We start from the raw sequence: 54,260 nt of genomic DNA, 5'->3' as shown, positions 1-54,260 counted from the left end.
GGGGGTGTGTATCTGCCCCGGGGCGGGGCCCCTGACGGCAGCGCGGGGGGCGGGGGGGGGGCTACCCACACGATCCCCCCAAACCCGGCGGCGGCCCCCCCCCGGCCCCCCCCCCCCGACTGTACGAGTACTGCGGGATCTGACCCTCAGGCCTTCTCGGACCCGAGAGCCTCCATCGCCCGCTCGGTCACCTCGGTGACCTTGCCGAGCGCGGAGATGGTGACCACCAGGTTCTGGGCCCTGTAGTAGTCGATGATCGGCTCGGTCTGCGTGTGGTAGACCTCCAGCCGGGTGCGGACCGTGTCCTCGGAGTCGTCGTCGCGCTGGTACAGCTCGCCGCCGCAGACGTCGCAGACGCCTTCGGCCTTCGGCGGGTTGTACGTCACGTGGAAGACGTGCGCGCTGTCGTTGCGGCAGATCCGGCGACCCGCGATCCGCTTGACGACCTCGTCCTCGGGGACCTCCAGGTCGAGAACCGCGTCCAGCTTCACGCCCTCGTCCTTGAGCATCGCGTCAAGAGCCTCGGCCTGACCCACATTGCGCGGGAAGCCGTCCAGCAGGAAGCCGTTCACGGCGTCCGGCTGGGACATGCGGTCCTTGGCCATCGCGATGGTGACCTCGTCCGGCACCAGCTGCCCCGCGTCCATGTAGGCGCGGGCCTGCTTACCAAGGTCGGTGCCCTGGCTGATGTTGGCGCGGAAGAGATCGCCCGTGGAGATGTGCGGAATCGACAGGTTCTTGGCAAGGTACGCAGCCTGCGTTCCCTTGCCGGCACCGGGCGGCCCGACGAGGACGATTCGCATCAGCGGAGGAACCCTTCGTAATTGCGCTGCTGGAGCTGACTCTCGATCTGCTTCACGGTCTCCAGACCCACACCCACGATGATGAGGATGCTCGTCCCGCCGAACGGGAAGTTCTGGTTAGCGCCACCGAAGCCTGCCAACGCCATCGTCGGCACCAGAGCGATCAGACCCAGGTACAGCGAGCCCGGCCAAGTGATCCTGTTGAGCACGTAGCTCAGGTACTCGGCAGTAGGTCGACCAGCCCGGATACCCGGGATGAACCCACCATACTTCTTCATGTTGTCGGCGACTTCCTCGGGGTTGAACGAAATCGCCACATAGAAGAAGGCGAAGAAGACGATCAACAGGAAGTACGCCGTGATGTAGTACGGGTGGTCGCCCTTGACGAAGTTGTCCTTGATCCAGGTCGCCCAGCCTGCCGTGGAGTTGGAGAACTGGACGATCAGGGCGGGAATGTAGAGCAGCGAAGAAGCGAAGATGACGGGAATCACACCCGCCTGATTCACCTTCAGCGGAATGTACGTCGAGGTACCGCCGTACGACCTGCGGCCGATCATGCGCTTCGCGTACTGCACCGGGATACGGCGCTGGGCCTGCTCGACGAAGACGACGAGGCCCACCATCACGAAGCCGATCAGGATGACGGTGCCGAACTCGATCCAGCCGTCGGCCAGCTTGCCGCTGGTCTTGATGGCCCACAGGGCGCCGGGGAAGCTGGCAGCGATCGAGATGAACATCAGGATCGACATGCCGTTGCCGATGCCGCGGTCGGTGATGAGCTCACCGAGCCACATGACGGCGGCGGTGCCCGCGGTCATGGTGATCACCATGACGATGGTGGTGAAGATCGACTGGTTCGGCACGATCTGGTCGGCGACCGGGCAGCCGCTGAAGAGCGCGCCGCTGGTGGCGGTGGCCACCAGGCCGGTGCCCTGGAGGATGGCGAGCGCCACGGTCAGATAACGCGTGTACTGCGTGATCTTGGCCTGACCGGACTGCCCCTCCTTCTTGAGCGCCTCAAGTCGGGGAATGACCACGGTCAGCAGCTGGAGAATGATGCTGGCCGTGATGTACGGCATGATGCCGAGCGCGAAGATCGTGATCTGCAGCAGTGCACCACCGCTGAACATGTTCACCAGGCCGAAGAGGCTGTTGTTGCCCTTGCTGGCCTGATCAACACAGGTCTGGACGTTCTCGTAGCTCACTCCCGGTACGGGGATGTGCGCCCCGAGCCGGTAGATCACGATGATGCCGAGCGTGAAGAGCAGCTTCTTGCGCAGGTCGGGCGTCTTGAACGCCCGGGCGAACGCGGTGAGCACGGTGCCTCCTGCGACCCCCGCGCAATGCGTAGAGGTGACGGTCTTGAGGATCGACGAATACGTAACGGTCAAAAATCCGCGGGCGGGTGCCCGAGGGGTTACCACACAACAACGCACGCCACCTTACCGGCGACCATGCCCACCTAGGAACGACCAACCGGGGATGCCCCAAATGAGAGGCATCCCCGGTCGGATGTTCAGGCCATCGAGTTGTCTCAGACGAGCTCGGTGACGGTACCGCCGGCGGCGGCAATCTTCTCCTTGGCGGAGCCGGAGACGGCGTCAACCGAAACCTGCAGCGCCACGGAGATCTCGCCCTGTCCGAGGACCTTGACGAGGTGGTTGTTGCGCACCGCACCCTTGGCGACCAGGTCGGCCACGGTGACCTCTCCACCCTCGGGGTAGAGCGTCGCGAGCTTGTCCAGGTTCACGACCTGGTACTCGGTGCGGAACGGGTTCTTGAAGCCCTTGAGCTTCGGGAGACGCATGTGGAGGGGCATCTGCCCACCCTCGAAGCGCTCCGGAACCTGGTAGCGGGCCTTGGTGCCCTTGGTGCCACGACCGGCGGTCTTACCCTTGGACGCCTCACCACGACCCACACGGGTCTTGGCGGTCTTGGCGCCCGGGGCGGGCCGGAGGTCATGGGCCTTCAGCGGCTTGTTCTCCGCCATGTCAGTCGACCTCCTCAACCGTCACGAGGTGGCGGACGGTGTGAGCCATGCCGCGGAACTCGGGACGGTCCTCCTTGACGACCACGTCGTTCAGGCGCTTGAGCCCGAGCGAACGCAGCGTGTCGCGGTGGTTCTGCTTGCTGCCGATGTACGACTTCGTCTGCGTGATCTTGAGGCGAGCCATTACGCACCCGCTCCCGCACGCGCACGAAGCAGGGCCGCGGGGGCGACGTCCTCGAGCGGCAGACCACGGCGGGCCGCGATCTCCTCGGGACGCTGCAGGCCCTTGAGGGCCTCCACGGTCGCGTGCACGATGTTGATCGCGTTGTCGGAGCCGAGCGACTTCGACAGGATGTCGTGAACGCCGGCGCACTCCAGAACGGCGCGCACCGGGCCACCGGCGATCACACCGGTACCGGGGGAAGCAGGCTTCAGCAGGACGACGCCCGCAGCCTTCTCGCCCTGGATCGGGTGAGGAATGGTGCCCTGGATGCGCGGAACCTTGAAGAAGTTCTTCTTGGCCTCTTCCACGCCCTTGGCGATGGCCGCGGGAACTTCCTTGGCCTTGCCGTAGCCGACACCGACGGTGCCGTCACCATCGCCCACCACGACCAGCGCGGTGAAGCTGAAGCGACGACCACCCTTCACAACCTTGGCGACGCGGTTGATCGCGACGACGCGCTCGACGTACGCGGTCTTCTCGGCGGCAGCTGCGCCGCCGTCACGGCCCTTCCGGTCCCGCCGCTCGCCGCCACCGGCACCGCTTCCGCGGCGCTGGGGTCCAGCCATTGGATTTACCTCTCTCTGTTACGTCCGCTGTGCGTAGGAACCGGGGCTTAGAACTTCAGCCCGGCTTCACGGGCGGCGTCAGCCAGAGCGGCAATCCGCCCGGCGTACTGGTTACCACCGCGGTCAAACACGACGGCCTCGACGCCTGCGGCCTTGGCGCGCTCAGCGACCAGGGCGCCGACCTGCTTGGCCTGGGTGCTCTTGTCGCCCTCGCCACCACGGATGGAGACGTCCAGGGTCGACGCCGACGCGAGCGTGTGGCCCGCGATGTCGTCGATGACCTGAGCCACCATGTGGCGGTTGGACCGCGTCACGACCAAGCGCGGACGCTCCGGCGAACCGGAGATGTGCTTGCGGACGCGGATGTGGCGACGCTTGAGGGCGGCACGCTTGTAGGCGTCGCCCTTGGCGATCTTCACGCCGTATGCCATGGCTACTTACCAGCCTTTCCGACCTTGCGGCGGATGACCTCGCCGGCGTACTTGACGCCCTTGGCCTTGTACGGGTCAGGCTTCCGCAGCTTGCGGATCTTGGCCGCGGTCTCGCCGACCTTCTGCTTGTCGATGCCCTCGACGGAGAACTTCGTGGGGGACTCCACCTTGAAGGTGATGCCCTCCGGGGCCTCGATCAGGATCGGGTGGCTGTAGCCCAGGGCGAACTCCAGGTTGGAGCCCTTCGCCTGGACGCGGTAACCGACACCGCTGATCTCGAGCGCCTTGGTGTATCCCTGGGTCACACCGGTGATCATGTTCGCCACCAGCGTGCGGGACAGGCCGTGAAGGGCCTTGTTCTGACGCTCGTCGTTCGGGCGGGTGACGCTGAGGAAGCCGTCCTCACCCTTGGTGACCTCGATCGGCGACGCGACGGTGTGCGTGAGGGTGCCCTTGGGGCCCTTCACCGCGACCGTGCGGCCATCGATGGTGACGTCCACACCGGCGGGAACCTGGATGGGGAGCTTGCCGATTCGCGACATGAGCTATTCCTCCGTTCCCGACTACCAGACGTAGGCGAGGACTTCCCCACCTACGCCCTTCTTCTGAGCCTGCTGGCCGGTCAGGAGACCGTGGGACGTGGAGATGATCGCCACGCCCAGGCCGCCGAGGACCTTCGGCAGATTGGTGGACTTTGCGTAGACACGCAGACCCGGCTTCGAGATGCGCTTGATGCCGGCGATCGAACGCTCGCGGTTCGGGCCGAACTTCAGCTCCAGGACGAGGTTCTTGCCGACCTCGGCGTCCTCGACCTTCCAGCCGGTGATGAAGCCCTCCTGCTGGAGGATCTCCGCGATGTGCGACTTGATCTTGCTGTGCGGCATCACGACGGAGTCGTGGTATGCCGAGTTCGCGTTACGCAGACGCGTGAGCATGTCTGCGATGGGATCAGTCATGGTCATGAATTGGCCTTCGGCCTCTCTCGCCGGGGTTTCCTGTATGCGCCATCCCTCTCCCCACTCAGAGGCAGGACGGGTGCGGTGCGGGGACCTACGGCGTAGTAAGTCGGTCTAGGGCGGCAGGCGCCCAACCCCACAAGCCTACGGCATGTGAGGCCGGACTCCTGCCGACCAGATGCTTACCGAGAGCTTCCGTCAATTCCCAACGCCCGGAGGGCGAAGGAGAATTACCAGGAGCTCTTGGTCACGCCCGGCAGCTCGCCACGGTGAGCCATCTCACGAAGGCACACGCGGCACAGGCCGAACTTGCGGTAGACGGAGTGGGGCCGGCCGCAGCGCTGGCAGCGGGTGTACCCGCGAACGCCGAACTTCGGCTTACGGGCGGCCTTAGCGATCAGAGCCTTCTTCGCCACGGTCAGTTCTCCTTGAACGGGAAGCCGAGGTGACGAAGGAGGGCACGACCCTCGTCGTCATTGGTCGCCGTGGTGACCACGGTGATGTCCATGCCCCGGACCCGGTCGATCTTGTCCTGGTCGATCTCGTGGAACATGACCTGCTCCGTGAGACCGAAGGTGTAGTTGCCACGGCCGTCGAACTGCTTCGGCGACAGACCACGGAAGTCACGGATACGCGGCAGCGCGAGCGACAGCGTACGGTCCAGGAACTCCCACATCCGGTCACCGCGCAGGGTGACGTGGCAGCCGATCGGCTGGCCCTCGCGCAGCTTGAACTGCGCGATGGACTTGCGGGCCTTGGTGACGGCCGGCTTCTGGCCGGTGATCGTGGTGAGGTCGCGCACGGCGCCGTCGATCAGCTTGGAGTCGCGGGCGGCGTCGCCCACACCCATGTTGACCACGATCTTGACCAGGCCGGGGATCTGCATGACGTTCTCGTAGGAGAACTCCTCACGCAGCTTGCCGGCGATTTCCTCGCGGTACTTCGTCTTCAGACGCGGAGTGGTGGTGGTAGCCATCAGATGTCCTCACCCGTCCGCTTGGCAACGCGGATCTTGTTGCCTTCGTCGTCGAAGCGGTAACCGACGCGCGTGACGACCTTGTTGCCGTCCTTCTCCACGACGAGCTGAACGTTGCTCACGTGGATGGGGGCCTCGGTCGTGACAATGCCACCGGTCTGCGAACCGCGAGCGGTCTGGCCGGCCTTGGTGTGCTTCTTGACCCGGTTGACACCCTCGACGAGGACGCGGTCCTGAGCGGGGTAGGCCACGATGACCTTGCCCTGCTTGCCCTTGTCCTTACCGGTGATGACCTGAACCAGGTCGCCCTTCTTGATCTTCATGCTTACAGCACCTCCGGCGCGAGCGAGATGATCTTCATGAACTTCTTCTCGCGCAGTTCCCGGCCCACCGGGCCGAAGATGCGGGTGCCGCGGGGGTCACCGTCGTTCTTCAGAATGACGGCGGCGTTCTCGTCGAAGCGGATGTACGAGCCATCCTGACGGCGACGCTCCTTGACGGTGCGAACGATGACGGCCTTGACGACGTCACCCTTCTTCACGTTGCCACCGGGGATCGCGTCCTTGACGGTGGCGACGATGACGTCACCGATGCCCGCGTAGCGGCGACCCGAACCACCGAGAACACGGATGGTGAGGATTTCCTTCGCACCCGTGTTGTCGGCGACGCGAAGTCGCGACTCCTGCTGGATCACGTCTATCTCCTGATCGTCTGCCGGTTCCCGGTGGGGGCCACTCCGTCACCGGAGCGGACCCCACCGAGCCTGGCGGAACCTGCCTGAGGGGAATGCCCCTCAGGAATTACTTGGCCTTCTCGAGGATCTCGACGACGCGCCACCGCTTCGTGGCGGACAGCGGCCGGGTCTCCATCAGGAGGACGCGGTCGCCGACGCCGGCGGCGTTCTGCTCGTCGTGCGCCTTGAGCTTGTTCGTACGGCGGATGACCTTGCCGTACAGCGCGTGCTTGACCCGGTCCTCGACAGCGACGACGACGGTCTTGTCCATCTTGTCGCTGACGACCAGACCCTCACGGGTCTTGCGGAAACCGCGGTCGGTGTTCGTCTCAGTCACAGTCTTCTCGCTCATCAGACGCTCTCCACCGTCTCGATGCCCAGCTCGCGCTCGCGCATCAGGGTGTAGATCCGGGCGATGTCCTTACGGACGGACTTGAGCCGACCGTGGTTCTCGAGCTGCCCGGTCGCCGCCTGGAAGCGGAGGTTGAACAGCTCTTCCTTGGCCTCGCGGAGCTTGTTGAGCAGCTCCTCGTTGCCCAGCTCGCGCAGCTCGGACGCCTTGGTTCCGGCCGACATCACGCCTCACCTGCCTCGCGCCGAACGATGCGGCACTTCATCGGAAGCTTGTGAGCAGCGCGGGTGAGCGCCTCACGAGCAATCTTCTCGTTCGGGTAGGACAGCTCGAACATCACCCGACCCGGCTTGACGTTCGCGATCCACCACTCGGGAGAACCCTTACCGGAACCCATGCGGGTCTCGGCCGGCTTCTTCGTCAGGGGACGGTCCGGGTAGATGTTGATCCAGACCTTGCCGCCACGCTTGATGTGACGGGTCATCGCGATACGAGCTGCCTCGATCTGACGGTTCGTCACGTACGCCGGGGTCAGCGCCTGGATGCCGTACTCGCCGAACGCAACCTGCGTGCCACCCTTGGACATACCGCTGCGCTTCGGGTGGTGCTGCTTGCGGTGCTTGACCCTACGGGGGATCAGCATTTCGGTCAGGCCTCCGTTCCGGTGCTCTCAGCAGCCGGAGCGGCAGCGGCGGGAGCCTCGGCCTTGGGGGCCTCGGCAGCCGGAGCCGACTGCTGCTGCGGCTTGCGACCGCGACCGCCACGCTCGCCACCACGGCCACCGCGGCCGGCCGGGCGGTCAGCGCCGCCACGGGCCGGACGGTTGCCGGCGCGGGCAGCGGCGTTCTCGGCGCGGACCTCGGCGATGTTCTTGACGTCGCCCTTGTAGATCCAGACCTTCACGCCGATGCGGCCGAAGGTCGTCTTGGCCTCGAAGAAGCCGTAGTCGACGTTCGCGCGGAGCGTGTGCAGGGGCACACGGCCCTCGCGGTAGAACTCCGAGCGGGACATCTCGGCGCCGCCGAGGCGGCCACCGCACTGGATCTTGATGCCCTTGGCGCCGGCCTTCATCGAGCTCTGCATGCTCTTGCGCATGGCACGACGGAAGGAGACGCGGGAGGAGAGCTGCTCGGCGACGGCCTGGGCCACCAGCTGAGCGTCGACCTCGGGGTTCTTGACCTCGAGGATGTTCAGCTGGACCTGCTTGCCGGTCAGCTTCTCCAGCTCGCCACGGATGCGGTCGGCCTCGGCGCCGCGGCGACCGATGACGATGCCCGGGCGGGCGGTGTGGATGTCAACGCGGACGCGGTCGCGGGTGCGCTCGATCTCGACCTTCGAGATGCCGGCCCGCTCCATGCCCTTCGTCATCATGCGACGAATGGCGACGTCTTCCTTGACGTAGTCCTTGTACAGCTTGTCGGCGTACCAACGGGACTTGAAGTCCGTGGTAATGCCGAGCCGGAACCCGTGCGGGTTTACCTTCTGGCCCATTACCGGGTTCCTTCCTTGCTGCTGACGACCACGGTGATGTGGCTGGTCCGCTTACGGATCCGGTAGGCACGGCCCTGAGCACGCGGACGGAACCGCTTCAGGGTCGGGCCCTCGTCCACGTACGCCTCGCTGATGACCAGCGAAGAGGCGTCGGTGTGGTCGTAGTTGTGTGCGGCGTTGGCAATGGCGCTGTCCAGCACCTTGCCAACCGGCACGCTCGCGGCCTGCGGGGCGAAACGCAGGACCGCCTGAGCCTCCGTGGCATCCATGCCACGGATGAGGTCCACCACGCGGCGGGCCTTCATGGGCGTGACGCGGATGTACCGCGCCTGGGCCCTGGCTTCCATGGTTGTCCCTTCGGTGTAAGTCATGAGTCGTTCCACTCCGCGATTAGCGGCGCTTCGACTTCCGGTCGTCCTTGACGTGGCCGCGGAAGGTGCGAGTCGGCGAGAACTCGCCGAGCTTGTGGCCGACCATCGACTCGGTGACGAACACCGGGACGTGGATCTTGCCGTTGTGCACCGCGATGGTGTGACCCAGCATGGCCGGGACGATCATCGAGCGACGGGACCAGGTCTTGATGACGTTCTTGGTGCCTGCCTCGTTCTGTACGTCCACCTTCTTGATGAGGTGGCCGTCGACGAAGGGCCCCTTCTTGAGACTGCGCGGCATCTAAACCCGCTCCTAGCGCTTCTTGTTCGTCTTGCGGCGGCGGACGATGTACTTGCTCGATGCCTTCTTCGGCGAGCGAGTACGACCTTCCTTCTGACCCCACGGCGAGACCGGGTGGCGACCACCGGAGGTCTTGCCCTCACCACCACCGTGCGGGTGGTCAACCGGGTTCATCGCGACACCGCGGACGGTCGGGCGGACGCCCTTCCAGCGCATGCGGCCGGCCTTGCCCCAGTTGATGTTCGACTGCTCGGCGTTGCCGACCTCGCCGATCGTGGCGCGGCAGCGGGCGTCGACCAGGCGGATCTCACCGGACGGCATACGAAGGTGGGCCATGGTGCCCTCCTTCGCCAGCAGCTGCACGGAGGCACCCGCGGAACGGGCGAACTTCGCGCCGCCGCCGGGCCGCAGCTCGATGGCGTGGATGGTCGTACCGACCGGGATGTTGCGCAGCGCCAGGTTGTTGCCGGGCTTGATGTCGGCGGCCGGGCCGTTCTCGACACGGTCGCCCTGCGTCAGGCCACGCGGCGCGATGATGTAGCGCTTCTCGCCGTCCGCGTAGTGCAGGAGCGCGATGCGCGCGGTGCGGTTGGGGTCGTACTCGATGTGCGCGACCTTGGCCGGCACGCCGTCCTTGTCGTGACGACGGAAGTCGATCACTCGGTAGGCGCGCTTGTGGCCACCGCCCTGGTGGCGAACGGTCACACGACCGGCGTTGTTACGGCCGCCCTTGCTGTGCAGGGGGCGGACCAGCGACTTCTCCGGCGTGGACCGCGTGATCTCGACAAAGTCGGCGACGCTGGAGCCACGACGGCCCGGGGTCGTCGGCTTGTACTTGCGGATACCCATTTCTCAGTCCTCGTCCGATTCCGGACGATCCAGACCGCCCTCAGGCGGTCGGACCGCCGAAGATGTCGATACGGTCGCCCTCGGCGAGGGTCACGATGGCGCGCTTGGTGTCGGCGCGCTTGCCGAAACCGGTGCGGGTGCGCTTGCGCTTGCCCTGCCGGTTGATCGTGTTGACCCCGGTGACCTTGACCGAGAAGACCGCTTCCACGGCCTGCTTGATCTGGGTCTTGTTGGAGCCGGGCGCGACGATGAACGTGTACTTGTTCTCGTCGAGCAGCGCGTAGCTCTTCTCGGAAACGACCGGCTTGACGAGAACGTCGCGCGGGTCCGAGTAGGTCTTGCTGGTAACGGTCGCCTCACTCATCAGGCGTCGCTCCCTTCGGTCTCAGCGGTCTGGGGGCCAGACACGAAGGACTCGAAGGCGGCCTGGGTGAAGACCACGTCGTCAGAGACGATCACGTCGTACGTGTTCAGCTGGCCCGGCTCCAGGATGTGCACCTGGGGCAGGTTGCGGGCGGACAGCCACGCGGCCTCGTCGGCACGGTCGACGACCAGGAGCAGGTTCTTGCGCTCCGAGATCTTGCCGAACAGCGTCTTGGCGGCCTTGGTGGAGACGGCACCCTCGACCACGCCGGTGACGACGTGGATGCGGGAGTGACGGGCCCGGTCCGAGAGGGCACCGCGCAGGGCGGCGGCCTTCATCTTCTTCGGGGTCCGCTGCGAGTAGTCACGCGGCTGCGGGCCGTGGACGACGCCACCGCCGGCGAACTGCGGCGCACGGGTCGAACCCTGGCGCGCGCGGCCGGTGCCCTTCTGGCGGTACGGCTTGCGGCCACCGCCACGGACTTCGCCGCGGGTCTTGGTCTTGTGCGTGCCCTGTCGGGCAGCGGCCAGCTGTGCGACAACGACCTGGTGGATCAGCGGAACGCTGGTCTTGGCGTCGAAGATCTCCGCGGGGAGCTCGACGGTACCGGCCTTGTCGCCTGCCGGCGAAAGGATGTCAATGGTGCTCATTACCTCAAGCCCCCTTGGCCGCGGTACGGACCAGGACGAGGCCGCCGTTCGGACCGGGGACTGCGCCCTTGATGAGGAGCAGACCCTTCTCCGCGTCAACCGCGTGGATGGTCAGGTTCTGGGTGGTGACACGCTCGTTGCCCATGCGACCCGCCATGCGCATGCCCTTGAAGACACGGCCGGGGGTGGCACAGCCACCGATGGAGCCGGGCATGCGGTGCACACGGTGGGCACCGTGGGACGCCTTGCCACCCTTGAAGTTGTGACGCTTCATCACACCGGCGAAGCCCTTGCCCTTGCTCTTGCCCGTGACGTCGACCTTGACGCCGGACTCGAACACCTCGGCAGTGACTTCCTGGCCCAGCGTGTACTCGCTGGCGTCCGCGGTGCGGAGCTCCACCAGGTGGCGGCGCGGGGTCACGTCGGCCTTGGCGAAGTGACCCTTGAGGGGCTTGTTCACCTTGCGGGGGTCGATCTCGCCGAAGGCGATCTGGACTGCCTCGTAGCCGTCGTTGTCGTTGGTGCGCACCTGGGTGACGACGCAGGGCCCGGCCTTGACGACGGTCACCGGGACGACCCGGTTGTTCTCGTCCCAGACCTGGGTCATGCCGAGCTTCTCGCCCAGAACGCCCTTAATGTTCTTAGCCATCTCGCGCGTCACCTCAGAGCTTGATCTCGATGTCGACGCCCGCCGGCAGGTCGAGACGCATCAGCGAGTCAACCGTCTTCGGCGTGGGGTCGAGGATGTCGATGAGGCGCTTGTGCGTCCGCATCTCGAAGTGCTCGCGCGAGTCCTTGTACTTGTGCGGCGACTTGATGACGCAGTACACGTTCTTCTCAGTGGGCAGCGGCACCGGGCCCGCGACCGACGCACCAGTGCGGGTCACCGTCTCGACGATCTTCTTCGCCGAGGAGTCGATGACCTCGTGGTCGTAGGCCTTGAGCCGGATGCGGATCTTCTGTCCCGCCATGGCTACTAGTAGTCCTGTCTCTCATAACGCTCTGGAACCCGAGGGTTCTGGTAACTCCGTCTCCGACCCACGCGGTCGGGCGTGTCGCATCCCCTCTACGCAGATCTCCCGAAGGATTTCCCAACCAAGGGGGTGCGGGCCCGAGGACCGCGAGACCGGGGGCGGAACACCCACCGGGCGCCTGGCCGGTGCCCCACTGACGCTTCCCGGAAGATTCCCGTACGTCCGACCCGCAAGGGGTCGACGAGTACTGTGGGACTCGCTTCCGGTCCTCCCGGCGGGAGGCGCGCAGCATTGACACTCAACCGAGCAACCTGGTCAGTGTGCCATACGGGGTGTGAGCCTGGCCAATCGGGCCGAGGATCTTACCGCGCGCCGTCGCTCGGTCAAACGCGGGCGCGCAGGGGGAGCAGTGCCGGGCCGCTCGCTCGTCGTAATTCGGTCGAGTGCCGTACGCCCCCGCCCCTACAGTGACCGGCCGGGCACGCCGTCGTCACCAGGGACACCGATCATGCGTACGCACTATCCACGTACCGCTCATCTGCCCTGGTCCCCGGGGGCCTCCTCGGACGACGTGCGGATCGCGGATCTCTCCGGGCTGACCGGCCGCGAGGTCGTCGTCACCGAGAAGCTGGACGGCGAGAACACCACTCTCTACGCCGACGGCCTGCACGCCCGCTCGCTCGATTCAGCCCACCACCCCTCGCGGGGCCGGGTGAAGGCGCTCCAGGGCCGGATCGGCGCCCGGATCCCCGAGGGGTGGCGGGTGTGCGGGGAGAACATGTTCGCGCGCCACTCGATCGCGTACGACGGCCTGGAGAGCTTCTTCTACGGCTTCTCCGTCTGGGACGGGGAGCGCTGTCTGGACTGGGACCGGACCGTGGAGTTCCTGCGGGGGCTGGGGATACCGGTGCCGCCCGTGCTGTGGCGCGGAACCCTCGACGCCCGCGCCGAGAAGGCACTGCGGGCGCTGAAGCCGGACACCGGGCGGCAGGAGGGGTACGTCGTACGGCCCGCGGACGCCTTCGGGGCGGCGGACTTCGGGCGGCTGGTGGCCAAATGGGTGCGGCCCGGCCACGTACGGACCGATACGCACTGGATGCACGCCGCCGTCGTGGAGAACGGGCTCGGTCCGGCCGCCGCCCTGTGGGCAGTTCGGTCCGGGGCACCGGTCGACGGGGCGGCGCTGGCCGCCGCCGCGGGCACGGCGCCGGGGGATTCCGGGGCGGCCGTCGCGATGGGTGACGTCCTCGACGCGTCGGGGCGGACGGGCGACGACCGGCTGACCGGCGTGCTGGCCGCGCTGCTGCACCGCGGACGACGGGCCGAACTGGCGCCCGCGCTCGCGCGGACGCTGGGGATGCCGCTCGCCCGCCGCGTCGCGGACCTCGTCGGACTGCACCCCGCGCTGCACCGCCCCTACCCGGACGAGGAGCGCCGGGCCGGACTGGCGCGGATGTCGTTCGCCGTCGATCTGCCGCTGCTGCACGCACTGGCCGCCACGGTGGCGGACACCGACGAGGCGCGCGAGCAGGTGGAGTGGTCGTCGCTGTACGCGCAGGAGGTCCGGGAGCCGGACGGGCTGCGCGAGGCGTTCGCGGACCTGGAGCCGGCCGCCGCCGACCGCTGCCGGGCCCAGGCCCGCGAGGCCTTCGCCGCGGGCCGGGTCGGCACCGCCGAGGAGGCCGTGGCGGCGACCTGGCGGTGGCGGGCCGGGGACTTCCCCCGCCTGATCCATCTGGTCGGCCCCTCCGGCAGCGGCAAGAGCACCTTCGGCCGCGGGCTGCCCGGCGTCGACACCCATCTCTCGCTCGACGACCTGCGCCTCGCCCGGGGATCACGCGCCGACCAGAAGGCCAACGGAGAAGTCTTGCGCGAGGGCCTCGACCGGCTGGACACCGCGCTCGCCGCGGGTGGCACGGTCGTCTGGGACGCGACCTCGCTCAACGTGCACCAGCGTTCCCTGGTGCACGCCGTCGCCCGGCGCAGGGATGCTCTGCTGACCCACGCCGTGGCCCTGGTCGACGGGGCGGAGCTCATGCGCCGCAACGAACGCCGCACCCACCCGGTGCCCCCGGAGGTGCTGACCTCGCAACTGCACCGGTTCGTGCCCCCGTATCCCGGCCAGGCGCACCGCACCTGGTACGTCGGCGCGAGCGGAGCCGTGGAGGACAGGGCGTAGGGCCTTCCGTCCGGATCGGGCCGGATCAAGGGAGCGGGGTCCGGTGCCGTGGATCGCAAGGCGGAGGAGGGAGCGATGGCGGAGCCATGGCGAGTGACGACAACGCCGCGAGGCGCGGCACCGGGGCACGCGAGCCCGGCATGATGCAGACGGAAGGCCCTGGATGCGTACGAGCGAGGAGATCTACCACCGGGTCCGCTGGGACACCCGGTTCGACCCGGCGCGCTTCGTGATGGGCGTGTCGCAGCGCGGGGCCCCGCCCGAACGGGTGCCGCTGCACCGGTTCACGCCCGGCGGGGAGATTCCCTGGCACCGGGTGCTGTTCTTCGAGGCGGACGGGGAGGTGGTGTGGGACCGGCCCTCGGGTGCGGACCGGATCGACGCGACGGACGCAGGGCGGGTCCGCGCCCCGCGTCGGCTGCCGTCCCCCTGCTTCACCTCCCGTGTCCCGCACGCGTTCTCCGCGCCGGGGGACGTCTGGGCGCCCGTACCGGAGGGAATGCCGGCATCCGCACCGCCCGCTCCTCTGACGCTGCTGACCTGGAACACCCTCTGGGACCGGTACGACAGCGACCGCATCGACACCGCCCGGCGCCGGCCGCTCCTCCTCGACGCCCTGCGTGCGGCGGACGCCGACGTCATCGCCCTCCAGGAGGCCGAGCCCGCCCTGGTCGGGCTGCTGCTGTCCGCGCCCTGGGTCCGCGAGAGCTACACCTTCTGGGCCGATCCGGGCGGCCGGGACGTCGCCGACTGCGGTCTGCTGCTCCTCAGCAGACTCCCCGTGCGGGAGGCGGGCCTGCACGTCCTCGGCCCGCACAAGGCGGTCGCCGCCGTGGTCGTGGAGAGCGCGGAGGGGCCCGTCACGGTCGCGGTCACCCATCTCAGCAGCGACCACTCGGCGAACGGCGCGGCCCGGCGCGATGCCGAACTGACCGATCTGGCCACGGGGTTGGCCGCCATCGAGGGCGATGTGGCGTTGCTCGGCGACTTCAACGACGGCGGGGACACCCCGCAGGCGAGGCTGGGAATGCTCGATGCCTGGAGCCGGGTGCACGGCGCCGACGACCGGACGCCGACCTTCGATCCGTCCGTCAATCCGCTGGCCGCCGTCTCCTCCCTGACCGGGCGGGTGTCCCGGCTCGACCGGGTGCTGGTCCGCCCGGGGCGGCTCCGTCCCGTGTCGGCGACCCTGCTGGGCGACGTACCGACACCGGACGGGCTGTACGCGTCGGACCACTTCGGGGTGCGGGTGGAGCTGACCGGGGCCGCGGTGGCGGCGGACGACGACACCGCCGCGGCGGATCTCGTGCGCCGGGTGGCCGCCGCCCTGCCCGAGGGCCGCGTCCACCTGGTCGGTTCACGACGGATGGGCTGTGCGCTGCCCGGCGCCGACGTGGACCTGGTCGCGGCGCTGCCCGGGGACGGGGATCCCCCGGGGACACGGGAGCGGCTGAACGCCGCCCTGCCGGACGCCGTCGGCCTGCGCGAGGTGACCGGAGCCCGCGTGCCCGGACTGCGCTTCGGCCTCGCCGGGCTCCGGGTGGACCTGGTGACGGTCGCGACGGGCGGCCTCTCCCCCGCCGAGGCGGTCGCCCGCCGTACCGAACTGGGCGAGGCCGCGGCGACGGCGCTCGGCGCGGTGAGCGACGCGGACGCGGTGCTCGCGGCGGCGGACCCGCACCGGGAGGCGTTCACCCGGCTCGCCCGCGAGGTGAAGGGCTGGGCGCGGGCGCGCGGCCTGGACTCCGCCCCGTGCGGCGGACTGCCCGGCCTGGCGTGGTCCGTGCTGGCGGCCCGTACCGCCCACGAGGCCGGGGACCTGCCGCTCCTGCCTCTTCTGCGGCACTTCTTCGCGACCTGGGCCGCGTGGGACTGGAGCCGGCCGGTCGGCGCCGGTCCCACGCGGCCGGGCGCGTCCCCCCTCACCGTGCTGACCCCGACGGCCCCCGTCCGCTCCTGCACCTCGCAGGTCTCCCCCGCCGGCCGCGATCTCGTCGCCGAGGAGCTCTTCGGCGCCTGGGAGATCCTGGAGTCCGCCGCCGACGCCGGGCCCGTACCGCACGCCCTGCTCTGCGCCCCGCCGCCGCTGCGTCAGCGGCACGCCGCCTGGGCGATCGTCTCCGTATCGCCCGGCCCCGGCGAGGGACGCCTCCGGGGCCGGCTGCTGGCCCTGCTCGCCGCCCTCGCGGAAGCGGGATCCCCGGACGCCCACGCCTGGCCCCGCCCGGTCACCGCCGACACCTCCCTCGTCCAGTACGCCATCGGCCTGGGCCGCACCCCGCCGGACGAGACCCGGCTCGCGGAGATCGGCGCCCGGCTGCTGCGCGGTGTCCCGGGAGCGGGGCTGCGCCGGGTCGGTGGGGCGGCCGTGCCGGAACTGCGGTGACGGAGACCGACGGGTGACGGAGACCGACGGCAGCCGGACTGTGAGAATCCTCCCGTGACCACGAGCACCACCGCGACCTGGGCCCTGCGCCCCGCCGAGCCCGAGGACGTCGAGACCATCGCCGAGCTCAGGGCCACCGTGATGCGACCCGACCTGGAGCGGCTCGGGCGCTACGCCGAACACCGCGTGCGGCAGCGGCTGCGGGACGTGTACGCACCGGAGCACACCTCCGTCGTCCTCGCGGACGGCGCCTTCGCGGGCTGCGTCACCCTGCGGCCGGTCGAGGACGGGCTGTGGCTGGAGAACTTCTATCTCTCCCCCGCCCTCCAGGGACGCGGCATCGGCACCGGCGTGCTGCGCACGCTGCTCGCGCGGGCCGACGAGGAAGGCATGACCGTACGCCTGGACGTGCTGCAGGGCAGCGCCGCCCGCGCGCTCTACGAGCGGCACGGCTTCACCGAGGAGCGGCAGGACCCGATCGACGTGTTCATGGTGCGCACCCCCGCGTACTGATCGAGGGGCGCCGGCGCCGTCCGGTGCCGCGCCCTCCGGCCCACACCTGCAGAAACCCAGGCAACCCGCCCTCCGGATTCACCGTCTATCCCCCCGCGGCAGCGGCTCGCCCCCCTCCGCCGCCCGCATGGAATCGGTACGCAGCGCAGGGCCGCACAGCCGCCCGCTGCGGGGGAAGTGGACGGAGCACGGTGTGACGGATCGACCTGCGTTGCGCACATCTCGTACGGGACTGTCGCGGCGCACCCTGCTGACGGCCGCCGGTGCGATGGGCCTGACCACCCTCGCCGCCTGCACCGCGCCCGCACCGCCCCGCCGCCGCAGCCCCACCGCCGACCCGCTGCCCGGCCTGCCGATCAGCACCTCGCACCCGGCCCTGATGATGCAGGTCCTCGCCCACCCGGACGACGACCTGTACTTCATGAACCCGGACACCCGGCAGGCCCTCGACGCCGGGACACCGCTGGTCTGCGTCTATCTGACCGCGGGCGAGGCCACCGGTGTCAATCGTGCCCCCGGCCGGCCGGTGCCCGCCCCCGACAAGGCGGCGTACTCCTCCTCACGTCACCAGGGGCTCCGCCAGGCGTACGCGACGCTGCTCGGCCTCGGCCGGTTCGCCGAGTGGCAGAAGTCCGTGATCGATCTCCACGACAACCACCGCGCCGAGATCAACCGCCTCGGGAACAGCGGCCGCAAGGTCGAGCTGATCTTCATCAACACCGCCATGCACACCTCGTACGGGCGCCTCGGGCTGCCCAGCCTCTGGCAGGACCGGCGGCTCGTCCTGCCCACCGTCGTCGCCGACAACTCGCCGCTCCAGAAGGCGGGTTCCTACACCTACGACGGACTCGTCGACGTCCTGGGCGGACTGTTCGACCGCTACCGGCCGAGCATCGTGCACACCCTGGACCCGGACCCCGACATCCAGCACAGCAGCGAGCTCGTCCGGCGGCGGGACAGCGAGCAGAAGGGCTACTCCGACCACCCCGACCACACCGCGACGGCGTTGTTCACCTGGACGGCGCTGATCAGGTGGGTGGCCCGGACCACGGCCGCGGGCGGCGGGGTGCCGAGCTTCGCCACCACGGCGTTCCGCGGCTACTACAACCGGCACTGGCCCAAGAACCTGCCGCCCGCCGTGCTGTCCGAGAAGGCGTCGCACCTGGTGCCGTACGGGGGCTCGGCCGACTGGCGGTGCGGCAACCCCGCGGGCTGCGGGGACTACAACGTGGGCGGCGACCGACCGCTGACCAACCGGAAGGGCTGGGTACGGTCCACCCACTACCGCTACCCGGGCCCGCGGCCCGCCGTCGCCACCGACCCGGACGGCCGGCTCGTCGCGTACGGGGTGCTGGGGCTGCGGGCGGTGCGCTGGCGCGAGAGCGCGCCGGGCAGCGGGATGTGGAACACACCGGACGACCTCGGCGGCGGCCCGCTCGCACCGATCCTGGGCGCCGCGAACCTGCCGGACGGGCGGCAGCTGCTCTTCGGGCTGCGGTTCGCGGCGCTCAGCGGACACGGCGGGGACAACGAACGCGAGATCGTCGTGCTGGAACAGCGCTCCCCCGGCGGCGGCTTCCGTGCCTGGCAGGGGCTGGGCAACCCCGAGCCGAACACGGAGGCCGGGCGCCGGATCGGCGTCCCGGTCGCGGTCACCGCCCCCGACGGGCGGGTCCACCTCTTCGTGCGGAACGCGGAGAAGGGCCTCAGCACCCGGGTACGGGACACGGCCGGCCGGTGGAGCGGCTGGCGGGACACGGGCGGCGGCGAGATCCAGGACGGGCTGAGTGCCGCGGTGGACGACGCGGGGTGTGTGCATGTGTTCGCGGCGGGCCGTTTCGCGGTGCACCACTGGACGCAGGACGCGCCCGGGGACGAGGTCACCGCGCGCACCCAGATCAGCGGGGTGCCGGTGCCCGGCGACGGCCCTGCCGCGCTGCCCGGGGCGGACGGGACCATCGAGCTCTACTACCGCGCGGCGGCGAAGGCGGCTCTGACGACCGTACGGACCGGAGAGACGGCGGCGGAGACCGGCATCGACGGGTACGGGCGGCCGATCGAGGACCGGGTGGGCTTCGACGGGTACGGGCCGATCACCGCCGGCGGGTCGTCGCAACGCGCGGTACTGCTCGGCCGCACCCAGAAGGGCCTCATCCAGCTCCGTACCGCCGGAAGGATCTCCGTACGACAGCGCGGCCCCGTGGCGCTGGACGGACCCGCGCTGCACATCGGGAAGGACGGGCGGCCGACGGTGGTGGCACTGGGGGTCGACGCCCACCCCTGGTTCTGGCACCCCCAGCAGACCTGACGGGACAGGCGGGCACCTTGCCCGAGGGCAGGTGCCCGTCATCCTCTGATCACGCCCAGGGCGCTGATCGTCGAGGACATGACGGGAAGTCGCTCCACAGCTCTCTCGCGGCCATCGGCCGGACGGTGAGAAGCAGCCCCGGGGCAGCGACACCGTGGGGCGACCCGGCCCGCATGACGTCGGGCATATGCCGAAGGGCCCCGGTCCACCGCTTGCGCGGCGGGCCGGGGCCCTTCTTGGTGCTCTGTGCGGAGCAACCAGGTCAGACAGTCAGGTGATTACTTGACGATCTTGGTGACCTGGCCGGCGCCCACGGTCCGGCCACCCTCACGGATGGCGAACTTCAGGCCCTCTTCCATGGCGACCGGCTGGATCAGCGCGACGTTCATGACGGTGTTGTCGCCCGGCATGACCATCTCGGTGCCCTCGGGAAGGGTCACAACGCCCGTCACGTCCGTGGTACGGAAGTAGAACTGCGGGCGGTAGTTGTTGAAGAACGGGGTGTGACGGCCACCCTCGTCCTTCGACAGGATGTAGGCCTGGGCCTCGAACTCGGTGTGCGGCGTGACCGAACCGGGCTTGATGATGACCTGGCCGCGCTCGACGTCCTCGCGCTTGATGCCACGGAGGAGCAGACCGACGTTCTCACCGGCCTGGCCCTCGTCGAGCAGCTTGCGGAACATCTCGATGCCGGTGACCGTGGTGGTGGTCTTCTCGGTCTTGATACCGACGATGTCGACGGTCTCGTTGACCTTCAGGACACCACGCTCGATACGACCGGTGACGACGGTGCCACGACCGGTGATCGTGAAGACGTCCTCGATCGGCATCAGGAACGGCTTGTCGACGTCACGCTCGGGCTGCGGGATCGCCTCGTCGACGGCCTTCATCAGGTCGAGGACGGACTGGCCCCACTCCTTGTCGCCCTCGAGGGCCTTGAGCGCCGAGACCTTGACGACCGGAACGTCGTCGCCCGGGAACTCGTACTCGGAGAGGAGCTCACGGACCTCGAGCTCGACGAGCTCCAGGATCTCCTCGTCGTCCACCATGTCGGCCTTGTTCAGGGCGACGACGATGTACGGAACGCCGACCTGGCGGGCCAGGAGCACGTGCTCCTTGGTCTGCGGCATCGGGCCGTCGGTGGCGGCGACCACGAGGATGGCGCCGTCCATCTGCGCCGCACCCGTGATCATGTTCTTGATGTAGTCGGCGTGACCCGGGCAGTCGACGTGCGCGTAGTGACGCGACTCCGTCTGGTACTCGACGTGCGCGATCGAGATGGTGATACCGCGCTGGCGCTCCTCGGGAGCCTTGTCGATCTGGTCGAAGGCCGAGGCCTCGTTCAGGTCCGGGTACGCGTCGTGCAGCACCTTGGTAATGGCGGCCGTGAGGGTCGTCTTACCGTGGTCGATGTGACCGATGGTGCCGATGTTGACGTGCGGCTTAGTCCGCTCGAACTTCGCCTTCGCCACTGGGTCCTCCTGTGGAGTGGTTCTGTACGCCTTGCTTCATCGGCGCCAGGTGATCTTTGCTGGGATGCCGGGGCCGGGGGCAATCGCCGCATTGCTTGCGCTCCGCGACGAATGCCCCCCAGGCTCCGGTGACAAGCCTAAAGCGTGAGCTCGGGAGAGTTACTCGCCCTTGGCCTTCGCGATGATCTCCTCGGCGACGTTCCGCGGAACCTCGGCGTAGGAGTCGAACTGCATCGAGTAGCTTGCGCGACCCGAGGTCTTGCTGCGGAGGTCTCCGACGTAGCCGAACATCTCCGAGAGGGGCACGAGGCCCTTCACGACGCGAGCGCCGCTGCGCTCCTCCATGGCCTGGATCTGGCCACGGCGGGAGTTGATGTCACCGATGACATCGCCCATGTAGTCCTCGGGCGTGGTCACCTCGATGGCCATCATCGGCTCGAGGAGCACGGGGGACGCCTTGCGGGCACCCTCCTTGAACGCCTGCGAACCGGCGATCTTGAACGCCAGCTCGGAGGAGTCGACCTCGTGGTAGCCACCGTCGAGAAGGGTGACGCGGACGCCCACCATCTCGTAACCGGCCAGGATGCCGAACTGCATGGCTTCCTGAGCACCCGCGTCCACCGAGGGGATGTACTCACGGGGGATGCGGCCACCGGTGACCTTGTTGACGAACTCGTACGAGGTCTCGCCGCTCTCGATGGGCTCGATCGCGATCTGCACCTTGGCGAACTGACCGGTACCACCGGTCTGCTTCTTGTGGGTGTAGTCGATGCGCTCGACGGCCTTGCGGATCGTCTCGCGGTACGCGACCTGGGGCTTGCCGACGTTCGCCTCGACGCGGAACTCGCGCTTCATGCGGTCGACGAGCACCTCGAGGTGGAGCTCACCCATACCACCGATGATGGTCTGGCCGGTCTCCTCGTCCGAGTGGACCTGGAAGGAGGGGTCCTCCTCCGAGAGCCGCTGGATGGCGACACCCAGCTTCTCCTGGTCACCCTTGGACTTGGGCTCGATGGCGACCTGGATGACCGGCGCCGGGAAGTCCATGGACTCCAGGATCACCGGGTTCTTGTCGTCGCACAGCGTCTCACCGGTGGTGGTCTGCTTCAGGCCCATGACGGCGATGATGTCGCCGGCGCCCACCGACTCGATCTCCTCACGCTTGTTCGCGTGCATGCGGTAGATCTTGCCGATGCGCTCCTTCTTGCCCTTGACGGAGTTCAGCACCGCGGTGCCGGACTCCAGGCGGCCCGAGTAGACCCGGACGAAGGTGAGCTTGCCGAGGTGCGGGTCGCTCATGATCTTGAACGCGAGGGCCGCGAGCGGCTCGTCGTCGGACGGCTTGCGCTTGACGACCTCCTCCGGGTCCTTGACGCTGTGGCCCTCGATGGCCTCGACGTCCAGGGGGGAGGGGAGGTAGCGCACGACGGCGTCGAGCAGGGGCTGGACGCCCTTGTTCTTGAACGCGGTGCCGCAGAACACGGGGGTGACGGTCGTCTCGCCGCCCTTGCCCGAGTTGATGGTGATGCGACGGATGCCCTCGTAGAGCTGCTCCACGGAAGGCTCTTCGCCCTCCAGGTAGAGCTCCATGAGCGTCTCGTCGTTCTCCGCGGCGGCCTCGAGGAGCTTGGCGCGCCATTCGTCGGCAGCCTCGACCAGGTTGGCCGGGATGTCGACGATGTCGTACGCCTCGCCCTTGGTCGCCTCGGCGGGGTAGACGAACGCCTTCATCGTCACGAGGTCGACGACGCCCGTGAAGTCGGCCTCGGCACCGATGGGGAGCTGCATCACGATCGGGGTCGCGCCGAGGCGGTCCGTGATCATGTTGACGCAGCGGAAGAAGTCGGCACCGGTGCGGTCGAGCTTGTTGACGAAGCAGATACGCGGCACGCCGTAGCGGTCCGCCTGACGCCAGACGGTCTCGGACTGCGGCTCGACGCCCGCCACACCGTCGAACACGGTGACGGCACCGTCGAGGACGCGGAGCGAACGCTCCACCTCGACGGTGAAGTCGACGTGACCCGGGGTGTCGATGATGTTGATGGTGTGGTCAACATCATTGAGCGGCCAGTGGCAGGTCGTCGCGGCAGACGTGATCGTGATGCCGCGCTCCTGCTCCTGCTCCATCCAGTCCATCGTGGCAGCGCCGTCGTGGACTTCACCGATCTTGTACGAAACGCCGGTGTAGAAGAGGATCCGCTCGGTGGTGGTCGTCTTGCCCGCGTCGATGTGGGCCATGATCCCGATGTTGCGGACCTTGGCCAGGTCAAGCGAAGTGGTGGCCATAAGGCTCAATCTTCTCTCGGTCTCGATGTGGGTAGCGACTACCAGCGGTAGTGCGCGAAGGCCTTGTTGGACTCGGCCATCTTGTGGGTGTCCTCACGCTTCTTGACAGCAGCGCCAAGACCGTTGGACGCGTCGAGCAGCTCGTTCATGAGGCGCTCGGTCATGGTCTTCTCGCGGCGGGCGCGGGAGTAACCCACGAGCCAGCGCAGCGCGAGGGTGGAGGCGCGACCGGGCTTGACCTCGATCGGCACTTGGTAGGTGGCGCCACCGACACGGCGGGACTTGACCTCGAGCGAGGGCTTGACGTTCTCAAGCGCGCGCTTCAGCGTGATGACCGGGTCGTTGCCGGTCTTCTCGCGGAGGCCTTCCATGGCGCCGTACACGATCCGCTCGGCGGTGGAGCGCTTGCCGTTGAGCAGGATCTTGTTGATCAGCGAGGTGACAAGAGGAGAGCCGTAGACCGGGTCGATGATGACCGGGCGCTTCGGGGCGGGGCCCTTACGAGGCATTCTTACTTCTCCTTCTTGGCGCCGTAGCGGCTGCGGGCCTGCTTGCGGTTCTTGACACCCTGGGTGTCAAGGGAGCCGCGGATGATCTTGTAACGAACACCCGGCAGGTCCTTCACACGGCCACCACGCACGAGCACGATGGAGTGCTCCTGCAGGTTGTGTCCCTCACCCGGGATGTAGGCCGTGACCTCGATACCGGAGGTCAGGCGCACACGCGCGACCTTACGGAGTGCCGAGTTCGGCTTCTTCGGGGTGGTCGTGAACACACGCGTGCAGACGCCGCGGCGCTGGGGCGAACCCTCAAGTGCGGGCGTCTTGTTCTTCTCGACCTTGTCCTGCCGGCCCTTCCGGACCAGCTGCTGGATCGTAGGCACTACTTCTCCGGTTTCTGTGTGCCGTTCGTGAAACTAACCTGGAACGTCACCGACCCACGCGGTCGGGTGTGTCGAATGCTGCAGGCTCCTGCCGCAAGGCAGAAGGGAGCGCAGATTGCGGTGGCCGTTGGCGGACTCGCCATGCGGTTGAGGACACGCACACGAGCCCAGGCACACCCCAGGCACAAGGTCTGAGCGTACCTACCTCGTCGACTCCGGTCAAAACAAATCCTGTCCACCGGGACACGCCGTGCGTCGGCGACCTCAACGCGTGACGAGCACCGCTGCGACGAACCCTGCCAGGAGCAACGCCCAGCCGACGATCGACACCCAGCCCAGCACGAGCCCGGCGACCGCCAGGCCGTCGCCCTGCTCGTCGCCGCGGCGTATCTCCTTGCGCGCCATGTGCCCGAGAACCACCGCCGGCACGCCCGTGACCAAGGTCACCGGAGCCAGTACGCCGAAGATCAGCGCACCCTTGGCCTTGCCGTTCGTCCTCGGCTGCGGCGCGGGCAGGAAGGTCGCCGGCACCGCGGCGCCGGAATATCCGGCGGGCGCGGGCTGGGCGAACACGGGACCCTGCGGCAGGTCTGCGACGAGATGGGTCAATTCCCCCACCGTACGGGCCGCGTGGGCCCGCGCAACCCGCTTCTCCAACTCGTCGCTCTCAAGACGCCCCTCCGCGAACCCGGCCCGCAGCACATCGACAGCGCGCTCGCGCTCCGCGTGCGAGGCCAGCATCGACGGGCTCTGCGCGGACAGCCGGTCGGGCTGCCTCGACGGATACGACACAAACATCTCCCCCGGACGGTCCACATCCCCCATGCTCCGTCACCCCTGTGTGACGGGATCGACTTTACGCCTGCCCGCACACGCCGAAGGGCGGCCACCCCGTGCGTACGGGATGGCCGCCCTCCGGTCGTTCAGGCGACTCGCTTACTGGTTGTACGGACCGTAGTCGTAGTCCTCCAGCGGAACGGCCTGGCCGGAGCCCGTGCCGAACGGCGAGTAGTCGATGTCGTCGTAGCCGACGGCCGAGTACATCGCGGCCTTGGCCTCCTCGGTCGGCTCGACCCGGATGTTGCGGTAGCGGGACAGGCCCGTACCGGCCGGGATGAGCTTACCGATGATGACGTTCTCCTTGAGGCCGATCAGGGAGTCCGACTTGGCGTTGATCGCCGCGTCGGTCAGAACCCTGGTCGTCTCCTGGAAGGACGCCGCCGACAGCCACGACTCGGTGGCGAGCGAGGCCTTGGTGATACCCATCAGCTGCGGACGGCCGGAGGCGGGGTGACCGCCCTCGGTGACCACACGACGGTTCTCGGTCTCGAACTTCGAGCGCTCGACGAGCTCGCCCGGCAGCAGCTCCGCGTCGCCGGACTCGATGATCGTCACACGGCGCAGCATCTGCCGGATGATGATCTCGATGTGCTTGTCGTGGATCGACACACCCTGCGAGTTGTAGACCTTCTGGACCTCGCCGACCAGGTGGACCTGGACGGCACGCTGTCCGAGGATCCGCAGCACGTCGTGCGGGTTGGTGGCACCCACGGTGAGCTTCTGGCCCACCTCGACGTGGTCGCCCTCGCCCACCAGCAGACGAGCACGCTTCGAGATCGGGAACGCCGTCTCGTCGCTGCCGTCGTCCGGGGTGACGACGATCTTCTTGGTCTTCTCGGTCTCCTCGATACGGACGCGGCCGGCCGCCTCCGAGATCGGGGCGACACCCTTGGGCGTACGGGCTTCGAAGAGCTCGACGACTCGGGGCAGACCCTGGGTGATGTCGTCACCGGCCACACCACCGGTGTGGAAGGTACGCATCGTCAGCTGGGTACCGGGCTCACCGATGGACTGGGCGGCGATGATGCCGACCGCCTCACCGATGTCGACCAGCTTGCCGGTGGCGAGCGAGCGTCCGTAGCAGAAGGCACAGGTGCCGACCGCGGACTCACAGGTCAGGACCGAACGGGTCTTGACCTCCTCGACGCCGGCGCCCACCAGGGCGTCGATCAGGACGTCACCGAGGTCGACGTTGGCAGGCGCGATGACCTTGCCGTCGACGACGACGTCCTCGGCGAGCATGCGGGCGTAGACCGAGGTCTCGACGTCCTCCGTCTTGCGGAGCACGCCGTCCGCACCCTTGACGGCGATCTTCAGCTTCAGGCCGCGGTCGGTGCCGCAGTCCTCCTCGCGAATGATCACGTCCTGCGAGACGTCCACCAGACGACGGGTCAGGTAGCCCGAGTCGGCGGTACGCAGGGCGGTGTCCGCCAGACCCTTACGGGCACCGTGCGTGGAGATGAAGTACTCCAGAACGGTGAGGCCCTCACGGAAGGACGCCTTGATGGGACGCGGGATCGTCTCGTTCTTGGCGTTGGACACCAGACCACGCATACCGGCGATCTGACGCATCTGCATCATGTTTCCTCGGGCACCCGAGTCAACCATCATGAAGATGGGGTTCGTCTTGGGGAAGTTCGCGTTCATCGCCTCGGCGACCTCGTTGGTCGCCTTGGTCCAGATCGCGATGAGTTCCTGCGTGCGCTCGTCCTTGGTGATCAGACCGCGCTCGTACTGCTTCTGGACCTTCTCGTCCTGCGCCTCGTAGCCGGCGACGATCGCCTTCTTGGCCTCGGGGACCACGACGTCGGAGATGGCCACGGTGACACCGGAACGGGTCGCCCAGTAGAAGCCCGCCGCCTTCAGGTTGTCGAGCGTCGCCGCCACGATGACCTTGGGGTAGCGCTCGGCGAGGTCGTTGACGATCTCGGAGAGCTGCTTCTTGCCGACGGAGTAGTCGACGAACGGGTAGTCCTCGGGCAGCAGCTCGTTGAAGAGCGCGCGGCCCAGCGACGTACGCAGCCGGAACGTGTCGCCCTGCTGGTACTCCTGCTCGCCCTCCTCGGCGACCGGCGGCAGCCAGCCGCGCGGCGGGATGGTGCCCACCGGGAAGCGGATGTCGACCTTCGCCTGGAGCGACAGCTCCCGGGCGTCGAAGGCCATGATCGCCTCGGCCGTGGAACCGAAGGAACGGCCCTGTCCGACGACGTTGCGCTCCTCCTCGTCCGTGGTGAGGAAGAACAGGCCCAGCACCATGTCCTGGGTCGGCATGGTGACCGGACGGCCGTCGGCCGGCTTCAGGATGTTGTTCGAGGACAGCATCAGGATGCGGGCCTCGGCCTGCGCCTCCGCGGAGAGCGGCAGGTGCACGGCCATCTGGTCACCGTCGAAGTCCGCGTTGAAGGCGGTGCAGACGAGCGGGTGGATCTGAATGGCCTTGCCCTCGACCAGCTGCGGCTCGAAGGCCTGGATGCCGAGGCGGTGCAGGGTGGGTGCACGGTTCAGCAGCACCGGGTGCTCGGCGATGACCTCTTCGAGGACGTCGTACACCACGGTGCGGCCGCGCTCGACCATGCGCTTGGCCGACTTGATGTTCTGCGCGTGGTTCAGGTCGACCAGGCGCTTCATCACGAACGGCTTGAAGAGCTCCAGCGCCATGGCCTTCGGCAGACCGCACTGGTGCAGCTTGAGCTGCGGGCCGACGACGATCACGGAACGCGCGGAGTAGTCCACACGCTTACCGAGAAGGTTCTGACGGAATCGACCCTGCTTGCCCTTCAGCATGTCGCTGAGGGACTTGAGCGGGCGGTTGCCGGGACCGGTGACCGGGCGACCGCGGCGGCCGTTGTCGAACAGCGCGTCGACGGCCTCCTGCAGCATCCGCTTCTCGTTGTTCACGATGATCTCGGGGGCACCGAGGTCGAGAAGACGCTTGAGGCGGTTGTTGCGGTTGATCACACGGCGGTACAGGTCGTTCAGGTCGGAGGTCGCGAAGCGGCCACCGTCCAGCTGCACCATCGGACGCAGGTCCGGCGGGATGACCGGCACGCAGTCGAGCACCATGCCCTTGGGCTTGTTGCTGGTCTGCAGGAACGCGGAGACGACCTTCAGGCGCTTGAGCGCACGGGTCTTCTTCTGGCCCTTGCCGGTACGGATGATCTCGCGGAGGCGCTCGGCCTCCTCGTCGAGGTCGAACGACTCCAGGCGCTTCTGCAGGGCGGCGGCGCCCATGCAGCCGTCGAAGTACGTGCCGAAGCGGTCACGCAGCTCGCGGTAGAGCAGCTCGTCGCCCTCCAGGTCCTGGACCTTGAGGTTCTTGAAGCGGCTCCACACCTCGTCGAGGCGGTCGATCTCGCGCTGCGCGCGGTCGCGCAGCTGCTTCATCTCGCGCTCGGCACCTTCGCGCACCTTGCGGCGCACGTCGGCCTTGGCGCCCTCGGCCTCCAGCTCGGCCAGGTCGGTCTCGAGCTTCTTGGCGCGGGCCTCGAGGTCGGCGTCGCGGCGGTTCTCGATCTGCTGACGCTCGACGGAGACGTGTGCCTCCAGCGAGGGCAGGTCGCGCGTGCGGCGCTCCTCGTCCACGAACGTGATCATGTACGCGGCGAAGTAGATGACCTTCTCGAGGTCCTTCGGCGCGAGGTCGAGCAGGTAGCCCAGGCGCGACGGGACACCCTTGAAGTACCAGATGTGGGTGACGGGTGCGGCAAGCTCGATGTGGCCCATGCGCTCACGGCGCACCTTGGCGCGCGTGACCTCGACGCCACAGCGCTCACAGATGATGCCCTTGAAGCGGACACGCTTGTACTTGCCGCAGTAGCACTCCCAGTCCCGGGTCGGACCGAAGATCTTCTCGCAGAAGAGTCCGTCCTTTTCGGGCTTGAGCGTGCGGTAGTTGATGGTCTCCGGCTTCTTCACTTCGCCGTGCGACCAGGTCCGGATGTCGTCCGCGGTGGCAAGGCCGATCCGCAGCTCGTCGAAGAAGTTGACGTCGAGCACTTGTCGTCAATCCCTCTTTCGGGGGTTCGAGCCCCCTCGCGTCACGCGAGAAAATGGGGCACTTCAGCAATGGTCTGAACGGGTCCGGGGAGAGCCGGCCGGATCACAGGGATCCGGCCGGCCAACCCGTCAGACCTCTTCGACGCTGCTCGGCTCGCGCCGGGACAGGTCGATACCGAGCTCCTCCGCCGCGCGGAAGACGTCCTCGTCCGTGTCGCGCATCTCGATGGACATGCCGTCCGAGGACAGCACCTCCACGTTGAGGCAGAGCGACTGCATTTCCTTGATGAGCACCTTGAAGGACTCAGGGATGCCCGGCTCGGGGATGTTCTCGCCCTTGACGATCGCCTCGTAGACCTTGACGCGGCCGGTCACGTCGTCGGACTTGATCGTCAGGAGCTCCTGGAGGGCGTATGCGGCGCCGTATGCCTCAAGGGCCCACACCTCCATCTCACCGAAGCGCTGTCCACCGAACTGAGCCTTACCACCCAGCGGCTGCTGCGTGATCATGGAGTACGGGCCGGTCGAGCGCGCGTGGAGCTTGTCGTCGACCAGGTGGTGCAGCTTGAGGATGTACATGTACCCGACCGAGACCGGGTCCGGGAACGGCTCGCCGGAGCGGCCGTCGAACAGCTGGGCCTTGCCGGAGGGCTGCACCAGCCGGTCGCCGTCGCGGTTCGGGATCGTGGCCTCGAAGAGACCGGAGATCTCGTCCTCGCGCGCACCGTCGAAGACGGGGGTGGCGACGTTGGTGCCGGGGGCGACCTGGTCGGCGCCGATGGCCTGCAGGCGCTTGGCCCACTCGTCACCGAGGCCGGAGACGTCCCAGCCGCGGCTGGCGAGCCAGCCGAGGTGGATCTCCAGGACCTGTCCCGGGTTCATTCGGGACGGGACACCCAGCGGGTTGAGGATGATGTCGACCGGGGTGCCGTCCTCCAGGAACGGCATGTCCTCGATCGGGAGGATCTTCGAGATGACGCCCTTGTTGCCGTGACGGCCGGCGAGCTTGTCACCGTCGGTGATCTTGCGCTTCTGCGCGACGTAGACGCGGACCAGCTGGTTCACGCCCGGCGGCAGCTCGTCGCCCTCTTCGCGGTCGAAGACGCGGACGCCGATGACCTTGCCGATCTCACCGTGCGGCACCTTCAGCGAGGTGTCGCGCACCTCGCGCGCCTTCTCACCGAAGATCGCGCGGAGCAGGCGCTCCTCGGGGGTCAGCTCGGTCTCGCCCTTGGGCGTGACCTTGCCGACGAGGATGTCACCGGCGACGACCTCGGCACCGATACGGATGATGCCGCGCTCGTCGAGGTCGGCGAGGACCTCTTCGGAGACGTTCGGGATGTCCCGGGTGATCTCCTCGGGGCCGAGCTTGGTGTCACGGGCGTCGACCTCGTGCTCCTCGATGTGGATCGAGGAGAGGACGTCGTCCTGCACGAGGCGCTGCGACAGGATGATCGCGTCCTCGTAGTTGTGACCCTCCCACGGCATGAACGCCACGAGCAGGTTCTTGCCGAGGGCCATCTCACCGTTCTCGGTGGCCGGACCGTCGGCGAGGACCTGGTCGGCGACGACCCGGTCGCCCTCGGAGACGACAACCTTCTGGTTGACCGAGGTGCCCTGGTTGGAGCGCATGAACTTGGCGATGCGGTACGTGGTGTACGTGCCGTCGTCGTTGGTCACGGTGATGTAGTCCGCGGAGACCTCCTGGACCACACCGTCCTTCTCGGCCTTGAGCACGTCACCGGCGTCGGTGGCGCAGCGGTACTCCATGCCGGTGCCGACCAGCGGCGCCTCGGACTTGATCAGCGGCACCGCCTGGCGCATCATGTTCGCGCCCATGAGGGCACGGTTGGCGTCGTCGTGCTCCAGGAAGGGGATCATCGCGGTGGCGACGGACACCATCTGGCGCGGCGAGACGTCCATGTAGTCGACGTCGGCCGGCGGGACGTAGTCGACCTCGCCGCCACGGCGGCGGACCAGCACGCGGGACTCGGCGAACCGGAGCTCGTCGTTCAGCGGCGCGTTGGCCTGCGCGATGACGAAGCGGTCCTCCTCGTCGGCGGTCAGGTAGTCGACCTCGTCGGTGACCTGGCCCTCGACGACCTTGCGGTACGGCGTCTCGATGAAACCGAACGCGTTGATGCGACCGTACGAGGCCAGCGAACCGATCAGACCGATGTTCGGGCCTTCGGGCGTCTCGATCGGGCACATGCGGCCGTAGTGCGACGGGTGCACGTCACGGACCTCGAAGCCGGCCCGCTCACGGGAGAGACCACCCGGACCGAGGGCGTTGAGACGACGCTTGTGCGTCAGGCCCGACAGCGGGTTGTTCTGGTCCATGAACTGGGACAGCTGGCTGGTGCCGAAGAACTCCTTGATGGAGGCGACGACCGGCCGGATGTTGATCAGGGTCTGGGGCGTGATCGCCTCGACGTCCTGGGTGGTCATGCGCTCGCGCACGACGCGCTCCATACGGGCGAGACCCGTACGGACCTGGTTCTGGATCAGCTCGCCGACGTTACGGATACGACGGTTGCCGAAGTGGTCGATGTCATCGGTCTCGACCATGATCGAGCGACCGGACTCGCCGATCGTCTCGGTCTCACCGGCGTGCAGCTTCACCAGGTACTTGATGGTGGCGATGACGTCGTCGGTGGTGAGGACCCCGGCGTCCAGCGGCTCGTTCGCGCCGAGCTTCTTGTTCACCTTGTAGCGACCGACCTTCGCGAGGTCGTAGCGCTTCGGGTTGAAGTAGAGGTTCTCCAGCAGCGTCTGTGCGGCCTCGCGCGTGGGCGGCTCGCCCGGACGCAGCTTGCGGTAGATGTCGAGCAGCGCGTCGTCCTGGCCCTGGGTGTGGTCCTTCTCCAGGGTGGCGCGCATGGACTCGTACTCGCCGAACTCCTCCAGGATCTGCTCGGTCGTCCAACCGAGAGCCTTGAGCAGAACGGTCACGGACTGCTTGCGCTTGCGGTCGATACGCACACCGACCATGTCGCGCTTGTCGATCTCCATCTCCAGCCAGGCACCCCGGGACGGGATGATCTTGGCGGAGAAGATGTCCTTGTCGGACGTCTTGTCGATGGAGGAGTCGAAGTAGACACCGGGCGAACGGACGAGCTGCGACACCACGACACGCTCGGTGCCGTTGATGACGAAGGTGCCCTTGTTCGTCATGAGCGGGAAGTCGCCCATGAAGACCGTCTGAGACTTGATCTCACCGGTCTCGTTGTTGGTGAACTCGGCCGTGACGAAGAGCGGGGCGGCGTACGTGAAGTCGCGCTCCTTGCACTCGTCGATCGAGTTCTTCGGGGGCTCGAAGCGGTGGTCGCGGAACGTAAGCGACATCGACCCGGAGAAGTCCTCGATCGGTGAAATCTCCTCGAAGATTTCCTCCAGGCCGGACTTGGTGGGGACGTCTTGTCCACTGTCCAGAGCAGCCTCGACGCGAGCCTTCCAGGCGGCATTGCCGAGGAGCCAGTCAAAGCTCTCGGTCTGCAGCGCGAGGAGGTTCGGAACCTCGAGGGGCTCCTTGATCTTTGCAAAGGAGATGCGCAGCGGGGCAGTGCTGGCACCGTTGTTCGTATTCGCGGTCGAGGCGTTGCGCGAGGCGGCCAAGAGGGGGTCCTTCCGAGGGCTCGGACTCACTACGCGCGTACCGGTCCCAAGCTGGACACGGAGACAGAAATCCCAGGTCAGAGACGTTCGGTCATCGATGCTCAAGCGTGGGCATGCCCCTGGTGACGGGCAGGAGGCAGCTAACAGGCAGCGCAAAGGGTCAGTGTAGCCAAACGGCACACTGATGTCCAGTCGGGGTTCTCAGAGACCCACGTAGCTCTCAACAGCTGTTCTCAACACCTATGACTAGCCCTTGCGCGCGGTGCGCTCTTCTTTACTGCCCGCTTCGCCCACGATCCATGCCTCGGATTCGGATCGATCTGACGACGCGTCCTGAGAATTGCGCGCCGCGTGCGGTTCGTCAAGGCCCCCCTGCCGGGACGAACACCCCGAGGCCCTCACCCGGTCACCTCCCGGCACCTGCCGGCCGACCCCGAGAGACAACGGCGATGATCACCATACTCGTCGCCGCCGGAAGAGCAAGGCAGCCGCCGCGGGCAAGCCGAAGGGCGACCACCCGGATGGGTGATCGCCCTTCGTCGTTTGACGTCCGTGCCGTGCGGCACGGGCAGTCAGGAGGAGTCAGCAGACTCCTTGAGTCACTTGACCTCGACGGAAGCGCCGGCGGCCTTGAGGGACTCGGCAGCCTTCTCGGCGGCCTCCTTGGCGACCTTCTCGAGGACCGGCTTCGGGGTGCCGTCGACGAGGTCCTTGGCCTCCTTCAGACCCAGCGAGGTCAGCTCACGCACGACCTTGATGACCTGGATCTTCTTCTCGCCAGCGCCGGTGAGGATGACGTCGAACTCGTCCTTCTCCTCGACGGCCTCGGCAACGGCACCCGGGCCGGCCGGGCCGGCGACGGCGACGGCCGCGGCGGCGGTGACGTCGAACTTCTCCTCGAAGGCCTTCACGAACTCGGAGAGCTCGATGAGGGTCATCTCTTCGAACTGCGCGAGCAGGTCGTCCTGGGACAGCTTCGCCATGATGGCGTCCTTCCACTAATTCGGCAGGTGCCGGATGTACATGTAGGCGGGCGTACGTTCGGCCCGCTGTGGCCGTCTCCCTAGGGGGCGACGGTCATTGCGCGAGCCGAGTTACTCGGCACCGCCCTGCTCTTCGAGCTTGACGCGAAGCGCCTCCGCGGTGCGGACGAACTTCGACGGCAGCGCCTGGAAGAGCGAAGCAGCCTGAGACTGCTTGCCCTTGAAGGCACCGGCCAGCTTGCTGAGCAGAACCTCGCGGGACTCGAGGTCCGCAAGCTTCTTGATCTCATCGGCGGACAGCGCCTTACCGTCAAGGACACCGCCCTTGATGATCAGGTTCGGGTTCTCCTTGGCGAAGTCACGAAGACCCTTCGCCGACTCCACCGGGTCACCGGTGATGAAGGCAACCGCCGTCGGACCAGTGAACTGGTCGTCCAGCGAAGTGATCCCGGCCTCGTTGGCCGCAATCTTGGTCAGCGTGTTCTTCACCACGGCGTACTGGGCGTTCTCACCGAGCGAACGACGCAGCGTCTTGAGCTGCGCCACGGTGAGACCCCGGTACTCGGTCAGCACGGCGGCGTTCGAGCTGCGGAACTGGTCCGCGAGCTCGGCTACCGCGGCAGCCTTGTCGGGCCTTGCCATGAGCGTCGGCCTCCTTCCGGGTGATGAGGACCGCTCAGAAGGGGCCGGGAAAGACGAAACGCCCCGGCGCGGGCGCCAGGGCGTAGCTCGACCGAACGACGTCCGGGAGCTTTCCACAGTCACCTGCGCAGGTCGCCCGTACTCAACGGATCCTTCGGTCGCTGTTCCCTCTTGCGAGAGCACAGCAACGACCAGCGGTCTTTGGCTTCCGTAGGAGGTTACGCGACCGGGACGGTGTCGAGCAAATCCGTCCCGAGGCGGACGACGCGCCCGGGTCGTACGAGGGCTCAGGCCCCGCCGTCTGCGCCCTTCATCATCTCGGCCAGGTCCATGGTCTCGGAGGCCGGCGGGGCCTTGACCGTGACCGGCTTGTTGAAGTCCACGAACGTGATGGTCAGGTCGAGCCGGCCCTTGTCGGTCGTGGACCGGGTGCGGAACTGCTTGGTGTGGTCGCTGCCGTCGATCCACATGTCCATCGAGAGCTTCTCGATGCCCATGTCCTCGTACTTCTTCAGCGCCTGTGTGCGTCGCTCGCGGGTCTCCGCGTCCTCGTCCGCGAGGGACGCGCGCATGTCGGCCAGGGTGACCGTGCCGGTGTAGTGCGTCGTCCGGACGCCGTCCACGGTGGCCGGCCCGACCTTCTTGAGGTCCTTGGCGACGCTCATCGACGCGGACTCCTCCGCGGGGTTGCGGTCGGCCTGACTGGACAGACCACCCAGCGGGTCCTGCCCCGTCGACTTCTTGAGCTCGGCCATGTCCAGCTTGAGCCAGGACTTGCCGTCCATCTCGGCGGCCGCTTCCGCGCCACCGTTGATGTACATGGCATCGCCGGTGAGCCGCAGTTCGACCTCGCCGGCGTCCCCCGCGGAACCGCCCTTCATGTGCATCTGCATGGCCGGGGGCTTCATGGACATCGCCGCGGTCCCCTCCATGGTCTGCCCCTGGACCTCACCGCTCATCCGGTACGTGAGCGACGTGATCCGGCGACTGTTGTCGGCGGCCTTCCGCACGGCCGCGGCAGGTGTCACCTCGACCGGCTTCTGCCCCGCCCGCTCGCCGGTTTCGCCGGCAGCGGCCGGGCCGCTCTTCTCCCCCGTACACGCCGCCGTTCCGCACAGCAGCACGCCGACCGCAACAGCGACAGCGATCCCTCGGTGACTCGAACGCATGATCCCCCCACGGGACGTCAAAATGTTAGTCAAGTCCCATGACCATATCGGTCGACACTGGCAGTGCACAGTGAATAAACGTGGCCGATGCAACGAACGGGCCCCGCACCTTCCTCTTCCGAGGTGCGGGGCCCGTTCGTCGCGCCTGTCCGCGGGCGGCGGGGGTGCGCCGACGCGTGGAGCGGTCGGAGCGGAGGCTCAGGACGCTCCCGCGCCGCTCTCCTGCTGCTTCATGAGATCGGTGAAGTCGACCGTGTCGCCGGCCGGGGGCTTCTCGACCGAGACCTTCGTGCCGTAGTCGCTGTAGTACACGGTCGAATTGAGCTCGCCGGTCTTCATCTGGCCGCGCTCGGTCTTCTTGACCAGCAGATTGTTCTCGTCGACCCAGATGTCGACCGTCTCCGTGGTGATCCCGGCGTCGCTCAGCTGCTTCTTCAGCTGGTCGAGCTGGTCGGCGTCGAGCGCCGAGTTCTTCGCGGTCAGTTCGGCGACGTCGACGGTGCCGGAGTAGTGCGTGGCGGAGACCCCGCGCACGTCCTCCTGGCCGACCTTCTTCACGTCACCGGAGGCCAGCAGGGACTGCACGCCCTGGTCGGGGGTGGTGTTCTGCATCTGCTGCTTCATCGCCTCGCCGGAGGCACCCGCGATCTTGGCGAGGTCGGCGTAGCTGTAGCTGATCCAGTGCTTGCCACCGGCCTGCCTGGCGAACGCGTCGCCCATGTTGACGACGTAGCCGTCCTTGAAATAACGGGCCTGCATGGTGCCCGTGCCACCGTTCTGCTTCATGGCGTCCGCCGCGCTGCCGCCGGTGGACGTGATCTCCATGACGCCGGTGAGACCGTCGGTCCAGTCGATGGTGCCCGTCTGCTTCATGGACATGGTGCTGCCCATCCGGGTGGTGCCCTCGACCTTCGCCGACTTCTCCCCACCGGTCTTCTTCTGCACATCACGCAACGCGGCTATCGGGTCGGCCTTCACGACGCCGCTGCCGCGGCTGTCGCCCTTGCCGCTGTCCGACCCCCCGCAGGCCGCGACCGACGTAAGCGCCGCTGCCGTCGCCACCGACAGACACACGCGTCGCACGGTACTGGTCCTCATGTCAGCTTCCACCCCTCGTTCGGCTCAGTCGGGTCCTCACGCTAACGCACAGCTCCGACACAGCCATCGGTTCCCTACGGATACGGATACGAGGACGGGCCCCGCACCTCGAAAGGTTGCGGGGCCCGTCCATGTCACACGTGACGCGGCCGGATGCCGAGCGCGGGGGCTCAGACGGCGGCCGGGTCCTCCTCGACGAGGAGGTTGCGGGTGCGGTTGGCGTCCAGCGGGATGCCGGGGCCCATCGTGGTGGCCAGTGCGGCCTTCTTGATGTAGCGGCCCTTGGCGGCGGACGGCTTCAGACGGAGGACTTCCTCCAGCGCCGCGGCGTAGTTCTCGACCAGCTTCGTGTCGTCGAAGGAGACCTTGCCGATGATGAAGTGCAGGTTCGAGTGCTTGTCGACGCGGAACTCGATCTTGCCGCCCTTGATGTCGTTGACAGCCTTCGCGACATCGGGGGTGACCGTACCGGTCTTCGGGTTCGGCATCAGACCACGCGGACCGAGCACACGGCCGAGGCGGCCGACCTTGCCCATGAGGTCCGGGGTCGCGACAACGGCGTCGAAGTCCAGACGGCCCTTCGCCACCTCGTCGATGAGCTCGTCGGCGCCGACGATGTCGGCGCCCGCGGCTTCCGCGGCCGCAGCACGGTCACCGGTCGCGAAGACCAGGACCCGGGCGGTCTTGCCGGTGCCGTGCGGGAGGTTCACGGTGCCACGGACCATCTGGTCGGCCTTGCGCGGGTCGACGCCCAGACGGAAGGCGACCTCGACAGTGCCGTCGAACTTGGTGGTCGCGGTCTCCTTGGCGAGACGGACGGCCTCGAGCGGGGCGTAGAGACGCTCCCGGTCGATCTTGGCGTCCGCAGCCCGGAGGTTCTTGCTGCGCTTCACTTCTACTCCTGTGGTTTCAGGGTGTGGAGTCGTGGTGCGGGCCAGCGCTTGGCCCTACCACTGAGGACGTGAGGGGCTGAATCAGCCTTCGACCGTGATGCCCATGGAACGGGCGGTGCCAGCGATGATCTTCGACGCGGCGTCGAGGTCGTTGGCGTTCAGGTCGGGGAGCTTCGTCGTGGCGATCTCACGGACCTGGGCGGCCGTCAGCTTGGCGACCTTGGTCTTGTGGGGCTCGCCGGAGCCCTTCTCCACGCCCGCGGCCTTGAGGATCAGCTTCGCGGCCGGCGGAGTCTTGGTGACGAAGGTGAAGGAACGGTCCTCGTAGACCGTGATCTCCACCGGCACGACCATGCCACGCTGCGACTCGGTCGCGGCGTTGTAGGCCTTGCAGAACTCCATGATGTTGACGCCGTGCTGGCCGAGCGCGGGGCCGACCGGCGGGGCCGGGTTGGCCGCACCGGCGTTGATCTGGAGCTTGATAAGCCCCGTGACCTTCTTCTTCTTGGGAGGCATTGCTCTCTCCGGGTCCTAGTGAGAGTGTTTCGCCGCCTTCCGGTCATCCGGATGGAGGCATACCGCACAACGATAACGGGTATAGCTGCGCGACCAAAAACCAAGCAGGTCAGACGGGCTTCGCAGCCGATCTGACCTGCTCGGTAGGCATGTGTCCGAAAACTGGCGGGAAGCCGCTAGTTCTTCTGGATCTGGTCGAAGCTGAGCTCGACCGGGGTCTCGCGGCCGAAGATCTCGACGAGACCCTTGACCTTCTTCGAGTCGGCGTTGATCTCGTTGATCGTCGCCTGCAGCGTCGCGAACGGGCCGTCGGTGACGGTGACCGAGTCGCCCACCTCGAAGTCGAGCACCTGCACCTCGACCTTGCGGGACGGAGCCGGCTTGCCCTCTGCCTCGGCGGCTTCGCGGGCGGCCTTCTCCTCGGCCTCCGGGGCGAGCATCTTGACGATCTCGTCCAGCGTCAGCGGGTACGGGTCGTAGGCGTTGCCCACGAAGCCGGTGACACCCGGGGTGTTGCGGACGACGCCCCAGGACTCGTTCGTCAGATCCATGCGCACCAGGACGTATCCCGGGAGCTTGTTCTGGCGAACGTTCTTGCGCTCGCCGTTCTTGATCTGGACGATCTCTTCCTCGGGCACTTCGGCCTGGTAGATGAACTCCTCGACGTTGAGCGAGACGGCGCGCTGTTCGAGGTTGGCCTTCACGCGCTTCTCGTAACCGGCGTACGTGTGGATGACGTACCACTCGCCGGGAAGGCCGCGAAGCTCCTCGCGCAGGGCGGTGACGGCGTCGACCGGGGCGGCTTCCTCGTCGGCCTCGTCGTCGTTCTCGTCGCCCTCGGAATCGGGGTCGGCCTCGGCGGCCTCGTCCTCGTCCTCGGTGTGCACGGCGGCCCGCTCGGCGGGCTCACCTGCGGCGGCGTCGGCAGCTTCGGCCTGGTCCGGCTCCTCGGCGTCCGCCGCCTCGACGATGTCGAGCTCGTCCTCGGCGGACTCGAAGGCGCCCGCCGTCGGCTCGACGGCGTCGTTCAGGTTCGGGTCAGACACGGTGGCTGCTTCTTCCTGGATACAAATGGGTGGAACATGCGAAAGGGGCGCCCATGAGGCGCCCTCCGCGGGATCAGCCGAAGACGTACTTGACGACCCGCTGGAATCCGAAGTCAATCACGGTCACCAGACCAATCATGACGACGACGAAGACAATCACCACCGAGGTGTACGTCGTCAGCTGGCTGCGAGTCGGCCAGACGACCTTGCGCAGCTCGGCGACAATTTGGCGGTAGAACAGCGCGAGGCGGCCCAGAGGGCCCTTCTTACCGCGCTTGCCGCCCTTCCGGGTCTTCTTCTTCGACTCCGGTACTTCATCCTCGGCATCAGGCATGTCGATGGAGCCCACGGCGTCCGTCACGCTACTCACCTGATTCCGGGTCATGGCCGTGCCGCGCCCGGTGGAGCCGCACGGCGGTGCATTGAAGTACGTACATGCGCACACTTCCTGGCGAAGAAGTGTGTAGCAGGGCCGGAGGGACTTGAACCCCCAACCGCTGGTTTTGGAGACCAGTGCTCTACCAATTGAGCTACGACCCTTTGTGGTTTTCACCAACCTACCGCATCTTCCCGGATGCCCGGGTGCGAGAACGGTGCGGCGGGTGAAGGCCAACGACAGGTGAGTGTACGTGTTCAGCGGCCCGGCGTCGAACAGATAGCTCCCGACCACTCCTGGTCGCATGTTGTCCGCATGGTGTCCGAGTCCTGTCCGGTCCCTGAAACCCCTGTGCCGACAGGGATCACGGTCTGGGACCATGGGGGTCATGAGCGCTGCAACTTCTCCGTCCGAGCGCCGGGTCTCCGCCCGCATCGGTGCCATCTCCGAGTCCGCCACCCTCGCCGTCGATGCCAAGGCCAAGGCTCTCAAGGCCGCAGGCCGTCCGGTGATCGGTTTCGGTGCCGGTGAGCCCGACTTCCCGACCCCCGGCTACATCGTCGAGGCCGCGGTCGAGGCCTGCCGCAACCCCAAGTACCACCGCTACACCCCGGCGGGAGGGCTCCCGGAGCTCAAGGCGGCCATCGCGGAGAAGACGCTGCGTGACTCCGGCTACGAGGTCGACGCCTCCCAGATCCTGGTGACGAACGGCGGCAAGCAGGCCATCTACGAGGCGTTCGCCGCGATCCTCGACCCGGGCGACGAGGTCATCGTCCCGGCTCCGTACTGGACCACCTACCCCGAGTCGATCCGGCTGGCCGGCGGTGTCCCGGTGGAGGTCGTGGCCGACGAGACCACCGGTTACCGGGTCTCCGTCGAGCAGCTGGAGGCGGCGCGCACCGAGCGCACGAAGGTCGTCCTGTTCGTCTCCCCGTCGAACCCGACCGGTGCCGTGTACAACGAGGCCGACGCCGAGGCGATCGGCCGCTGGGCCGTCGAGCACGGCCTGTGGGTGCTGACCGACGAGATCTACGAGCACCTCGTGTACGGCGACGCGAAGTTCACCTCGCTGCCCGCGATCGTGCCCGAGCTGCGCGACAAGTGCATCGTGGTCAACGGCGTCGCCAAGACGTACGCGATGACCGGCTGGCGGGTGGGCTGGATCGTCGGCCCGAAGGACGTCGTCAAGGCCGCGACCAACCTGCAGTCGCACGCCACGTCCAACGTCTCCAACGTGGCCCAGGTCGCCGCGCTGGCCGCCGTCTCCGGCAGCCTGGACGCGGTCGCCGAGATGCGGACCGCGTTCGACCGGCGCCGGCAGACCATCGTCCGGATGCTCAACGAGATCGACGGCGTGCTCTGCCCGGAGCCCGAGGGCGCGTTCTACGCCTACCCCTCGGTGAAGGAACTGCTCGGCAAGGAGATCCGCGGCAGGCGCCCGGCCACTTCGGTCGAGCTGGCGGCGCTGATCCTGGACGAGGCCGAGGTCGCGGTCGTGCCGGGCGAGGCCTTCGGTACGCCGGGCTACCTGCGGCTCTCGTACGCCCTGGGCGACGACGACCTCGTCGAGGGCGTCTCGCGGCTCCAGAAGCTGCTGGGCGAGGCCAAGGCCTGACGCGTCCTGGTTCCAGTGGGCGACCCCCCGGCTCCGGCCGGGGGGTCGCTTTCCTGTTCGGTGGCCGACTCGATAGGAAAAGCGGCTACCGCTGGACCCCACGTGTGCGGCAGGATCTTGGAATGGAGCGTGATGTACGGCTGTTGCCCAAGGCCCACCTGCACCTGCATTTCACCGGGTCGATGCGGCCCACGACCCTGCTCGAGCTCGCCGACAAGTACGGCGTGCATCTGCCGGACGCCCTGACCGGCGGCGAGCCGCCCAGGCTGCGGGCCACGGACGAGCGCGGATGGTTCCGCTTCCAGCGGCTCTACGACATCGCCCGGTCGTGCCTGAGGTCCGCCGAGGACATCCAGCGGCTCGTGCGCGAGACGGCCCAGGAGGACGTCGCGGACGGCTCGGGCTGGCTGGAGATCCAGGTCGATCCCACTTCGTACGCCCCGCTGCTCGGCGGGCTGATCCCGGCCATCGAGATCATCCTGGACGCGGTGGACAGCGCTTCGCGGGAGACCGGTCTGCCGATCCGGGTGGTGATCGCGGCGAACCGGATGAAGCACCCGCTGGACGCCCGGACGCTGGCCCGGCTCGCCGTGCGGTACGCGGACCGGGGGGTGGTCGGATTCGGGCTCTCCAACGACGAGCGGCGCGGGATGGCCCGGGACTTCGACCGGGCCTTCGCCATCGCCCGCGACGGCGGGCTGCTGGCGGCCCCGCACGGCGGCGAACTGTCCGGTCCTTCGAGCGTGCGGGACTGTCTGGACGATCTCGACGCGGCCCGGATCGGGCACGGGGTACGGGCCGCCGAGGACCCGCGGCTGCTGCGCAGGCTGGCGGAGCGCGGGGTGACCTGCGAGGTGTGCCCGGCGTCGAACGTGGCGCTGGGCGTCTACGAGAAGCCCGCCGATGTCCCCCTGCGCACACTGTTCGAGGCCGGGGTGCCGATGGCCTTGGGCGCGGACGACCCCCTGCTCTTCGGCTCCCGGCTGGCCGCGCAGTACGACCTCGTACGGCACCATCACGCGTTCACGGACGAGGAGCTGGCGGAACTGGCCCGGCAGTCGGTGCGGGGCTCCGCGGCCCCGGCCGCGGTCCGGACGGAACTCCTGGCCGGCATCGACGACTGGCTTTCGAAGCCGGCAGGTGGATTCGGCCAGGGCATCTCGTCGGCGAACCCGGCGTGACCGCGACGAGAGGACCTGGTGCCTCTCGTTGCGCGGCATACGGCCCGGTCTACACGCCGACCGCCCGCATCAGCACCCCGGCCACGGACGCGGCGAAGTCGTCGAGGGACTGCGGCGGCGCTCCGGCCTCCGTGGCCTCGTAAGCGAACGCCCGCTGCGCACAGGCCCCCAGGAGCAGTGAGGCGGCCGCGTACGTGTCCGCGTCGGCCCGTACCCGTCCGGCGGCCTGCTCGGAGCGGAGATAGGCGTCCAGGCCGCGGATGGGCATGTGCGGGCCGGTGCCCAGCTCCCGCATCGCCGCGTGGTGGCGTTCCTTGAGCGTGGGCTCGGCGTACAGCGAGGCGGCGATCGGGAAGCTCTGCTCGTAGAAGAGGGCCGCCTGGCGGGCGATCTCGGTGAGGTTCTGCTCGACGGTCCGCTCCCCCGCCCCCGGGGTCGCGATGAGCCGCTTCAACAGCGGATCGAGTCTGGGCAGCCGTTCCTTGAGCACGGCCACGAACAGTTCCTCCTTGCTCGGGAAGTGCTTGTAGAGCGCGGCCTCCGAGCAGCCTGCGGCTCTGGCGATCTCCTTGGTGGTGGCACGGGCCAGGCCGATGGTGAGCATCAGCTGATGGGCTGCGTCGACGATGCGGACGCGGGCCGGCTTCTGCTCCATGTGGACTCCAGTGACGCTTGACGAGGTAGTGAGTATCCACTCACCCTAGGGGTGAGTGAATACTTACCCACCCCAGGAGGGTGCGCAATGAGGATCACAGTGTTCGGCGCGACGGGCGGCGTCGGTCAGGAGATCGTCCGCCAGGCGGTGGCGGCGGGGCACGAGGTGACGGCGGTGGTGCGCGATCCGGCGCGGCTGCCCGTCCCGCTCTCCGACGTACGGGTCCACACGGCGACGCGCCTCGACGATCCGGAAGCACTGCGTGAGGCGGTCGCGGGCCGGGACGCGGTGCTCTCCGGGCTCGGCTCACGCGGCCGGAGAGCCGACGGCGTCGCGGAACGGCTCACCGGCTCGGTGCTGAGGGCGATGGAGGCCGAGGGGACGCGGCGGCTGGTCGTGGTCAGCGCCGCCCCGGTCGGGCCCCGGCCCGCCGACGACCCGCTGCCGGACCGACTGGTCCGCAAGGTGGTCGGAGCGATCCTCAAGGAGGTCTACGAGGACCTGACGCTGATGGAGGCCGCGCTGGCCCGGAGCGCGACCGACTGGACGTCCGTACGGCCGCCGAGGCTCACCGACGGGCCTCTGACGGGGAAGTACCGGACCGTCGTCGGGGGCGGTCCGCGCGGTGGCCGGACCATCTCACGGGCCGACGTGGCGCACGCGATGCTGGCGCTGATCGACGATCCGGCCGCGGTGAAGCAGGGCGTGGGCGTGGCGTACTGAGCGGCGTGCCTCCGGGTGCCGCGGGGACGGGCGGCGCCGGCCGGTGCTGTGGTCGGACGGGTCCACCGGCTGGCCAACCTTTCCGGCCACGGCGCTAGAGGCTCACGCCGACCGTCACGGGTTCGTTGACGAGCGTGACGCCGAAGGCCTCGTGGACCCCGGCGACGACCTCACGGGCGAGCGAGAGCAGGTCCTCCGTGGTCGCTCCGCCGCGGTTGGTGAGCGCGAGGGTGTGCTTGGTGGAGATACGGGCCGGGCCGGTGCCGTATCCCTTGGTGAAGCCGGCCCTGTCGATGAGCCAGGCCGCGGAGGTCTTGGTGCGCCCTCCGTCCGCGGGGAAGGCGGGGGGCGTCACCTCGGGGCCCAGTCGGTCCTTGGCGCGGGCGAGGAACGTCTCGTACTCCGCCTGCTCCAGGATCGGATTGGTGAAGAAGGAGCCGGCCGACCAGGAGTCGTGGTCCTCGGGGTCCAGCACCATGCCCTTGCCGGCGCGGAGCCTGAGCACCGTTTCGCGGGCGGCCTCGACGGGCACGCGCTCGCCTTGTTCGACGCCCATGACACGGGCCGTTTCGGGGTACTTCAGGGGCGCGGACAGGCCGCCTGCGTCTTCCAGTTCGAAGCGGACACGCAGCACCACGAAACGGTCGGGTTCAGCCTTGAAGCGACTGTGCCGGTACGAGAACGCGCACTCGATGTTCGGAATGGTGACCGTTTCACGGGTGCAGCGGTCGTAGGCGACGACCTCGGTGATCGTGGAGGACACTTCCTGGCCGTAGGCGCCGACGTTCTGGATCGGCGTCGCACCCGCGGACCCAGGAATTCCGGCCAGACACTCGATGCCCGCGAGACCGGCTTCGACGGTGCGCGCCACGGCGTCCGTCCAGATCTCTCCGGCGGCCAGTTCCAAGGTCGTGCCGTCCAGGGCGAAGCCCTTGGTCGCGATGCGCAGAGCCGTACCGTCGAAGCCCTTGTCGCCGATGACCAGATTGCTGCCGCCGCCGATGACGAGGAGCGGCGTGCCGCTGTCGTCGGCGTCGCGCACGGCTTCGATCACCTCGGCGTCGCTCGTCGCCGTGAGGAGGCGGGCGGCGGGACCGCCGAGCCGGAAGGTGGTCAGGGGGGCGAGGGGGGCGTCGTGGAGTTCCTGCACGGGGACAAGAGTACGGTCCGTGGCCCTGCCGCTCGGGCGGGGCCACGGACCGTACGCACGGGACCGCGGTTCAGGCGGCCACGGGAACGCGTTCCCCGGCGGCGGCCTCGGGCTCCGGGGCCGGGGCCTTGCGGCGGCCCGGTATCAGCAGGGCGACGAGTGCGGCCAGCACCACCGCGCCGGCACCGATCCACACCGCCGGAACAGTCCCGTCCGTGAAGGACTCCGCCGACTCGTAGCCGCCCTGCGAGGAGAAGACCGTGGCGAGCACGGCGACCCCGAGGGCTCCGCCGACCTCGCGCAGGGCGTTGCTGGCGCCGGAGGCGATGCCCTGCTCGGCGGGGCGGACGCTGGACATCACGAGGCTGGCGGCGGGTGCGAAGTACAGGGCCATACCGACGCCGCCGATCACCAGGCCGGGCAACTGCGAGACGTACGAGGCGTCGGGTCCGACGACCACCGCGAAGAACGCCAGGCCGATCGCCTGGAGCGCGAGCCCGGCCACGACCACCGGCCGGCCGCCGAGCCGGTCGGAGAGCATCCCCGCGACGGGGGCGACCAGCATCGGCATTCCGGTCCAGGGCAGCATCCGCAGACCGGCCTCGGTGGGCGAGTAGCCCAGCACACCCTGGAAGTACTGGCTGAGCAGGAAGATCGACCCGAACATCCCGAGGAACATCAGCAGACCGGCCACGTTGATCCCGAAGAACGCGCGGTTGCGGAAGAGCCGCATGGGCAGCATCGGGTTCTTCGCACGGAATCCGTGGCGGACGAACCCGCCGATGAGCGCGGCGCCCACGAGCAGCGCGGTGAGGACGGTGGCACTGGTCCAGCCGTCGGTGTTGGCGTTGACCAGGCCGTAGACGATGCCGAAGAGCCCGCCACTGACCAGGAGTGTGCCGGGGACGTCGAGCCGCGAGTCCGGCGCGTACGACTCCGCCAGGCGCAGCCGTGCCAGCGGCAGCAGGACCAGGCCGATCGGAACGTTCAGCCAGAAGATCCACTGCCACGACAGGTGCTCGGTGAGGCCGCCCCCGATCAGCGGTCCGCTGGCCACGGCCAGTCCGGTGACGGCACTGAAGATGCCGAGCGCGGCACCGCGGCGGGCGGCGGGCACGGCGGCCGTGAGCAGCGTGAGCGTCAGCGGCATCATGATCGCCGCGCCGACGCCCTGGACGGCCCGGAAGGCGATGAGTTCATCGATGCCGGACGAGAGGGCGGCCGCGGCGGAGGCCCCGGTGAAGACGGTGAGCCCGGTGAGGAAGAGCCGGCGTCGGCCGAACCGGTCACCGAGCGCCGCCCCGAGCATCAGCAGCACGGCGAAGGTGAGGGTGTACGCGTTCACGGTCCATTCGAGCTCCGCCAGTTCACCGCCGAGACTCTCGCGGATGGAGGGCAGGGCGGTGGTGACGACGAGGTTGTCGAGAGCCGCCATGAATCCGGCGACGCCGGTGATGACGAGGGCCCAGACCGCTCCTGAGCGGCTTGTCGTGTGCTGGTTCACTGCTCCCCCTGGGGATTAGTTATCAATGACTAACTTTTCCGGGCAGAAAACCGGGCGGAACCCGGGGCGCACCGTTCAGGCAGTCGGCCTGGCCGAGTCGTAGAACCCCGACCAGACCCTGTGTCCGGCCGGGAAGCCGAGCGAGGCGAGGGTGTTGATGAGCATGCCGTACGCGAGGAACGTCGTCGTCTCACCGAGATCGGCTCCGAGCGCCAGATGCGTCTCGTCCCACAACCGCAGCCAGCCCGCACGGACCGACTCGCCGAACTCGTGATCCCCCGACGCCTCGGCCGCCGCGACGGCCGCGTACATCTGCATCTGCATCAGCAGCTTGTCCGGGTCGCCGACGATCAGGCGCTGGTACGCCGTGGCCATGGCGTGCAGCGCCTCGTCGCCCTCAAGACCTTCGGCCGCCTCCGAGAAGACCTTCCGGGTGTCCACGAGACAGCGCTCGGCTGCGGCGAGGAACATGGCCTGCTTGTTGGGGAAGAGGCGGAAGAGATACGGCTGCGAGACGCCCACCCGCTTGGCGATCGCCTCGGTGGAGGTGGCATTGTACCCGCCACGGGCGAACTCGGTGATCGCCGCGCGGATGACGCTCTCGCGCCGCTCTTCTGCGCTCATCCTTGCCATGCCATGAAGTTAGTACTCAATCACTAACTTGGTCAAGCGGGATCCCGACCGCGACGGGCGCATGGGCGGGACCGGCGCATGCGCGAGGGGCACCGCCCCATGGACGGCACCCCTCACACCACATTCGGCGGGCTCAGGCGAGCTGCACCACGGCGCGGGACATGCCCAGCACCTTCTTGCCCTCGCTCATGACCGTCAGATCCACCCGCACCCGCCGGTCCTCCAGCAGGGCGGCCACCTTGCCCCCGACCTCGATCAGCGCGCCCTCGTCGTCGTTCGGGACGACGACCGGCTTGGTGAAGCGAACTCCGTACTCGACGACCGCGCCCGGATCTCCGGTCCAGTCCGTGACCACCCGGATCGCCTCGGCCATGGTGAACATGCCGTGCGCGATCACGTCCGGCAGTCCGACCTCGCGGGCGAACTTCTCGTTCCAGTGGATCGGGTTGAAGTCGCCGGAAGCGCCCGCGTACTGCACCAGCGTGGCCCGGGTCACCGGGAAGGACCGCGCCGGCAGCTCCGTACCGACCTCGACCGACTCGTAAGCAACCTTCGCCGTCATCACGCCTCCTCGGCGGCGCGCGCCACCAGCTTCGTCCACGCGGTCACGACGTGCTCACCGGACTCGTCGTGGACCTCGCCGCGGATGTCCAGGATGTCGTTGCCCGCCAGGGACTTGACGTCCTCGATCGTCGAGGTGACCGTCAGCCGGTCCCCCGCCCGAACGGGACGCGTGTAGGCGAATTTCTGGTCGCCGTGCACCACGCGGCTGTAGTCCAGACCCAGCTGCGGGTCCTGCACCACCTGCCCCGCGGCCTTGAAGGTGATCGAGAAGACGAACGTCGGCGGTGCGATCACATCGCTGTGGCCGAGCGCCTTGGCGGCTTCGGGGTCGGTGTACACCGGATTGGTGTCGCCCACCGCCTCGGCGAACTCGCGAATCTTCTCCCGGCCGACCTCGTACGGCGGAGTGGGCGGATAGGTCCGCCCCACGAAGGAATGGTCGAGCGCCATGTGCTCGCTACCTCCTGATGAAAGATGAAAAGACCGAGGGACAGCCCCATACAACGACACGAGGCCGCCCCCGGTGGGGACGGCCTCGTGTACGAGCCTTTTTCAGCGCGTTTCGCGGTGCGCCGTGTGCGAGTTGCAGCGCGGGCAGTGCTTCTTCATCTCAAGACGGTCCGGGTTGTTGCGCCGGTTCTTCTTGGTGATGTAGTTCCGCTCCTTGCACTCCACGCAGGCCAGCGTGATCTTCGGGCGGACGTCGGTGGCAGCCACGTGAGTGCTCCTTGGACGGACGGATGGACGGATGAACGCAAAAAAGAGTAGCCGATCGAAGGACCGACCCCACAATCGGCTACCGTAAGTAGCGGTGACCGGACTTGAACCGGTGACACAGCGATTATGAGCCGCTTGCTCTACCGACTGAGCTACACCGCTTTGATGAAGAGTCCCCCCGCCGAAGCGGGGTTTCCCGATCACCAGAGCCCCAATGCGGAATCGAACCGCAGACCTTCTCCTTACCATGGAGACGCTCTACCGACTGAGCTATTGGGGCGAGCGATGAAGACATTACACGGTTGGTCGCCGATCGCCCAAATCCGTTTTGCAGCCCCGTCCGGCGACCGCGACCGGCACCCGGCCGATCCCTTGATCGACCCCTTTCCGGCCCGCCCATCAGCCGCTTGAGCAGCGCCTCGGTGACCACATGGGTCACCTCGGCCCCAGCAGAACACCCGTGCCCCGGATCCCTCTCGGGGGCCACACCGGTACGACTATTTCGCTCCTCCTCGAACCGGACCGAGCACACCCCTAGGCTCGTCTCACTCTGCGTGATCTTGTCCCCCTTCCCAGGAGCGCGATGCCCGACAGTCAGCCGTGGCAGCCGGACGACCACGCCGCCGACGCGGCCGATGCGACCAGCAGCCCCGACACCGCCGAGACCGGCACCCTGGTGCTCTGCGGCGCCCGGCTCACCGACGGCCGCGTCGTGGACGTGCGGCTCGGTGGCGGACGCATCGAGGCCGTCGGCACCGCGGGCAGCCTGACCGCCCCCGGCCCGCGGGTGGAGCTGCGCGGTCATCTGCTGCTCCCCGCCCCCGCCGAACCGCACGCCCACAGCGACACCGCACTCACCGCCGGCGGTACGGGCCCCGACACCCCGGGCCCCGTGTCACACCGCCCCGAGGACATCCAGCGCCGCGCCACCGAGGCCGCCCTGCTGCAGCTCGGCCACGGCGCCACCGCGCTGCGCGCGCATGTACGGATCGGCTCCGTCCAGGGCCTCGCCTCCCTGGAAGCGGTGCTGCGGGCCCGCGATTCGCTGCGCGGACTGGTCGAGCTGACCCCTGTCGCCGTGCCGCGGCTGCTCACCGGCGTAGCGGGCACCGACAATCTCGCCATGCTGCGCGAGGCGGTGAAGATGGGGGTCGGCGCGGTCGGCGGCTGCCCCGACCTCGATCCGGACCCGGCGGGGTACGTGGAAGCCGTACTGGAGATCGCCGCCGAACAGGGCTGCCCCGTCGATCTGCACACGGACGGTGACGATCCGGCCCGGCTCGGCCGACTGGCCGCCATGTCCGGCGGGCTGCGGCCGGGCGTCTCCATCGGTCCGTGCGCCGGACTCTCCCTGCTCCCTTCCCAGTCCTCGGCCCGAGCCGCCGACCAGCTCGCCGCGGCCGGGGTGACAGTGATCTGCCTCCCCCAGGGCGGCTGCAGCGGGGTGGAGGGCCGGGGCACCGCGCCGGTGCGGCTGCTGCGCGCGGCCGGCGTACGGGTCGCCGCGGGCAGCGGGGCGCTGCGGGACGTCGCGAACCCGGTGGGCCGCGGGGACCCGCTGGAAGCCGCCTACCTGCTGGCCTCACAGAGCGGCATGCACGCCGACGAGGCCTACGAGGCCGTCTCCTCGGCCGCCAGGAGGGCGATGGGGCTGCCCGAGGTCCGGGTCGAGGCGGGCTTCCCCGCCGAGCTCCTCGCCGTGCGCGGGGAGCAGCTCTCGGGCGCGCTGTCGCTCGCCTACAGCCGGGTCGTGGTGCACCGAGGCCGGGTGGTGGCGCGGACGAGCGCGGTGCGCGAGTACTGCGACTCGGAGACCGTCGTCGCCCTCGGCCTGCCGCGCCAGGGCCGGCCGGATTCCGGCCCCTGCGGCGGGCCCTGAGCGCGGCGGCCCGCGGCGGCGTACGGTCGTGAACATGCGCATTGTCATCGCAGGTGGACATGGTCAGATCGCGCTTCGGCTGGAGCGACTGCTCGTCGCGGGCGGGTACGAGGCCGTCGGCGTCATCCGCAATCCGGAACAGATCCAGGACGTCCGGGCGGCAGGCGCCGAACCGATCGTCCTGGATCTGGAATCCGCCTCCGTCGAGGAGGTGGCGGAGGTGCTGCGCGGCGCCGACGCGGCGGTCTTCGCGGCCGGCGCGGGCCCGGACAGCGGCGCGGCACGCAAGGAGACCGTGGATCGCGGCGCGGCCGTGCTGTTCGCGGACGCGGCGGAACGGGCGGGCGTACGGCGCTACGTCGTGGTCTCGTCGATGGGCGCCGATCCCGACCACCCGGGGGACGAGGTCTTCGACGCGTATCTGCGGGCGAAGGGCGCCGCGGACGCGTATGTGCGCTCCAGGAGCGCACTCGACTGGACGATCCTGCGCCCCGGGATGCTGACGAACGACGCAGGCACGGGAATGGTTCTCCTGACCGCTTCGGCGGGCCGGGGGCCGGTGCCGCGCGACGACGTGGCGGCGGCGCTGGTGGAACTGCTGGAGACCCCGGCGACGGCGGGCCTCACGCTGGAGCTCATCTCAGGGAGTGTGCCGGTGGCGGTCGCAGTGAAGGACGTGGCGGGGAACTGAGCCGTTGATTTCGGCTCTTCGAGGCCGCGCGCCGGTCCCGGTCGGCGGCCCGCCTCTCCGGTTCAGCCGCCCGGCGCCGGGCGGACCGTGATGCCGTGGCGCTCCAGCAGGGCGGCGGTGACGCCGTCGCCCTCACGGAGCTCGCCCGTGAACGTGCCGTCGTAGACGCTGCCGCGCCCGCAGGAAGGGCTGCGGGCCATCAGCAGCGCCTCGGTGCACCCGGCCCGCCGGGCGGCCTCCAGCGCGCGTCGGGCGCCGTCCACGAACTGTTCCGTGACGTCGTGCCCGGTGTCGTCGATGACGCGGGCGCGGCCGTCGAGGACGTCGTGGCCGTCGCCGCCGACGATCTCGGCGGGGCGACGCGGGGTGGGCAGTCCGGCGGCGACCTCGGGACAGAAGGCGACGGGGCGTCGGTCCCCGAGGGACTCGGCCACGGCGGCAAAGGCCTTGGCGCGGCCGTCGAAGCGGCAGGGCACACCGTGCAGACAGGCGCTGACCAGCACAGGTTCCACGTTCACGATCCTCCCGGCGGAAACGGCCCCGGCAGCAGGAGCACTCCTCGTGCCGCCACAGGGAAAGGCTGAGCCGCCAGACTTGCAGCGGGCTGCCTCCAAACCCTCTGACCAGGCACTTTCGCGTTGCCCTGTCTCTTCGGGGGACGTCCGGGGAAATTGTAGGCCGATCGGGGGATCCGAGCCAGGCGCTGAGGAACGGTCGTCAAATCCCTGATCCTCATGAGCTCGCCCGGCCCACCGGCGCCTTCGCCTGCTTCCCCGAGGACGCCCTGAGCTGCGCCTACAGCCTCCACCTCGCCGATCCGGACGTGCACACTCATTCCGAAATGATCAGTGAGGCCGCGCCTGCGCGGTTGCTGCTGTCACCGTCTTCTGCGGTCGCGGGGTGATCCGTTGCGGTGCAGTGTGGAAGGCGTGCGCTCCAGGCAGGGACGTGTGCGACTCGGGCAGCCGTGGCAGCCGAGCCACCTGCTGCTGCTGATCCCTGTGGTTCTCATCGTCGTGATCACTGCCGCGGACATCGCGAGTGGGCCGAACATCGTTCTCGGCCCCCTGCTGGTGGTCGCGCCCACGCTCACCGCGTGGTTCGCGGGCCCCTGGACGACGGGCGGCATCGGGGTCCTGGCCATGGCGGGCGAGGCGGTCAGCGGCTGGCACACCGGAACGGTGTCTTCGCGGAACGTGGTGGTGGAGCTGATCGCCATCGCGGTGATCACCTCGTTGATCGTGTTCCTGTGTGCGGTGCGCGACCGGCACGCACGCCAGATGGCCCAGGTCCGGTCGGTCGCCGAGGCCGCCCAGCAGGTGCTGATGTGGCCGCTGCCGAGCCGGCTCGGTCCGCTGCAGCTCGCCTGTATCTATCTGGCTGCCGAGGAGGAGGCCGACATCGGCGGCGACCTGTACGCCGCCGTCCGTACCGGCGGCGTGGCCCGCGTGATGATCGGCGACGTACGGGGCAAGGGCCTGCCCGCCCTGGGCGAGGCCGCCCTCCTGCTCGGCGCCTTCCGCGAGGCCGCCCACCAGCACGCCTCCCTGCCCGACCTGGCCGCTTCCCTGGAACGGAGCATGACCCGCTACCTCGCCGACTCCGAACCGGAGGGCGAGGCGGGAGAACGCTTCGTGACCGCTCTTCTGGTCGAGATCGCCGACGCCGAGCCCCTGGTCCGCATGACCAGCTGCGGTCACCCGGCACCCCTGCTGCTCGGCCCGGACAACACCGTCCACGTGCCCCGCCTCCACCCCGGGCCCCCGCTCGGCGTCGGCGTCACGGATCCCGACAACCACGTCGTCGACGTCATGCCTTTCGGTCCTCGGGACACGCTGGTCCTGTACACCGACGGTGTCATCGAAGCCCGTGACCACAACGGCGTCTTCTACCCGTTCGCGGAACGCGCGGCCCAGTGGACCGACGACTCTCCCGAGGCTCTGCTCCACCACATCGAACGCGACCTGCTCGCCCACACCGGCGGACGCCTCGGCGACGACGTCGCCCTCCTCGCCATCCGTGGGGACGAAGCGCTGCCGCAAACGGCCGCGTACGACGATGAACGAGACGCCAACCGGGACGACGGCCCGCTGCATGTCGAGCATCGATGAGCTTGTGGAGCGGCGCGCAGTGTCACCTGCCCGAGCCGGGTCGGGGCACGCCCACGTTGCGGCAGGGGATCGTACGGGCAGGCAAAGGGGGGACCGACGGGAGCACGACGGGACGTCCTCACGGAGCAAGAGGCCATCTCGCTGCTCGCGCACCGTGCGTATGCCCTTCGTCACGCATGCAGAGGTGTCCTTCTGGCGCAGCCCCGGCACGGACCCGATGCGGTGTGCGGGCGTGCCGGGCACACGATGGCTGCGCCCTTCGCGTGCACACCAAGGTGCCGGCGCGGGCCCAGGAGCGAGCCGATCACCGGATCGACGCGGCGACGCGGCAGTGGACCGACCCCGAGTGGGCCGGCCCTCTCCCGGGTGACACGTGGGGGACACAGCCCGATCAGAGGTGGGACGGGGGCGAGACCGGGTGAGACGAGCCCCCGCTCGGGTGTGATCGGCACTGGGCTTTCGCGACACGAAAAAACCCCTTCCGATCTGCTCTTTCAGCAGGTCGAAAGGGGTTTCCCATCCTGTGGCGGCGCCAGGGTTCGAACCTGGGTAGGCTGAGCCGGCAGATTTACAGTCTGCTCCCTTTGGCCACTCGGGCACACCGCCGGGGATTGCTGTCATGAGAACCGCTTTTCGGCGGTGCCCCTTGGCAACGACGTAAACGATACCCGATGCCCGGGGGTGCTCCGCCACTGGATTGATCAGCGGCCCGATCGGGCGCGGGTGGCCGAGAACTGTTCCCGCAGTCCCTGGTGGATCGGCGCGCGGCGCCGGATGCGGTGCCTCGCAAGGCGGAGGGGCCTCCGCATACTGGCTGTGGGCGGAGGCCCCGACGAGCGGCGAGGTGCCGTGGCCGTCGTCTCGCGCGCGCCAGGGGTTACGGGACAGCCCTTATAGGCTTTGATCGGCGACGCGTGGGCCGGCAGGCCCGCCGCCGCCCGTACGGCACCCCGTTCCCCACACCCCCGATACAAGGAGCCACACGTCATGGCCGACTCCAGTTTCGACATCGTCTCGAAGGTCGAGCGGCAGGAGGTCGACAACGCCCTCAACCAGGCCGCCAAGGAAATCTCGCAGCGTTACGACTTCAAGGGCACCGGCGCCTCGATCTCCTGGTCCGGCGAGAAGATCCTCATGGAGGCAAACGGCGAGGAGCGGGTCAAGGCGATCCTCGACATCTTCCAGTCCAAGCTGATCAAGCGCGGCATCTCGCTGAAGTCGCTGGACGCGGGCGAGCCGCAGCTGTCCGGCAAGGAGTACAAGATCTTCGCCACGATCGAGGAGGGCATCTCCCAGGAGAACGCCAAGAAGGTGGCGAAGACCATCCGCGACGAGGGTCCGAAGGGCGTCAAGGCGCAGGTCCAGGGCGACGAGCTCCGGGTCAGCTCGAAGAGCCGGGACGATCTGCAGGCCGTGCAGGCGCTGCTGAAGGGCAAGGACTTCGACTTCGCCCTGCAGTTCGTGAACTACCGGTAGGTCTTCGACAGGTCGCGCCTTCCGGGCGCGGGGTGGCGCGGTGGGGGGTGCGCCGCGCCACCCCCCGCCCGGGACGCGAAGTCCGAATAACGCCCGGCGCGCCGGAGCCGGGGCCGCCCACCAGTGCCTA

57 protein-coding genes and 4 tRNA genes are annotated in these 54,260 nt (G+C 68.4%); 11 read left to right on the top strand and 50 right to left on the bottom strand.

The genetic code is table 11. From position 1 onward, the window contains the following. Positions 1 to 146 precede the first annotated feature (146 nt). The 23 genes from ACIRP2_RS09150 to rpsJ all read right to left on the bottom strand — a co-directional run bounded on the left by ACIRP2_RS09150 (position 147) and on the right by rpsJ (position 12,027). A complete protein-coding gene (locus ACIRP2_RS09150; RefSeq protein ID WP_404248041.1) occupies positions 147 to 803 on the bottom strand; it encodes an adenylate kinase in 657 nt (218 codons plus the stop codon). Then, complete coding sequence (gene secY / locus ACIRP2_RS09145; RefSeq protein ID WP_351078026.1) at positions 803 to 2,122, bottom strand: preprotein translocase subunit SecY; 1,320 nt, start codon at positions 2,120 to 2,122, stop codon at positions 803 to 805. The genes ACIRP2_RS09150 and secY overlap by 1 nt, the downstream gene beginning before the upstream one ends. A gap of 215 nt (positions 2,123 to 2,337) precedes the next feature. Continuing rightward, on the bottom strand, positions 2,338 to 2,793 hold the full coding sequence (rplO, locus tag ACIRP2_RS09140) for a 50S ribosomal protein L15 (RefSeq protein ID WP_018550610.1): 456 nt from the start codon (positions 2,791 to 2,793) through the stop codon (positions 2,338 to 2,340). A 1-nt stretch (position 2,794) separates the two neighbouring features. Further along, positions 2,795 to 2,977: a 50S ribosomal protein L30 gene (gene rpmD, locus ACIRP2_RS09135; protein ID WP_030914154.1), complete on the bottom strand. Its 183-nt coding sequence runs from the start codon at positions 2,975 to 2,977 to the stop codon at positions 2,795 to 2,797. After that, positions 2,977 to 3,582 (bottom strand): 30S ribosomal protein S5, encoded by a 606-nt coding sequence (gene rpsE / locus ACIRP2_RS09130; RefSeq protein ID WP_072485533.1) that lies wholly within the window; start codon positions 3,580 to 3,582, stop codon positions 2,977 to 2,979. Before rpsE ends, rpmD begins: the two co-directional genes overlap by 1 nt. A 47-nt stretch (positions 3,583 to 3,629) precedes the next feature. After that, positions 3,630 to 4,013 carry a 50S ribosomal protein L18 gene (rplR, locus tag ACIRP2_RS09125; RefSeq protein ID WP_093540756.1) on the bottom strand — a complete coding sequence of 128 codons (384 nt, stop codon included), beginning with the start codon at positions 4,011 to 4,013 and terminating at the stop codon, positions 3,630 to 3,632. A gap of 2 nt (positions 4,014 to 4,015) precedes the next feature. Next, entirely contained in the window at positions 4,016 to 4,555 is a 540-nt protein-coding gene (gene rplF / locus ACIRP2_RS09120; protein ID WP_266747962.1) for a 50S ribosomal protein L6, read from the bottom strand. A 21-nt stretch (positions 4,556 to 4,576) separates the two neighbouring features. Beyond that, positions 4,577 to 4,975 (bottom strand): 30S ribosomal protein S8, encoded by a 399-nt coding sequence (gene rpsH, locus ACIRP2_RS09115; RefSeq protein WP_005313538.1) that lies wholly within the window; start codon positions 4,973 to 4,975, stop codon positions 4,577 to 4,579. A gap of 224 nt (positions 4,976 to 5,199) precedes the next feature. Continuing rightward, positions 5,200 to 5,385, bottom strand: coding sequence for a type Z 30S ribosomal protein S14 (locus ACIRP2_RS09110; protein ID WP_003948630.1), 186 nt, complete (start codon positions 5,383 to 5,385; stop codon positions 5,200 to 5,202). A gap of 2 nt (positions 5,386 to 5,387) precedes the next feature. Next, positions 5,388 to 5,945: a 50S ribosomal protein L5 gene (gene rplE / locus ACIRP2_RS09105; protein ID WP_189544134.1), complete on the bottom strand. Its 558-nt coding sequence runs from the start codon at positions 5,943 to 5,945 to the stop codon at positions 5,388 to 5,390. After that, entirely contained in the window at positions 5,945 to 6,268 is a 324-nt protein-coding gene (rplX, locus tag ACIRP2_RS09100) for a 50S ribosomal protein L24 (RefSeq protein ID WP_003966949.1), read from the bottom strand. Before rplX ends, rplE begins: the two co-directional genes overlap by 1 nt. Positions 6,269 to 6,270: 2 nt before the next feature. Beyond that, positions 6,271 to 6,639, bottom strand: coding sequence for a 50S ribosomal protein L14 (rplN, locus tag ACIRP2_RS09095; RefSeq protein WP_003966950.1), 369 nt, complete (start codon positions 6,637 to 6,639; stop codon positions 6,271 to 6,273). A 106-nt stretch (positions 6,640 to 6,745) separates the two neighbouring features. Beyond that, the gene (rpsQ, locus tag ACIRP2_RS09090; RefSeq protein WP_030977953.1) at positions 6,746 to 7,030 is read right to left on the bottom strand and encodes a 30S ribosomal protein S17; all 285 of its coding nucleotides are present in this window, start codon (positions 7,028 to 7,030) and stop codon (positions 6,746 to 6,748) included. Continuing rightward, positions 7,030 to 7,254 carry a 50S ribosomal protein L29 gene (gene rpmC, locus ACIRP2_RS09085; RefSeq protein WP_014047786.1) on the bottom strand — a complete coding sequence of 75 codons (225 nt, stop codon included), beginning with the start codon at positions 7,252 to 7,254 and terminating at the stop codon, positions 7,030 to 7,032. The genes rpsQ and rpmC overlap by 1 nt, the downstream gene beginning before the upstream one ends. Then, positions 7,254 to 7,673 carry a 50S ribosomal protein L16 gene (gene rplP / locus ACIRP2_RS09080; protein ID WP_072485538.1) on the bottom strand — a complete coding sequence of 140 codons (420 nt, stop codon included), beginning with the start codon at positions 7,671 to 7,673 and terminating at the stop codon, positions 7,254 to 7,256. Before rplP ends, rpmC begins: the two co-directional genes overlap by 1 nt. A 5-nt stretch (positions 7,674 to 7,678) precedes the next feature. Next, positions 7,679 to 8,521, bottom strand: a complete 843-nt coding sequence (gene rpsC, locus ACIRP2_RS09075; RefSeq protein ID WP_093540760.1) for a 30S ribosomal protein S3 — start codon at positions 8,519 to 8,521, stop codon at positions 7,679 to 7,681. After that, positions 8,521 to 8,868 carry a 50S ribosomal protein L22 gene (gene rplV / locus ACIRP2_RS09070; RefSeq protein ID WP_004571827.1) on the bottom strand — a complete coding sequence of 116 codons (348 nt, stop codon included), beginning with the start codon at positions 8,866 to 8,868 and terminating at the stop codon, positions 8,521 to 8,523. Before rplV ends, rpsC begins: the two co-directional genes overlap by 1 nt. Positions 8,869 to 8,911: 43 nt before the next feature. After that, positions 8,912 to 9,193 (bottom strand): 30S ribosomal protein S19, encoded by a 282-nt coding sequence (gene rpsS / locus ACIRP2_RS09065; protein WP_003966956.1) that lies wholly within the window; start codon positions 9,191 to 9,193, stop codon positions 8,912 to 8,914. A 12-nt stretch (positions 9,194 to 9,205) separates the two neighbouring features. Further along, the gene (rplB, locus tag ACIRP2_RS09060; protein ID WP_093773282.1) at positions 9,206 to 10,042 is read right to left on the bottom strand and encodes a 50S ribosomal protein L2; all 837 of its coding nucleotides are present in this window, start codon (positions 10,040 to 10,042) and stop codon (positions 9,206 to 9,208) included. A gap of 40 nt (positions 10,043 to 10,082) precedes the next feature. Further along, positions 10,083 to 10,406, bottom strand: a complete 324-nt coding sequence (gene rplW, locus ACIRP2_RS09055; RefSeq protein ID WP_189544130.1) for a 50S ribosomal protein L23 — start codon at positions 10,404 to 10,406, stop codon at positions 10,083 to 10,085. Further along, on the bottom strand, positions 10,406 to 11,056 hold the full coding sequence (gene rplD / locus ACIRP2_RS09050; protein WP_327369309.1) for a 50S ribosomal protein L4: 651 nt from the start codon (positions 11,054 to 11,056) through the stop codon (positions 10,406 to 10,408). The genes rplW and rplD overlap by 1 nt, the downstream gene beginning before the upstream one ends. Before the next feature lie 4 nt (positions 11,057 to 11,060). Next, positions 11,061 to 11,705: a 50S ribosomal protein L3 gene (gene rplC / locus ACIRP2_RS09045; RefSeq protein ID WP_351078032.1), complete on the bottom strand. Its 645-nt coding sequence runs from the start codon at positions 11,703 to 11,705 to the stop codon at positions 11,061 to 11,063. Between the two features lie 13 nt (positions 11,706 to 11,718). After that, complete coding sequence (gene rpsJ, locus ACIRP2_RS09040) at positions 11,719 to 12,027, bottom strand: 30S ribosomal protein S10 (protein ID WP_003948644.1); 309 nt, start codon at positions 12,025 to 12,027, stop codon at positions 11,719 to 11,721. A 511-nt stretch (positions 12,028 to 12,538) separates the two neighbouring features. On the opposite strand from rpsJ, the gene ACIRP2_RS09035 reads away from it, so the two are divergent. The 4 genes from ACIRP2_RS09035 to ACIRP2_RS09020 all read left to right on the top strand — a co-directional run bounded on the left by ACIRP2_RS09035 (position 12,539) and on the right by ACIRP2_RS09020 (position 19,416). Then, entirely contained in the window at positions 12,539 to 14,209 is a 1,671-nt protein-coding gene (locus ACIRP2_RS09035) for an RNA ligase family protein (protein ID WP_404248034.1), read from the top strand. A 163-nt stretch (positions 14,210 to 14,372) separates the two neighbouring features. Further along, the gene (locus tag ACIRP2_RS09030; RefSeq protein WP_404248032.1) at positions 14,373 to 16,595 is read left to right on the top strand and encodes an RNA repair domain-containing protein; all 2,223 of its coding nucleotides are present in this window, start codon (positions 14,373 to 14,375) and stop codon (positions 16,593 to 16,595) included. A gap of 54 nt (positions 16,596 to 16,649) precedes the next feature. Continuing rightward, positions 16,650 to 17,108 (top strand): GNAT family N-acetyltransferase, encoded by a 459-nt coding sequence (locus ACIRP2_RS09025; protein ID WP_404248030.1) that lies wholly within the window; start codon positions 16,650 to 16,652, stop codon positions 17,106 to 17,108. 268 nt (positions 17,109 to 17,376) lie between these two features. After that, complete coding sequence (locus ACIRP2_RS09020) at positions 17,377 to 19,416, top strand: PIG-L family deacetylase (protein WP_404249412.1); 2,040 nt, start codon at positions 17,377 to 17,379, stop codon at positions 19,414 to 19,416. Between the two features lie 278 nt (positions 19,417 to 19,694). On the opposite strand, the gene tuf is transcribed toward ACIRP2_RS09020, so the two are convergent. The 16 genes from tuf to ACIRP2_RS08940 form a co-directional block, all read right to left on the bottom strand. Continuing rightward, entirely contained in the window at positions 19,695 to 20,888 is a 1,194-nt protein-coding gene (gene tuf, locus ACIRP2_RS09015) for an elongation factor Tu (RefSeq protein ID WP_351078042.1), read from the bottom strand. Positions 20,889 to 21,047: 159 nt separating this feature from the next. After that, on the bottom strand, positions 21,048 to 23,174 hold the full coding sequence (fusA, locus tag ACIRP2_RS09010) for an elongation factor G (RefSeq protein ID WP_404248028.1): 2,127 nt from the start codon (positions 23,172 to 23,174) through the stop codon (positions 21,048 to 21,050). A gap of 38 nt (positions 23,175 to 23,212) precedes the next feature. Then, a complete protein-coding gene (rpsG, locus tag ACIRP2_RS09005) occupies positions 23,213 to 23,683 on the bottom strand; it encodes a 30S ribosomal protein S7 (RefSeq protein WP_093897234.1) in 471 nt (156 codons plus the stop codon). Between the two features lie 2 nt (positions 23,684 to 23,685). Continuing rightward, complete coding sequence (rpsL, locus tag ACIRP2_RS09000; protein WP_003948652.1) at positions 23,686 to 24,057, bottom strand: 30S ribosomal protein S12; 372 nt, start codon at positions 24,055 to 24,057, stop codon at positions 23,686 to 23,688. Between the two features lie 264 nt (positions 24,058 to 24,321). Next, a complete protein-coding gene (locus ACIRP2_RS08995; RefSeq protein ID WP_404249410.1) occupies positions 24,322 to 24,855 on the bottom strand; it encodes a DUF1707 and DUF4190 domain-containing protein in 534 nt (177 codons plus the stop codon). Positions 24,856 to 24,993: 138 nt separating this feature from the next. Further along, positions 24,994 to 28,893 carry a DNA-directed RNA polymerase subunit beta' gene (locus tag ACIRP2_RS08990; protein WP_404248025.1) on the bottom strand — a complete coding sequence of 1,300 codons (3,900 nt, stop codon included), beginning with the start codon at positions 28,891 to 28,893 and terminating at the stop codon, positions 24,994 to 24,996. A 129-nt stretch (positions 28,894 to 29,022) separates the two neighbouring features. After that, positions 29,023 to 32,508, bottom strand: coding sequence for a DNA-directed RNA polymerase subunit beta (gene rpoB, locus ACIRP2_RS08985; RefSeq protein ID WP_404248023.1), 3,486 nt, complete (start codon positions 32,506 to 32,508; stop codon positions 29,023 to 29,025). Positions 32,509 to 33,107: 599 nt separating this feature from the next. Continuing rightward, positions 33,108 to 33,491 carry a 50S ribosomal protein L7/L12 gene (rplL, locus tag ACIRP2_RS08980; protein WP_114246089.1) on the bottom strand — a complete coding sequence of 128 codons (384 nt, stop codon included), beginning with the start codon at positions 33,489 to 33,491 and terminating at the stop codon, positions 33,108 to 33,110. Between the two features lie 111 nt (positions 33,492 to 33,602). Further along, positions 33,603 to 34,133, bottom strand: a complete 531-nt coding sequence (rplJ, locus tag ACIRP2_RS08975; protein ID WP_093540771.1) for a 50S ribosomal protein L10 — start codon at positions 34,131 to 34,133, stop codon at positions 33,603 to 33,605. Positions 34,134 to 34,420: 287 nt separating this feature from the next. Continuing rightward, positions 34,421 to 35,302 (bottom strand): DUF1396 domain-containing protein, encoded by an 882-nt coding sequence (locus tag ACIRP2_RS08970; protein WP_404248021.1) that lies wholly within the window; start codon positions 35,300 to 35,302, stop codon positions 34,421 to 34,423. Between the two features lie 198 nt (positions 35,303 to 35,500). After that, a complete protein-coding gene (locus ACIRP2_RS08965) occupies positions 35,501 to 36,400 on the bottom strand; it encodes a hypothetical protein (protein ID WP_404248019.1) in 900 nt (299 codons plus the stop codon). Positions 36,401 to 36,570: 170 nt separating this feature from the next. Further along, positions 36,571 to 37,293, bottom strand: coding sequence for a 50S ribosomal protein L1 (gene rplA / locus ACIRP2_RS08960; RefSeq protein ID WP_093897228.1), 723 nt, complete (start codon positions 37,291 to 37,293; stop codon positions 36,571 to 36,573). 81 nt (positions 37,294 to 37,374) lie between these two features. Further along, positions 37,375 to 37,809 (bottom strand): 50S ribosomal protein L11, encoded by a 435-nt coding sequence (rplK, locus tag ACIRP2_RS08955; protein WP_006126872.1) that lies wholly within the window; start codon positions 37,807 to 37,809, stop codon positions 37,375 to 37,377. A 176-nt stretch (positions 37,810 to 37,985) separates the two neighbouring features. Next, positions 37,986 to 38,855, bottom strand: coding sequence for a transcription termination/antitermination protein NusG (nusG, locus tag ACIRP2_RS08950; RefSeq protein WP_404248016.1), 870 nt, complete (start codon positions 38,853 to 38,855; stop codon positions 37,986 to 37,988). A 73-nt stretch (positions 38,856 to 38,928) separates the two neighbouring features. Further along, entirely contained in the window at positions 38,929 to 39,216 is a 288-nt protein-coding gene (secE, locus tag ACIRP2_RS08945) for a preprotein translocase subunit SecE (protein WP_351078063.1), read from the bottom strand. Positions 39,217 to 39,322: 106 nt separating this feature from the next. Then, positions 39,323 to 39,395 (bottom strand) — tRNA-Trp (locus ACIRP2_RS08940). A 224-nt stretch (positions 39,396 to 39,619) separates the two neighbouring features. Between ACIRP2_RS08940 and ACIRP2_RS08935 the strand changes: the two genes are divergently transcribed. Together ACIRP2_RS08935 and ACIRP2_RS08930 are read left to right on the top strand one after the other, a co-directional pair. After that, positions 39,620 to 40,846, top strand: a complete 1,227-nt coding sequence (locus ACIRP2_RS08935; protein WP_404248013.1) for a pyridoxal phosphate-dependent aminotransferase — start codon at positions 39,620 to 39,622, stop codon at positions 40,844 to 40,846. Positions 40,847 to 40,968: 122 nt separating this feature from the next. Then, entirely contained in the window at positions 40,969 to 42,027 is a 1,059-nt protein-coding gene (locus ACIRP2_RS08930) for an adenosine deaminase (RefSeq protein ID WP_404248011.1), read from the top strand. A gap of 49 nt (positions 42,028 to 42,076) precedes the next feature. Here the strand turns inward: ACIRP2_RS08930 and ACIRP2_RS08925 are convergent, their stop codons facing one another. Then, entirely contained in the window at positions 42,077 to 42,682 is a 606-nt protein-coding gene (locus ACIRP2_RS08925) for a TetR/AcrR family transcriptional regulator (RefSeq protein ID WP_404248009.1), read from the bottom strand. A gap of 87 nt (positions 42,683 to 42,769) precedes the next feature. Here ACIRP2_RS08925 and ACIRP2_RS08920 point away from each other — a divergent pair, with 87 nt between their 5' ends. Further along, positions 42,770 to 43,405, top strand: coding sequence for an NAD(P)-dependent oxidoreductase (locus tag ACIRP2_RS08920; RefSeq protein ID WP_404248007.1), 636 nt, complete (start codon positions 42,770 to 42,772; stop codon positions 43,403 to 43,405). Positions 43,406 to 43,499: 94 nt separating this feature from the next. On the opposite strand, the gene ACIRP2_RS08915 is transcribed toward ACIRP2_RS08920, so the two are convergent. From ACIRP2_RS08915 to ACIRP2_RS08880, 8 genes are all read right to left on the bottom strand, one after another. Beyond that, a complete protein-coding gene (locus ACIRP2_RS08915) occupies positions 43,500 to 44,555 on the bottom strand; it encodes a UDP-N-acetylmuramate dehydrogenase (RefSeq protein WP_404248005.1) in 1,056 nt (351 codons plus the stop codon). Positions 44,556 to 44,625: 70 nt separating this feature from the next. Beyond that, on the bottom strand, positions 44,626 to 46,059 hold the full coding sequence (locus ACIRP2_RS08910) for a DHA2 family efflux MFS transporter permease subunit (RefSeq protein ID WP_404248003.1): 1,434 nt from the start codon (positions 46,057 to 46,059) through the stop codon (positions 44,626 to 44,628). A gap of 75 nt (positions 46,060 to 46,134) precedes the next feature. Then, positions 46,135 to 46,683 carry a TetR/AcrR family transcriptional regulator gene (locus tag ACIRP2_RS08905; protein ID WP_404248001.1) on the bottom strand — a complete coding sequence of 183 codons (549 nt, stop codon included), beginning with the start codon at positions 46,681 to 46,683 and terminating at the stop codon, positions 46,135 to 46,137. 142 nt (positions 46,684 to 46,825) lie between these two features. Further along, a complete protein-coding gene (locus ACIRP2_RS08900; RefSeq protein WP_404247999.1) occupies positions 46,826 to 47,254 on the bottom strand; it encodes a MaoC family dehydratase in 429 nt (142 codons plus the stop codon). Next, positions 47,254 to 47,706, bottom strand: coding sequence for a MaoC family dehydratase N-terminal domain-containing protein (locus ACIRP2_RS08895; protein WP_404247998.1), 453 nt, complete (start codon positions 47,704 to 47,706; stop codon positions 47,254 to 47,256). The genes ACIRP2_RS08900 and ACIRP2_RS08895 overlap by 1 nt, the downstream gene beginning before the upstream one ends. Before the next feature lie 102 nt (positions 47,707 to 47,808). After that, positions 47,809 to 47,973 (bottom strand): 50S ribosomal protein L33, encoded by a 165-nt coding sequence (gene rpmG / locus ACIRP2_RS08890; RefSeq protein ID WP_003956487.1) that lies wholly within the window; start codon positions 47,971 to 47,973, stop codon positions 47,809 to 47,811. An 89-nt stretch (positions 47,974 to 48,062) separates the two neighbouring features. Continuing rightward, positions 48,063 to 48,135, bottom strand: a tRNA-Met gene (locus ACIRP2_RS08885). 45 nt (positions 48,136 to 48,180) lie between these two features. After that, positions 48,181 to 48,253 (bottom strand) — tRNA-Thr (locus tag ACIRP2_RS08880). Between the two features lie 303 nt (positions 48,254 to 48,556). Here ACIRP2_RS08880 and ACIRP2_RS08875 point away from each other — a divergent pair. Both ACIRP2_RS08875 and ACIRP2_RS08870 read left to right on the top strand, forming a co-directional pair. Continuing rightward, positions 48,557 to 49,852 carry an amidohydrolase family protein gene (locus ACIRP2_RS08875; protein WP_404247996.1) on the top strand — a complete coding sequence of 432 codons (1,296 nt, stop codon included), beginning with the start codon at positions 48,557 to 48,559 and terminating at the stop codon, positions 49,850 to 49,852. A gap of 34 nt (positions 49,853 to 49,886) precedes the next feature. Beyond that, positions 49,887 to 50,543: an SDR family oxidoreductase gene (locus tag ACIRP2_RS08870; protein WP_404247994.1), complete on the top strand. Its 657-nt coding sequence runs from the start codon at positions 49,887 to 49,889 to the stop codon at positions 50,541 to 50,543. 62 nt (positions 50,544 to 50,605) lie between these two features. Here ACIRP2_RS08870 and ACIRP2_RS08865 read toward each other — a convergent pair whose 3' ends face one another. After that, positions 50,606 to 51,055 (bottom strand): DUF523 domain-containing protein, encoded by a 450-nt coding sequence (locus ACIRP2_RS08865; RefSeq protein WP_404249408.1) that lies wholly within the window; start codon positions 51,053 to 51,055, stop codon positions 50,606 to 50,608. A 417-nt stretch (positions 51,056 to 51,472) separates the two neighbouring features. Here ACIRP2_RS08865 and ACIRP2_RS08860 point away from each other — a divergent pair, with 417 nt between their 5' ends. After that, a complete protein-coding gene (locus tag ACIRP2_RS08860; RefSeq protein ID WP_404247992.1) occupies positions 51,473 to 52,654 on the top strand; it encodes a PP2C family protein-serine/threonine phosphatase in 1,182 nt (393 codons plus the stop codon). A gap of 524 nt (positions 52,655 to 53,178) precedes the next feature. Here the strand turns inward: ACIRP2_RS08860 and ACIRP2_RS08855 are convergent. Then, positions 53,179 to 53,260 (bottom strand) — tRNA-Tyr (locus ACIRP2_RS08855). A gap of 381 nt (positions 53,261 to 53,641) precedes the next feature. On the opposite strand from ACIRP2_RS08855, the gene ACIRP2_RS08850 reads away from it, so the two are divergent. Further along, a complete protein-coding gene (locus ACIRP2_RS08850; protein ID WP_351085021.1) occupies positions 53,642 to 54,130 on the top strand; it encodes a YajQ family cyclic di-GMP-binding protein in 489 nt (162 codons plus the stop codon). Positions 54,131 to 54,260 lie beyond the last annotated feature (130 nt).

This window comes from Streptomyces sp. NPDC101194, assembly GCF_044767885.1.
Lineage (GTDB): Bacteria > Actinomycetota > Actinomycetes > Streptomycetales > Streptomycetaceae > Streptomyces.
Note: the sequence above shows the minus strand (reverse complement) of the source record. Positions and strands in the feature narration are given on the sequence as shown.

Coding starts and splice junctions, on each gene's coding strand:
- ACIRP2_RS09150 (WP_404248041.1), bottom strand. CDS start 803: ATGCGAATCGTCCTCGTCGGGCCGCCCGGTGCCGGCAAGGGAACGCAG.
- rplO (WP_018550610.1), bottom strand. CDS start 2,793: ATGGCGGAGAACAAGCCGCTGAAGGCCCATGACCTCCGGCCCGCCCCG.
- rpmD (WP_030914154.1), bottom strand. CDS start 2,977: ATGGCTCGCCTCAAGATCACGCAGACGAAGTCGTACATCGGCAGCAAG.
- rpsE (WP_072485533.1), bottom strand. CDS start 3,582: ATGGCTGGACCCCAGCGCCGCGGAAGCGGTGCCGGTGGCGGCGAGCGG.
- rplR (WP_093540756.1), bottom strand. CDS start 4,013: ATGGCATACGGCGTGAAGATCGCCAAGGGCGACGCCTACAAGCGTGCC.
- rplF (WP_266747962.1), bottom strand. CDS start 4,555: ATGTCGCGAATCGGCAAGCTCCCCATCCAGGTTCCCGCCGGTGTGGAC.
- rpsH (WP_005313538.1), bottom strand. CDS start 4,975: ATGACCATGACTGATCCCATCGCAGACATGCTCACGCGTCTGCGTAAC.
- rplE (WP_189544134.1), bottom strand. CDS start 5,945: ATGGCTACCACCACCACTCCGCGTCTGAAGACGAAGTACCGCGAGGAA.
- rplX (WP_003966949.1), bottom strand. CDS start 6,268: ATGAAGATCAAGAAGGGCGACCTGGTTCAGGTCATCACCGGTAAGGAC.
- rpsQ (WP_030977953.1), bottom strand. CDS start 7,030: ATGAGCGAGAAGACTGTGACTGAGACGAACACCGACCGCGGTTTCCGC.
- rpmC (WP_014047786.1), bottom strand. CDS start 7,254: ATGTCGGCCGGAACCAAGGCGTCCGAGCTGCGCGAGCTGGGCAACGAG.
- rplP (WP_072485538.1), bottom strand. CDS start 7,673: ATGCTGATCCCCCGTAGGGTCAAGCACCGCAAGCAGCACCACCCGAAG.
- rpsC (WP_093540760.1), bottom strand. CDS start 8,521: ATGGGCCAGAAGGTAAACCCGCACGGGTTCCGGCTCGGCATTACCACG.
- rplV (WP_004571827.1), bottom strand. CDS start 8,868: ATGGAAGCCAGGGCCCAGGCGCGGTACATCCGCGTCACGCCCATGAAG.
- rpsS (WP_003966956.1), bottom strand. CDS start 9,193: ATGCCGCGCAGTCTCAAGAAGGGGCCCTTCGTCGACGGCCACCTCATC.
- rplB (WP_093773282.1), bottom strand. CDS start 10,042: ATGGGTATCCGCAAGTACAAGCCGACGACCCCGGGCCGTCGTGGCTCC.
- rplW (WP_189544130.1), bottom strand. CDS start 10,406: ATGAGTGAGGCGACCGTTACCAGCAAGACCTACTCGGACCCGCGCGAC.
- rplD (WP_327369309.1), bottom strand. CDS start 11,056: ATGAGCACCATTGACATCCTTTCGCCGGCAGGCGACAAGGCCGGTACC.
- rplC (WP_351078032.1), bottom strand. CDS start 11,705: ATGGCTAAGAACATTAAGGGCGTTCTGGGCGAGAAGCTCGGCATGACC.
- rpsJ (WP_003948644.1), bottom strand. CDS start 12,027: ATGGCGGGACAGAAGATCCGCATCCGGCTCAAGGCCTACGACCACGAG.
- ACIRP2_RS09035 (WP_404248034.1), top strand. CDS start 12,539: ATGCGTACGCACTATCCACGTACCGCTCATCTGCCCTGGTCCCCGGGG.
- ACIRP2_RS09030 (WP_404248032.1), top strand. CDS start 14,373: ATGCGTACGAGCGAGGAGATCTACCACCGGGTCCGCTGGGACACCCGG.
- ACIRP2_RS09020 (WP_404249412.1), top strand. CDS start 17,377: ATGGGCCTGACCACCCTCGCCGCCTGCACCGCGCCCGCACCGCCCCGC.
- fusA (WP_404248028.1), bottom strand. CDS start 23,174: ATGGCCACCACTTCGCTTGACCTGGCCAAGGTCCGCAACATCGGGATC.
- rpsG (WP_093897234.1), bottom strand. CDS start 23,683: ATGCCTCGTAAGGGCCCCGCCCCGAAGCGCCCGGTCATCATCGACCCG.
- ACIRP2_RS08995 (WP_404249410.1), bottom strand. CDS start 24,855: ATGTTTGTGTCGTATCCGTCGAGGCAGCCCGACCGGCTGTCCGCGCAG.
- rplL (WP_114246089.1), bottom strand. CDS start 33,491: ATGGCGAAGCTGTCCCAGGACGACCTGCTCGCGCAGTTCGAAGAGATG.
- rplJ (WP_093540771.1), bottom strand. CDS start 34,133: ATGGCAAGGCCCGACAAGGCTGCCGCGGTAGCCGAGCTCGCGGACCAG.
- ACIRP2_RS08970 (WP_404248021.1), bottom strand. CDS start 35,302: ATGCGTTCGAGTCACCGAGGGATCGCTGTCGCTGTTGCGGTCGGCGTG.
- ACIRP2_RS08965 (WP_404248019.1), bottom strand. CDS start 36,400: ATGAGGACCAGTACCGTGCGACGCGTGTGTCTGTCGGTGGCGACGGCA.
- rplK (WP_006126872.1), bottom strand. CDS start 37,809: ATGCCTCCCAAGAAGAAGAAGGTCACGGGGCTTATCAAGCTCCAGATC.
- ACIRP2_RS08935 (WP_404248013.1), top strand. CDS start 39,620: ATGAGCGCTGCAACTTCTCCGTCCGAGCGCCGGGTCTCCGCCCGCATC.
- ACIRP2_RS08930 (WP_404248011.1), top strand. CDS start 40,969: ATGGAGCGTGATGTACGGCTGTTGCCCAAGGCCCACCTGCACCTGCAT.
- ACIRP2_RS08925 (WP_404248009.1), bottom strand. CDS start 42,682: ATGGAGCAGAAGCCGGCCCGCGTCCGCATCGTCGACGCAGCCCATCAG.
- ACIRP2_RS08920 (WP_404248007.1), top strand. CDS start 42,770: ATGAGGATCACAGTGTTCGGCGCGACGGGCGGCGTCGGTCAGGAGATC.
- ACIRP2_RS08905 (WP_404248001.1), bottom strand. CDS start 46,683: ATGAGCGCAGAAGAGCGGCGCGAGAGCGTCATCCGCGCGGCGATCACC.
- ACIRP2_RS08900 (WP_404247999.1), bottom strand. CDS start 47,254: ATGACGGCGAAGGTTGCTTACGAGTCGGTCGAGGTCGGTACGGAGCTG.
- ACIRP2_RS08895 (WP_404247998.1), bottom strand. CDS start 47,706: ATGGCGCTCGACCATTCCTTCGTGGGGCGGACCTATCCGCCCACTCCG.
- ACIRP2_RS08875 (WP_404247996.1), top strand. CDS start 48,557: ATGCCCGACAGTCAGCCGTGGCAGCCGGACGACCACGCCGCCGACGCG.
- ACIRP2_RS08870 (WP_404247994.1), top strand. CDS start 49,887: ATGCGCATTGTCATCGCAGGTGGACATGGTCAGATCGCGCTTCGGCTG.
- ACIRP2_RS08850 (WP_351085021.1), top strand. CDS start 53,642: ATGGCCGACTCCAGTTTCGACATCGTCTCGAAGGTCGAGCGGCAGGAG.